Source organism: Chitinibacter fontanus (assembly GCF_013423785.1).
GTDB lineage: Bacteria > Pseudomonadota > Gammaproteobacteria > Burkholderiales > Chitinibacteraceae > Chitinibacter > Chitinibacter fontanus.
Genome location: NZ_CP058952.1, coordinates 3,050,926 through 3,108,596, shown reverse-complemented (window position 1 = coordinate 3,108,596; position 57,671 = coordinate 3,050,926). Strand labels below are relative to the sequence as shown.

Here is a 57,671-nt window from a genome sequence, read left to right as displayed (position 1 = left end):
CAGAACAACCATTGCTGCACATACCCACTACTGTATTACTTTGAAGATATTCTATAGATTTATTCAGATCGCTATACCCCGCCAAAAAATTAGCCCCCCCCAAACGATAACAAAACAACCCGCTTGACGCTGCAGCCAGAAAAAAGAACAATCGTTTCATTTTCACTCAAGGCAAACCCCATGCGCCCTCGCCTCAATCTGATCTTGCTCGGCGTGGCCGATGTGGCTAAATCGACTGCTTTTTATGAAGCACTCGGTTGGCAGCGGGCGGCAACGAGCCATAGTGAATTTGTAAAATTCGATCTGGGTGGCGTAGTACTGGGGCTACAGTCGCGCTCGAGTTTTGCACAGGATTGCCAGTTGCCCGATACGGGCTATCGCGGTTTTGCTGGCTTTGCGCTGGCCTATATTGCGCGCTCTGCCGACGAGGTACCACACGTGCTTGCCACAGCTTCGCAATTGGGGGCAGAGATTGTAAAGCCTGCCACGCGAAACGCTTGGGGCATTGCGGGCTATTTTCGCGACCCCGACGGGCATTTATTCGAGGTGTGTTATGAGGATGGTTGGGTTTTCGCTGCGGATGGTCATTTAGTGGTCTGAGTGTAACTATACACATAGCAGTATAGCTGCATACCTAAAGCGCAGATTAAGCTATCAACAAATACCCAACCTATACTGCAACCGGCAGCATCGCCTTGGCGGTTTGCAGCAGTTGATCGGCTTGCGCGGCCACTGCACGTGATTCGCGCAATGCCATATTCCAACGCGCCATGGTGGTTTTTAAGCTGGGCAGGTCCTTGATGTCTTCAATATCGCGCACCAATCGGGTCGCCAATAAGCCCATGGCCTGACGGCTGCTGTTTATCATCAATTGTTTCACTTCGCTTAGCGCAGCTTCATTGAGTACGCTAGCTGCACTCGGGATTACTTGTGGGGGTTTAGGTGGCGGGGTTGGAGTCGGCGGCGTCACCACGCTGCTTTGACTGAGCATGGGGTAAATCAAGCCTTGCTGCTCAAGGGCGGCGATCATATCAAATAGGTTGTGTAAATTAAGCTGCTGATACAACTCGGCCCCATTGCGCTGCCCATCAATCAAAATGAGCACCCGCCTTTCTGCCGCCAGCAACGGGACAGCCCGGGTAGCAATGGCTTGTTGGCCTAGAGGGGTTTTGGCATAGGTTTGTTGTAACATCTGGGCGCGATTCAACATACTTTGGCTCACCAATTAGCTGATTGGTGCAGTGTAAGTCGCGATTATTGCCAATCTTCGCGCAATAGCTTTTAAATAACGTAAGGATTAAATTGGGGGCATAAAAAAACCGCGCTGAGCGCGGCTTTTGAGTTGTGCATTTTACGCTTGGCTCACCGTATCGACACCATGCTGCGCAGGCTGAGTCCGCGCTTGAAAGTGACGCCGCGATAGCAAACAATACAATAAGGGAAACAGCGCCACTGCCAGCAGTAGCATTACCAGGCTCATTTCATCGCTCATGGGTAAATCCTCCAAAAGATTGCTGCTTGCCAGCTTAGAAGCACAGCCATCAATTTGGGGTTAATTGTGAGCGTTTTGCAATAAAAATTTCATAAATACAGCTACCCGCTGAGGTTTTCACCACAACAGCTAGTTACTGGCGATCTACCCCATCACTGAGCTGACTATTGATGGCCAATACGTCATTTTCGGCTAGGTTGCCCACCGCAGCTTTTAGTTTAAGCAAAGCCAGCATGGTTTCCACAGTAACGCGGATCAGCTCGCTTTGAGTGCTAAACACTTGGTTTTGCGCATTGAGTACGTCGATATTGAGCCGTACGCCCAAGTCAAATGCGTCTTTATTGGAGGTTTGCGCATTTTTGGCGGCAGTTAGCGCGGCTTGCATGATTTTGATCTGCGCCAGCCCATTACTCACCCCAAGATACGCCTGCCGAACATTGAATTGCGTGCTATTGCGTGCAGCATCCAGAGCACCTTTGGCAACGCGATAATTGGCCGCGGCCTCAGTGGTACGTGACACCACTTCCCCCCCTGAAAAATAGGCACATTCACTTGCACCCCAATGCGGCTGGTATCGCTAATCTCGCGTGTGCCAGAGTTGAGCGTGGAGTTATTGCCTTTGCTGGCCACCAAATCCAGCGTAGGGTAATGCCCTGCACGTTGGCGCTCAATTTCGCGGCTGGCAATCTCAACGGCTAGTTTCTGCTCCTGAATCTGCAAATTATTTTGTTCGGCTTCTTGCAGCAACTGACCCAGATCCATCGAGCCAAGAAAATTCAAATCTACTTTCGGCCCGCGGCTGGCCACTTGTTCAAAATACTGACCGGTAATGCTTTGCAAGGCACGTTGGCGCAATTCAAGCTCGGTTTGCGCCACAATGGTTTGCGACATGGCCAATTGGAAACGGGTTTCCGCATCAAAAATATCAGTTTTAACCCCAGTCCCCACCGCAAATGCTTTGCGGGCGATATCTAGCTGTGATTCAACCGCGGTTTTATAGGCTTGCGCCGCTTTGAGCTTTTCCTGCGCCTGCAATTGCTCAAAATACGCCTGTGCGGTACGCAAAATCAAATCTTGCTTGGCACTTAAAAATGCCACTTCGGCTTGGGCCACTTGCAGTTTCGATTGCTCATAGCCCACCCAGTTTTGCCAGCGGAACAGCGGCTGGGTCAGCGTCAGGCTATAGCTGTGGCTGCCATAGCTGTGATCGGTTTGCGTATTAAATTGGCGATTTTCTACGTCATCTTGGTTGCTATTGAGCGTGCCAGACAGGCTAATCGTCGGTAGCAAAGCCGCACGCCCCTGATTGGATTTCTCCTGCAAGGCATCGCGCTTGGCTTGTGCCTGCGCGTACACGGCATCGTAATTTAATGCCGAACGATACACAGTCAGTAAATCTGTTGCCCAAGCCGAAGCCGAAAATACAGCGCCCAAACTAAATACCAGTACTTTCGGCCCAAAGGCTCGGGTGCTAAACGCCATGATGATTTGGATCCTCGTTAATTGGCTGATCGACATGATCGAGATGTACGCCCAGATCAGCCGCATGATCAAGCATGCCGGCTGCATGAGCCGCATCCAGCCCATGTGCATCCAATGCATTATCTGGCGAATGCGCCAGCTCTGCCAACAAATGATCTGGCAGCTGTGGCACAGCCTCATGCAGTGCTGGATCTAGCCCGCCTACCCCAGCCGCATGCAAATAATCAGCAAGCGCGAGATCGACCGCGGCAGGGGCATGTGCCACATCTGCAGGCTGCACATTACCGATTAAATGCAGATAGGCATCCACTGGCGAATGAGTGGACAACGGCGCAGACGCTGCAAGTACATCCACTGGATGTTGCGTAGTCAGATCCGCATGCTGCTCGTGTACGGCAGGGTTAGCGATCTGAATTGGAGCATGGGCAACCGGTTCTGTCGCATGCGCCACGGTCAGGTCTGTATGCGTATCCGGTACATCGCCCTGATCAAAACTTGCCGCATCAGCATGGGGTATTGGCGCTGGAGCTGGAGCAGGCGGTGGTGCGGGATGAATACCTTGCAGATGTAATTCACCAAACATCCATTGATCCGCCCAGCCATTAAATCCTGTGCCATCCGGTAATCTCACTTGGATGTTGTGCATATCCCCAGTGTTGTGTAACCACATTCGTGTCGTATCCGAGCCAGAATCGCTGGTAGCAATAATGCTGTGGCCTTGCGCATGCCAGAGCAATAGGTCGCTCATATGCAGCGTGGCGGCATTTTCTCCAGTGGAGGAAATACGTTGCACCAGATTACCCGCCCGATCCATCACCTGTACATGCACCCCACTGATGCTCAGATCCATATTCCCGATGGCGGCCAAACTACCTTTATCCAGCTCGTCGGCAAGGCCCTGATACTGATAACCCGCTTGCCGTACTGCAGCCAGCACTCCATCGTAAATATCGTGCCCAGCACTTGGCATTACTGGGGGCTGCATGGTGGCAGGGCCATTCACTTGGATCGAAATCTGATGGCTCGTACCGTCGGCACTTTGCACCGTAAATTGCTCAAAAGTATAGGCATTTGTTTGTACATGCTGCACGAAGTAGTTTTGTGTATTGAGCTGATATTGCCAGTGACCTTGGGCATCTAATGCTAAGCTGCCATCCATATCACCCTTGTATTGACCCGCATGAAATTGCGCCTGCCCCGTATCGGCATCGCTGATTTGCAACTGACCGCTGGCCTGAGTTAGCGCACCGATTTGCACCGTGCCTTTATCGTCGCCGCCAATCACGGCGGCATCATTTTGCCCTAGTACATGCAGGGTGAGATTCTGCACGTTATGCGCCCCGGCACTATCAGTGACCGTAATCGGGATCACCACGTCGCGCGTTTCACCCGCATGCAATCCCTGATACGCCGCATGACTCGGGTCAAAGGTGTAGCTGCCATCAGCATTCAACGTAAACCCAGCTACCGGGTTGCTCACGCTAAAGTGTAAAGCATCGCCGGCATCAGGATCATGGGCCGCCATTTTCCCAGATAGTAGCGCACCGTCTTCTGTAACAGTCTGGCTTTGTGCTGTGAGTACAGGTGCGTCGTTACGCCCATCAATGCTAATCACAATATCGTGTGAAGTGCCATCAACGCTATGCACGGTAAGATGCTCGGTTAAACTTTGCCCACTTCGCAATGCTTGAACTGCCGAGTTGGCATTATCAAGGGTATAACTCCACAAGCCATGACTATCAAGGCTTAGTAAGCCATACAAGCCATGAGTATTGCTCTGTGTTTGGAAGGCAGCCTCACCCAGATCAGCGTCACTAATCGTCAGCTGCCCCTGTATTTTCGCGTTTGCATCTTCTGCTACCCGACCTGTGGATACCCCACCAATCACTGCGGCATCATTGCTGCCATTGATGGTGACCGTGATGGCATGCGCAGTGCCGTCAACACTGTGTACGGTAAGATGCTCGGTTAAACTTTGTCCATTACGCAAGGCCTGGACTGTGGAGTTAGTGTTATCTACGGTATAACTCCACAAGCCATGCTCATCAATACTTAGCAAACCATACGAGCCATGGGTATTGCTCTGTGCTTGGAATGCGGCTTCCCCCTGATCGGCATCAGTGATCGTCAACTGACCCTGTATCCTCGTAGTGGCATCCTCTGAAACCTGACCCGTTGATACCCCACCGATCACTGCGGCATCATTGCTGCCGTTGATGGTGACCGAAATGGCATGCGTAGTGCCATCCACACTTTGCACGGTCAATACGTCGGTCAGGCTTGCACCTGCTTTCAATTGCTGGATCGCCGTTTGGCTACTGTCAGCGGTGTAGGTCCATTGCCCATCGGCCGCTAAGGTAAACACGCCATAGCGGCCCTGCTCATGCGCCTGCGCAATGAAGTGTGCCTCACCCGGATCGGGGTCGCTTACCGTGAGCTGCCCATTAGCCTGCAATTGGGTTGCCTGATCTTCGGTAACTTGCCCTTGATCGACACCACTGATTTGGGCCATCTGATGTGCGCCAAACAGTTGCACACTGATTTGATGCGTAGTGCCATCAACACTCTGCACGGTAAATTGATCGGTCAGCGCTTGCCCTGCCACCAGATGCTTTACCGCATCCAGCGTGCTATCGGCGTGGTAATGCCACTCCCCGTCCGCTTCAATATCAAATTGGCCGTATTGCCCTTGCACATGTTGCTGGGCCACAAACGCGGCTTGGCCACCATCGGCATCGAGCACAGTCAGATGGCCTTGGGTGAGCTCATGCGTGGCATCCAGCGTGAGAACACTCCCGCTATCCGCCCCCGATAAGACTGCGGCGCTATTGCTACTATTGGTGACAACCACATGCGGCGTGGGTATCCCGTCAATGGGCGCACTGCCCAGCGGATTGTTAGCGACATTGTATCTAGTCAAGCCAAAGGCATTGAGCTGCAAGGGATTGCCGCTGTTATTCAGATAGTAGCCACTGCTGCTTCCCACCGAGCCGTCAAGAATCAGCTGTGCGCCGGGATGGCTTTTAAGCAGATCCAGTAGATGGCCAAGGGGTACATGGGTGCCGAACAAATCATGGCTGGTGAAGCTCTCTAGCACATGGCCTGTGGCATCCACCACCTTGGGGGTGCCATTGCTGAAAGACAACTCCAGACTGCTTACCGCTCCGCCGTTGAACGAGCTAATGGCAGCAGCCAGCTGCTTCCCGGGGTAGTAATACTCACTGATCAGCTTCGCCTCAACCAGCCCCAACAGATCGGTACGCACTTCGTCCGCACCTTGCAGTGTTACCGCAATGGTGTGCGCCGTACCATCGACACTGTGCACGATAAAGCTATCAATAAGCGACTGGCCTTTGTTCAAGGCCTGTATCGCCGCACTTTGGTTATCGGCTTGATAGCTCCAAGTGCCGTCTGCACCCAGCGTGAGATGACCATACTGGCCAGCCAAATCTTGCAAAGGCTGAAACGCTGCTTGCCCTGCGTCAGCATCGGTAATCTGTAGCTGTCCGTGAGCTTCTAGCTTGCCGCCAGAAACATTGGCATCTTCGGTCACGCTGCCGGTATCCGTACCGCTGATGACGGCATCTTCGGCGGTACCGGTAATAGTGAGATTGATCTGATGTTGCGTGCCATCAGCACTGCTGACGGTCACTATTTCATGCAGTTCGCCCGGCACTGGCGGTGTGTGCCATTGCAAAGCTAAATGCAGGGCTTGACTCAGTGGATCACTCAGATTCGCCGCGCCACTCAACGGCAAAGCATGCAAGGTATGTTCATCCCCGCGATCATGCACAAACACCTGAACATCCGATTGCGTGCCTTGCAAATGGATTTCATACCCAGCCCCTTGATGTAGCCAGCTCAGTAACTCATCAACGCCCATATTGGCGCGGCCTTGTGCATCCATGGCATAGACTACCGGCGTCGTGCCCGCCGGGCCACTCAACACAATTGCGGCACCTTGAATACTTAGATCGAGCACGCCCGCTAGCGCGCTCAATTGCCCCTGTGTCAACGCCTCGCCTACGCTATGGAAACCCGCTACGCCTGACTGCGACAATACTTGCGCCAATGCACCCGAGATATCACCCGTTTCACCTGCCGTGCCGCCCGGCTTAAGGGCTTGCACCTCTGGTTTGCTGTTATCCACCGTATATGTCCAGACACCATGCGCATCAATGCTGAACTGGCCATACTGGGTGACCACGGCATTTTGCACTACAAAGACGGCCTCGCCTGCATCAACATCCATCACTTGCAACTGCCCAGAAGCGTGCAGCATACCTTTGGAGTCGACGTTCTGATCTTCAACGACCTGACCCGTATCAACACCGCCAATGATGGCGGCATCATTAGTGCCAGTGACGGTAATGGTAATGTTCTGCTGTCCTGTCAGACCTTCGGCATCGGTGACGATAACGGGGATCGTGACGAGCTGTGTCTCTCCTGCGGCCAGCTGTTGGTAGGCGGCATCGCCCGGATTAAAGCTGTAGCTGCCATCGGCGGCCAGACTAAAGCCTGCGACCGCTTGTTGCATACTGAATGTCAGGATCCCACCCGCATCCGCATCGGTGGCGACCAATTGGCCGAGTAATTTGCTGCCATCTTCAACCACGGCGTGGCTTTGTGCTTGGAGTACGGGGGCGTCGTTGCTGCCTTCAATCGTCACCATGATCGTATGCAAAGCGCCATCGCTACTGCGCATCTGCAACCAGTCGACGCTCATTTCGCCTTCTTTTTGCCCCTGCACATTCGGTGCATTGTTATTGAGCACATAGTGCCACGATCCATCGGCGGCGGCGGTAAAGTGGCCATAGACGTCTGTTTGGACGCTCTGTGTCAGATCAAAGACCGCTTCATGATCATCAACATCCGTGATCGTGAGCTTGCCGCTCACATTTTGAGTGACATCTTCTTTGACAACACCCGTATCAACGCCACCGATGATGGCGGCATCATTGGTGCCGGTGACGGTGAGCGTGAGGTGCTGAGTGCTGGTCGCGCCCGCGCTGTCGGTGACGGTGATCGGGATGACGACGTCTTGGGTCTGGCCGGCGGCCAGATGCTGGTAGGCGGCGTTGCTCGGGTCGAAGCGGTAGCTGCCATCGGTGTTGAGCGTGAAGCCGGCGACAGGCTGGGCGATGCTGAAGGCCTGGGTGTCGCCAGTGTCGACATCGGTGGCGATCATTTGACCCGTCAGTTGCGCACCGTCTTCGGTGACGGCGTGGGTTTGCGCTTGGAGTACGGGCGCGTCATTGCTGCCGACGATCTCAACCGTAATGGTGTGCGTGGTGCCATCGGCACTGTCGATCGTCAGTTGATCAGTGAGGGTGTCGCTGGCTTTAAGGTGTTGAATTGCATCTTGATGGTTATCTGCGGTATACGTCCATGCACCATGTTCATCAAGGGTAAAGACGCCATAGGTGCCGGGGGTATTGGTTTGGGCAACGAAGTGGGCTTCTCCGTGATCAACATCACTGAGCGTGAGTTGGCCCTGTGCGTTCAATTGACCGGTCGCATTGACCGCCTGATCTTCCGTGATGCTGCCGGTATCCACACCGCCAATGATGGCGGCATCATTGGTGCCGGTGACGGTAATGGTAATGTTCTGCTGTCCTGTCAGACCTTCGGCATCGGTGACGATGACGGGGATCGTGACGAGCTGTGTCTCTCCTGCGGCCAAGTGTTGGTAGGCGGCATCGCCCGGATTAAAGCTGTAGCTGCCATCGGCGGCCAGACTAAAGCCTGCGACCGCTTGTTTCATACTGAATGTCAGGATCCCACCCGCATCCGCATCGGTGGCGACCAATTGGCCGAGTAATTTGCTGCCATCTTCAACCACGGCGTGGCTTTGTGCTTGGAGTACGGGGGCGTCGTTGCTGCCTTCAATCGTCACCATGATCGTATGCAAAGCGCCATCGCTACTGCGCATCTGCAACCAGTCGACGCTCATTTCGCCTTCTTTTTGCCCCTGCACATTCGGTGCATTGTTATTGAGCACATAGTGCCACGATCCATCGGCGGCGGCGGTAAAGTGGCCATAGACGTCTGTTTGGACGCTCTGTGTCAGATCAAAGACCGCTTCATGATCATCAACATCCGTGATCGTGAGCTTGCCGCTCACATTTTGAGTGACATCTTCTTTGACAACACCCGTATCAACGCCACCGATGATGGCGGCATCATTGGTGCCGGTGACGGTGAGCGTGAGGTGCTGAGTACTGGTCGCGCCCGCGCTGTCGGTGACGGTGATCGGGATGACGACGTCTTGGGTCTGGCCGGCGGCCAGATGCTGGTAGGCGGCGTTGCTCGGGTCGAAGCGGTAGCTGCCATCGGTGTTGAGCGTGAAGCCGGCGACAGGCTGGGCGATGCTGAAGGCCTGGGTGTCGCCAGTGTCGACATCGGTGGCGATCATTTGACCCGTCAGTTGCGCACCGTCTTCGGTGACGGCGTGGGTTTGCGCTTGGAGTACGGGCGCGTCATTGCTGCCGACGATCTCAACCGTAATGGTGTGCGTGGTGCCATCGGCACTGTCGATCGTCAGTTGATCAGTGAGGGTGTCGCTGGCTTTAAGGTGTTGAATTGCATCTTGATGGTTATCTGCGGTATACGTCCATGCACCATGTTCATCAAGGGTAAAGACGCCATAGGTGCCGGGGGTATTGGTTTGGGCAACGAAGTGGGCTTCTCCGTGATCAACATCACTGAGCGTGAGTTGGCCCTGTGCGTTCAATTGACCGGTCGCATTGACCGCCTGATCTTCCGTGATGCTGCCGGTATCCACACCGCCAATGATGGCGGCATCATTGGTGCCGGTGACGGTAATGGTAATGTTCTGCTGTCCTGTCAGACCTTCGGCATCGGTGACGATGACGGGGATCGTGACGAGCTGTGTCTCTCCTGCGGCCAAGTGTTGGTAGGCGGCATCGCCCGGATTAAAGCTGTAGCTGCCATCGGCGGCCAGACTAAAGCCTGCGACCGCTTGTTGCATACTGAATGTCAGGATCCCACCCGCATCCGCATCGGTGGCGACCAATTGGCCGAGTAATTTGCTGCCATCTTCAACCACGGCGTGGCTTTGTGCTTGGAGTACGGGGGCGTCGTTGCTGCCTTCAATCGTCACCATGATCGTATGCAAAGCGCCATCGCTACTGCGCATCTGCAACCAGTCGACGCTCATTTCGCCTTCTTTTTGCCCCTGCACATTCGGTGCATTGTTATTGAGCACATAGTGCCACGATCCATCGGCGGCGGCGGTAAAGTGGCCATAGACGTCTGTTTGGACGCTCTGTGTCAGATCAAAGACCGCTTCATGATCATCAACATCCGTGATCGTGAGCTTGCCGCTCACATTTTGAGTGACATCTTCTTTGACAACACCCGTATCAACGCCACCGATGATGGCGGCATCATTGGTGCCGGTGACGGTGAGCGTGAGGTGCTGAGTGCTGGTCGCGCCCGCGCTGTCGGTGACGGTGATCGGGATGACGACGTCTTGGGTCTGGCCGGCGGCCAGATGCTGGTAGGCGGCGTTGCTCGGGTCGAAGCGGTAGCTGCCATCGGTGTTGAGCGTGAAGCCGGCGACAGGCTGGGCGATGCTGAAGGCCTGGGTGTCGCCAGTGTCGACATCGGTGGCGATCATTTGACCCGTCAGTTGCGCACCGTCTTCGGTGACGGCGTGGGTTTGCGCTTGGAGTACGGGCGCGTCATTGCTGCCGACGATCTCAACCGTAATGGTGTGCGTGGTGCCATCGGCACTGTCGATCGTCAGTTGATCAGTGAGGGTGTCGCTGGCTTTAAGGTGTTGAATTGCATCTTGATGGTTATCTGCGGTATACGTCCATGCACCATGTTCATCAAGGGTAAAGACGCCATAGGTGCCGGGGGTATTGGTTTGGGCAACGAAGTGGGCTTCTCCGTGATCAACATCACTGAGCGTGAGTTGGCCCTGTGCGTTCAATTGACCGGTCGCATTGACCGCCTGATCTTCCGTGATGCTGCCGGTATCCACACCGCCAATGATGGCGGCATCATTAGTGCCAGTGACGGTAATGGTAATGTTCTGCTGTCCTGTCAGACCTTCGGCATCGGTGACGATAACGGGGATCGTGACGAGCTGTGTCTCTCCTGCGGCCAGCTGTTGGTAGGCGGCATCGCCCGGATTAAAGCTGTAGCTGCCATCGGCGGCCAGACTAAAGCCTGCGACCGCTTGTTGCATACTGAATGTCAGGATCCCACCCGCATCCGCATCGGTGGCGACCAATTGGCCGAGTAATTTGCTGCCATCTTCAACCACGGCGTGGCTTTGTGCTTGGAGTACGGGGGCGTCGTTGCTGCCTTCAATCGTCACCATGATCGTATGCAAAGCGCCATCGCTACTGCGCATCTGCAACCAGTCGACGCTCATTTCGCCTTCTTTTTGCCCCTGCACATTCGGTGCATTGTTATTGAGCACATAGTGCCACGATCCATCGGCGGCGGCGGTAAAGTGGCCATAGACGTCTGTTTGGACGCTCTGTGTCAGATCAAAGACCGCTTCATGATCATCAACATCCGTGATCGTGAGCTTGCCGCTCACATTTTGAGTGACATCTTCTTTGACAACACCCGTATCAACGCCACCGATGATGGCGGCATCATTGGTGCCGGTGACGGTGAGCGTGAGGTGCTGAGTGCTGGTCGCGCCCGCGCTGTCGGTGACGGTGATCGGGATGACGACGTCTTGGGTCTGGCCGGCGGCCAGATGCTGGTAGGCGGCGTTGCTCGGGTCGAAGCGGTAGCTGCCATCGGTGTTGAGCGTGAAGCCGGCGACAGGCTGGGCGATGCTGAAGGCCTGGGTGTCGCCAGTGTCGACATCGGTGGCGATCATTTGACCCGTCAGTTGCGCACCGTCTTCGGTGACGGCGTGGGTTTGCGCTTGGAGTACGGGCGCGTCATTGCTGCCGACGATCTCAACCGTAATGGTGTGCGTGGTGCCATCGGCACTGTCGATCGTCAGTTGATCAGTGAGGGTGTCGCTGGCTTTAAGGTGTTGAATTGCATCTTGATGGTTATCTGCGGTATACGTCCATGCACCATGTTCATCAAGGGTAAAGACGCCATAGGTGCCGGGGGTATTGGTTTGGGCAACGAAGTGGGCTTCTCCGTGATCAACATCACTGAGCGTGAGTTGGCCCTGTGCGTTCAATTGACCGGTCGCATTGACCGCCTGATCTTCCGTGATGCTGCCGGTATCCACACCACCGATGATGGCGGCATCATTGGTGCCGGTGACGATAATCAGTAAATTCTGGGTATTAGTAGCGCCCGCGCTATCAGTCACCGTAATTGGGATAAGCACATCAAGCGTTTGACCTGCAGCGAGATGCTGATAGCTGACGTGACTTGGATCAAATCGATAACTGCCATCAGCATTCAGTGAAAACCCGACAACAAGATGAGTGGTGCTAAAGCTCAGAACTTCGCCCGCATCGGGGTCTGCGGCATCCAACTTACCCAGAAGTAGCTGGCCATCTTCGCTAACTGTTTGAATTTGTGCTTGCAGCAGTGGCGTCGAATTGCTTGCCGTGGTACTCACCGCAATCGAGTGCGTACTTCCATCCCCCCCCACGACATGCACATAATCATTGATGGCTTTGCCCGGTACTAACTGAGTAATTGCACTCTGGTTGGCATCGAGCTGATAGTGCCAATGCCCATCAACATTAATCGAAAAAACACCGTGGCCATTTAATCCCGGCAACACACTAGGCTGGTGAAAATTATTTTCGCTGCCCTGATCTGTGTAACGTGGAATCTGTCCGCTAATCGCCAATATTGGAGCATGAGCGCTATGCGCATCAACCGAGACAGGCTGAGCCCCAGCACTAGCCTGAAGTGAACCCGGCTTTGACTCAGTGACATCAGACTGCGGTATTTGCTGAGATTTAAATTTGGAGTCATTGGCCACAGCAGTTGGGCCACGCGAACTAGCACCTTCTTGGATATCCCAAGCGACAGCTGCCATTTCATCGCCTTGCCTAACCACCTCGTGGCTACCCAACGGGAGTTCTAGCGATTTGAGTTTTGCGGCAAGTTCTTCTGCGGTGGTTGCTGGCGGCGTGTTTGCATGGTGTTTCATTTACCGTACTCTCCAAACTCTCAAGCAACACTGCGTGACTAGCGTTCGTGGAACGCCGTATCTGCCGCGGTAAATACTGGCTTGAGTAAGAATTGCATCACTGATTTACGCCCGGTAGCAATATCTGCCTCTGCAGTCATCCCCGGCACTAATTGATGTGCGGGGCTGCCTACATAAGGCGTGGCCAGAGCGATCTCAACTTTGTAAAACGGCGCGCCATTCTGTGGTGCCTTCGTAGAGGTGGGAGAAACGCGTTTGACGGTACCCTTGATTGCGCCAAAACGGGCCGAGTCAAAACTATCGACTTTGACCGTTACCGCCTGCCCTACTTTGACAAAACCAATGTCTTTCGGCGCCACTGCAGCCTCCATAAATACACCTTGCCCTGTTGGCACTACTTCAGCCACCACGCCACCGGGTTGCAAAACCGAGCCTAGCTGGGTTTGCGGTAAATTGGTGACAATCCCATCCACAGGGCTACGAATTACGACGCTATTTTGATTTTCTTCTAGGGCTTTTATTTCGGCCTCGATTTCACGATATTGCTCGGTAACTTTACTTAATTCCAAACTAAGCTGCTGATTGAAATCAGACTTTAAGCGCAGTACATCAGCACCTACACCACCCATAGTGCTATTGAGACCACCCGCTCTGGCGCTAACGTCGGATAAGCGCTCTTGCAAAGATGTCACTTGCTGACGCGCCTCACTCAAGGTTAGCTGGGTTACCACTCCTTTTTGCACCCCTTCTTCCAAGCGACGAACCCGCTCTTTTGCTTCAGCGATTTGGCTTTCAATTAATTTGCGATCACGCACGGCACCTTCAAGTAATAATGCTTGCTGACCACCTTCGCTCCGCTTTGAGTTCATTGCTGCATCTCTGGTTGCGATCTGTTCACGGTAACTACTTTGCGCTTGCGCGACCAAACGTGGATATTGCGTAAGATAAGCTGAAAAATCAGGCTGCCGATTTTCTAAAATGGCCAACATCCTTTCGCGATCTATCGCTAGCGCATTGAGCTTGATGGTGTTTTGCGTTTTACGCTTTAGCAAATCACTGGCTTGAAACTGCGCAACAATTTGCCCTGCCTTGACACTATCTCCTTCTTTTACAAGTAGTTTATCAATAGCCCCACCAGTTTGGCTCTGTAACAATTGCACATAGCCGCTAGGCTGAATTTCTCCACGAGCACGTGCCAACTCATTGATCTGCGCCGTCACAGCCCATACGATAAAGATCAGAACCAACAGCACAATCAACCATAAGGTTCTGCGTAATAATTGACTGCGCCCATGTTGATTTAGCAGCAAATCAAGCTGAGCGACTGAAGCTTTAGACAAATCAGCAAAAGGGTGATTAGCACTCGTCATAATGATTAGCAACCTTAACAAATTAGCTGGCAGGAGCAGCAACTGGGCCAAAATGCACCAGTGCACCTTCGTGCAACACGACAATCTGATCCGCTTGTTCAATCAAATCGGTGCGGTGTGTGGCCATGATCAACGTCGTTTTGCCGCGTAATTGGGCAAGCAAGCGAATGAAACAAGGATCAAGCGCAGGGTCACGATCCGCAAGTGGGTCATCGAGCAGTACCAGTGGCGGCTTTTCCAGCACTGCAATCGCAAGACGAACAATAAAGCGCCCTCGAATAGCATCACGATCTTCACGCCAAGGTGAGATTTGCACATTGAAAGCGGCATCGGCAGATTCAACGCCAAAAAGTTCGTACCAGCGCTCCCCAGCAACCTGAGCTAATACGGCCAATAATTCGGCCTCAGAAACATTCAAACTGCGCAAACTCAAAGCCTCGCGCAAAGTGACGGGCATGCCCGGAACCTGCTGCGGCAAATAGCCAAGCCAAGCTCGATAATCCTCAGGATCAAACTGCCGAATATCACGGCCGCCCACCAAAACCCGGCCATTTTGTGGCGTTTTAAGCCCTAGCAATAGTTCGATCAATGTGGTTTTGCCCGCGCCATTGGGGCCAACAATCGCGAGGCATGATCCGGCTTCAAGTTTGAAGCTCACGTTAGCGATAGATGGCTCTCGGTCTGCGCTATGCCGATAATACAAACGATCAGCTTCAATGCTCGGGCTTAGTGCCACAATCGGCGAAGTCATTTTTGGTGAAGACTGCTCGGCGGGGGTATTGAGTAATCTATCTAGTTGCTGGGTGGCGTCCGACAAATTGCGTAACCTCACCTGTGCGGCGAGCATTTGCTGGGCGGGAGTGGTGACACGCCAAATCAGCATCATGGTGGCAATCAAGCCCCCAGTAGTCATTGAATTATTTAGCACCAGTGCAATGCCTACCCCCATTGTTGCTAAAACAGTTAGCGTTGATAGGGCTTGACCAATGGTTTGAACTAAACCACTGGCAATTGCATAGTTACGGTTCGCTTGTACCGATTTGACCATTAGTTCTGGTAGCTGCTTGCCCCATAAGTGCGAGCCACGAACTCCTCGCAGCACACGCAATCGATGCGCAACAATCGAAATCACATCCCCCAATTGCCGCGACACCAAGCCGACCTCTTTGGAGCGTTGCTGCACAAAACTGGCTAACGGCCAGGACACCAGCGCAAACAGCATTAAGCCCACCAGCGGAACCAGCACAATAAACCCACCTAAAATGCTAATGATGAGCAAGAAAATCAGCACGAATGGAAAATCAATATTCAAAGTACTACTACCACCGAACCACTGGCGCACTCCTTCAATCGACCTTAAACGAGTGAGATTATTTTCGACGCCTAGCCGAGCAGAAACATCGGCCGATAAGCTCAAGGTTTTCCGCATAGCGATATCACTAATCTGCCCGCCAGCCCATGTACTCAGATCGCTAATTAACTTAACGCGCAACATGCGTAGGGCCCATGAGCCCAAGATGGCAATACAAGCGCCTGCGGCCATCGATTGCAACGTGTCCACGGCACCGCTAGGGATGACCGTGTTGTAAACAAACATGGTAAATAGGGAAATCACCAGGGCGATTAAATTGACAACCAAACTAACCAGCAACAGCCCTGAAATTTCCGGCCGAGCCGTTAGGAATAAACGCATCAACCAACCGGTTTGCGGTTGGCTTAACGATTGATGAAATGGATCATTCTCAATCAGTAGTAAACGCCCATGCTGGAGTGGCGCGGTGGCATAAGATTGCTGCCCATCATGCCACTGTACCAGCCCATTTTGCTCGCGAAGGCAAATAAATGCCTCGTCGGCCTGCTCGTTAATCAACACGGCCACACCAGGTAAGGCGTGCAGATCCTTTGACCGACGATCCCACTCTTGAATCTGTATTTTGAAGCCCAGATCATTCAACAGTGCACAAAACTGCGTTAAGCCAAATGGGCGACTAATATCTGGTAAAAACGCAAGCAGACTTCTTGGCGCACCAAACCAATTTAACCGAATCAACAACGGTGCTGTGCACCGCGCTAAGGCTGAGCAAGCCATCCGTTCTTCACCAATAACTTGATTAATACCAGTAATGCGTTCCACATTATTAGTGATGGAGCTAGTCATAGAATGACTCATAAGCTAACCCCCTTGTCTGCGCCCAATTGCAAAGAACGACTGCAGGCCGCAATTAGAGCAGGCTGATTAGTGGCGATTAGAATCGTGATCTGTCCCCGCAATGATCGTAATAAATCCGCCAACCGTTTAATCCCATCCAGATCAATTGCACTGGCGCCATGATCGATCAAAAGTATTTTGGGTTGTCTAACCAAGGCACGTATTAGCGCAATACGCTGAATCATCCCCTCAGACAATGCTGCTACACCAGCACCGCCGACATCCGTCAAAATGCCATAGCGCAATTTATCTAAATAAGGCTTCATACCAAGCGCGCTGACATACTGCTCAATATCTTGATGATAACGGACGTCATACAACGTAATATTATTGAGTATAGAGCTCGGAATTAAGGCTGTTTGCTTACTAAGCAGCATCACACTTGCGCGATATTCATCGCGCTTAAACTGCGCTAAATCGTGCCCATCAACCGCCACTTTAATTTCATTATCGTCAGACATCCCTGAAATAGCGGTGAGCAAACGGGAAGATAGGACTGTATCGCAGGCTTCAATGTGAACAATCTCACCCGGCTGAATCTGTATCGATTCAGCTCCAATAAATGGTGCCACAATACTAAGCTGTCCATGACTTACCAATGCGGACTGAGCCTCAGAAACACTGGCCAAAGCCGGGTTATCTGGTAAAGCCAGTAGATCATCAATTTTTGCCTGAGCTTCTTGCACTCTAGTTAATTGCGCCCAATAACCCAGACTTGCCATAGCCGGGCCGATAGAGCGACCGGCCAAAATACTGCAGGCAGCCAAGGCACCGGTGGTCATTGCTCCCGATATCACCTCCAAAGCACCAAATGCCACCACCAAAATAGTGGACAATTGCCCAATGGTAGCGGCGTTTTCACGTACCCACCCCATATGCACTTCCACCTGCGAACCCGCATTTAAATAACGTGCGCTGATACGCCGCCATATTGCGCCAACCATTCCCTCTGCACCAATTGCCTTGAGATAAGGCAAGGCGGCAAAACTAGCCCATGAGAAATCGTGGCGCAGATGCTCACTTTGATCCAGCTCGCTGCTAGCACGAGCAAGCCGCGGGTTGAGCACTATGGCCAAAAGAATAGCAAGCCCAAACAATCCTAAAGGGATCAGCGCCAGCCAGCCGCCGATGTATGCGACTAGCGCGATATAGACGATAACAAATGGGATCTCATACAAAGCTACACCTGCTTGGCCAGACCAAAAATCCCTGACCTGCGCCACAGCCCTCAACGCATCAGTAATTTTTGCCGGCCCGCGGCGCTCAATCTGATTAATATCTACGGCAGCGAATCGGTCAAAAATCTGTGTCGCGGTTTTTAGCTCCACCCGTGCAGCCATATTGGCAAAAATGACATGCCGGCCATAACGCAAAATTGCTTCGAAAATAATTGCAATTCCAACGCCAAGCACCAAGAAAGTAGCGGTTCCATAGGCTTGAGCGGGCAAAATTCGATCATAGATTTGCAATAATGCTAATGGCAAAGCCAAGCCTAGGACATGCATTACAAAGGTCACAACCAGCACATCACTGCGTAACCAGTCCAATTTTGCGAGTCTTACCGAGGTAGAGCGGGATTGATCGTTCATTTTGGATTAACTCTCATTATTCGCAAAACAACTTCTGGATATATTTTTTGGCGAAATTACAGTCGTTAAATCATGCCACCAAGGGCTTGAATTCATCCTAAACCAAAATTCGTAAGCACACAGAAAAACAGGCCAATTCAGTAAATTGATGCTATCAGCAATGAACCATTCTACTTAGAAATTTGTAGCGAGAATGAATCTTGCTTGCACGATTCAAAATCTGTGACATTCGCTCTACATTCCCAGCCCCATCAAACAACGACGCCCCCTACCGTTTGCCTGGCAGCTAAAAAGCCTCTTGCAACCAAGGCAGTCCAAAGATTCAGGACATTGAGATCACCAGCATAAAGTCGGGCAATACCCCCGCTTTGCCGCAACTATTAATTAAATTAGATTTCGAGCCGGAAATGATTGCGGCGATTTGCAGTGATGGGGCCTAGAACACAAAGCAATAGTAAATGCAATTGAGGATAAAAAAAGGATAGGCTGGTGCACTCCGCCTTGCGGAAGCTGAGGAAACAGCCCAGCTTTTTAGACTCGATGTACTGGACCAAATTGGCCGTTTCAGAGCGGGGTTTGAAATGCTCTAGATCCGCAAGGGAAGCATTTAATACAGATACTGGCTTGATATTGGCGAGCGCCACAAAAGTACATCAAAAAATCGCTTTTAAACACGAAAGGGTCCAGCAATTGCTTGCTGAACCCTTGATTTTCTTGGTGCCGACGGCAGGCACCAACATAAGGTCCAATAACGTACGATAAAATTCATAAATCCTTTATTTATCCGTGATTCATGCTAATATTTTGTATAACCACGTCCAGTGATGTGTTGGGTGTTCCAACCGTAAATGTGGGGTAGCATGTGGGGTAACCATGGCAATTCTGACTGATGCAAAAGCACGAAACATCAAACCAACCGACAAGCCACTCGCTCATGGCGGGGTACCCGGTTTGCGCTTGATGCCATCGAAAACGAAAGGACAGGGTCGCTGGGAAATGCGATTCGTTTCTCCGGTAACCGGCAAACGTCGGGATGCGGGTTTGGGCAGTTACCCTTCTGTCGGCTTGGCAGAAGCAAGAGACAAAGCCGAAGCGATGCGCGAGTGTATTGCCTTGGGCCGCGATCCACTTGAAGACGCCAGAACCGCGCTGGTGACCAAAAAAGAATCTCCGACCTTTGAGCAGGCCATGGATGCGACACTCAAGGTTCGGCGTTTAACTTGGAAAAATGAAGCGAACGCTTCGGTGCGCTGGCTAGGCAGAATTCAGAAACACGCCTCGCCACTATTAGCAATGCGGGTTCATGACATTGAACCAGAGCATATCAAAGCGGTACTCCAGCCTATTTGGGCAACGCAACCTGACACTGCGCGGAAACTGAAAACAGCAATTGCACAGGTCTTGGATTGGTCAGAAGCTCATGACTATATCAAAGCCTCTCCAATACCCAAGGCATTAAAACAACTTGGCGATTTCTGCACTGTCGCGACGGTGCACCAGCCAGCGATGCCCTACTCGCACATCCCCATTTTTGTCGATGAGCATCTGTACCCTGCCGACAGGGTCACACAGCACCTCATCTTGTTTGTCATTCTGACGGCGGTACGTTCTGCCAACGCTAGATTTGCCACATGGGAGCAAGTCGATTTAAAGCGCAAAGTATGGACGATACCAGCGGCGGCGATGAAATCAAAAAAAAACGAGGGAATTGCACTTGAAGTGCCATTGAGCTCTCATGCTTTATCGATACTTGAGCTCATGCGTGGCGCACACCCTGTTTTGATTTTTCCAAGCCCTCGTAAGCAGGTCGCACTGTCCGATATGAGCACGACCTCCTTTCTGAGGACGCGTAATGCTCCAAGTGATGTTGCAGGGCGCATTGCAACGCTGCATGGATTCAGAGCAAGTTTTAAAAACTGGGCACTCGAAGAAACAGATTATGCTGATGAACTCAGCGAAGCCGCACTAGGCCATGCTATTGGCAGTCGTGTTCGACGTGCCTATGCAAGAACTTCACAACTGGATTTTCGCAGAGAATTGATGCAAAAATGGTCGGATTTTGTGATGCAAAAGGCGTAAGCATATTCGCACTAATGAATTATTGCCCCATCCTTACCGAACAAAAACATTAATTTAATGAACTATCCAGAAACTAGGGGCGATTCAGTGTTTGCGACGGGCCCTACGGGGTCTTGATTGAAGTGGGAGTATAGCGTCCATGTGTCCACCTAAGTTTATCGTGGACACGATCATCCCAAGGAACGATACCGCTATTCAACGTGGGTCGGCTAGATGCTTACCTTTAGTCGCACCAAATCGACAGAACAGCCAAAGCGTGTTCGCGACGACGTGAGTTTGACCCAGATTCCGATATTTGATTGCCCCATGGCAATGCTATGAAAACCATTGAAACTTAATGGAAGATACGATGTTGGGGTGGGTCAGTGAAAAATCAGCAGGTGGGTCAATTTATTCATCGGCGACAACAGACGATTTTTTCTTCAGTTTTGCCCGTCAGTTGCTGTTGCTGTGCTTCGTTGGTGATGGTGATTTTGCCTGTGGCAATCGCGCTATGCGTAGTGCTGCTTTCATCGCCGCTAGCGCTCATCACGATGGGCGTGGTGGCTTTTAAACCGCAGGATACAGATTCATTGTTCAGCTGTAGAAAGAATAAGCCCGTTTAGTGTTGATGCGCCAGCCAACGCGGGTTCGCAAGCGAACCACGCCCAACATCATCCAGTTTACTAGGCTAGCCTTGTTTCAGTGCAGCCAGCGAGAGCACTTCGTCATACTGCGGCCAATCTTCCCGCGCCCGCTTCAGTACCCCCTGCATCAATTCATCCAATTCGGGTATGGGTTGCTCAGGCGGCAAGCGGTCAAATGGCGCAGCCATCAGCGGATGATCTAACACGGGATTCGCGAGCCCTTCCCATTCGCGCAAACGAAAGAGCAGCAAGATTTCAACCGGTACGCGCTCCAGATGCCAATCCGAATTAAAATCATAAAACTTCTTCAACGTATCTTTTCCGGCTTGGTGAGTATGCCGATCACATGCAGCCAACAAGCAAGGAACTAGAGCCTCTGGGTCAGGATTGCGCCAATGCTGGAGCAGCGCTTCATAAATTGGTTCATCATAAGCATAGTTTGGCCATTGGTGAGACACATCGCCCACCCAATCGGCAAACAAGCGCAACATGAAGGCTTGGGCTCGACGATGCTCTTCGGTGTATTGAAGCTCCAGTTGATAGTCACGATTTAAAGCTGCATGCGTTAAATAACCTTGATAGATGACCGACTCTTTCCAACCTAATATTGCCATCGCCGCCATCATATTGGCGGCGGTTTGCATGCTGAACATTCTTAGACCGCGGTTTGGATGATCCAGAAATATAATATCAAATTGTTGATGCCAAAAAAACTCTTGCCTTATACCCACACGATAATAAGTTAGCCAACCAGCAAGACTTGCGAGCCAATCAGGGTTCTCTGACGCGGTTGCCAAGACCTGATGGGCTTTGCTGCGCCCTAGACGAGCAGCAGTATAGTTAGTTACGTTTATGTTATTGGGCATTTCTTGAGCCGGAGCACTATCTTCCCGTGTTACGTACTCGCGGATATCACCAAATTTAAATTTTTCACCATTACTTGCTACATCAATGTCATGGATTCGTTTCAAAATTGTTTTGTACTTTACCCATTTGGGGTTAATTTCGATTCTGTCGCAATCCATCATTTTTTCGGCCATGATTCCACCCTAAATTGTGTTTTTCCTGAAGCCCCTGGCGCTGGCACACCGACTTTGACTGTAATGCCTTTTACGTCTGCACCTTTACCTATCGCTTGTTGTAATTGAATTGCCAATGCTTCATTTTCAGCTGCGCCGCCGATATTCTCTTTATCAAGCCATCCACGAAGTCTTTGTAGTGGATCACCCGCCGCATTCATCGCCTTATCCACACCATTTTGTGACGATTTTGCGTCCATCACCACCACCGTGATCTTATCGCCGTTGATTGACACCAAACAACCATCGCAACCATGCCCGCTGCCATTTTGCAGAGGCTTAAATGTCAAGCCGGTTTCCTTATGTAGCATCTCGATGGCGAGTTGTTCACCCAGCTTGCCATCCTGTCTCAGCATGGTGCTGGTTACCTGCGGACCATCTATCGTTTTTCCCAGTAGGCCGTCAAGTTTAGTGAGACCGTTAACCTTATTAGCAACGTTGGCTGCTTCCTCCGCCTTCTTCGCAAGTTGAACTGCATCCAAAGCGGTTTCAGTGGCCTTCCCTACATTTTTAATCGTTCCTGCACCGCCACCAATTGGCAAACTAGCGACGGTTTCTCCGGTTATCCGACCAATTGTTTCAACATCACCCCGCTCGTAGGCCTGAGCCAGTTTCTCGCGCTTTTCTGGCGTCATTGCACCCAATAGATAAGGCAAATTCTCCAGATCAGAAACATAATCCCATGCCGCACCTGCCCCAGCCTTGAGTTGCGTTTGAGCTTGCGGATCGCCAAGTAAGGCTTTAAATGCCGTTTTAGCACCCGTATAAGCACTTTCAACGCCATCAACCATTGATTGGCCGTAGCCTTTAAGTATATCGCTAGCATTAACACCGCCCATACTTTGCTGCGCAAGAAGCGTAGCTTCAGCTTCTTTTTCTTTTGTAACAAACGTCAAAGAAGTATCGGCCAGTAAGGAAGTTGAACGAATATAGTCTGCCGCAACTTTACGTACGTCCTGCCGGATTGTGTCGCACTGTGGTGTTTTAATATTAGTGCAAGCATCTAAAGCAAGATTTGTTGCGTCATCTTTCTTTTTAAGTGCTTTCGTTTCTTGTTCACACTTGCTATCGCATTTACCTGAGAGCTTCAGTCGAGTGAGTTGCTCTAGTTGTCGGCGGCACTGGCGTTTGGATCTTCTAATGTGGCTTTCGCTTTGTCTGCTTCTTTCGCCCGATTCGCAATAAACGTGCTGGTTTCATTGATAAACGCCTTCGTCACCGTAAAGGCTTCTTCCACCTGCGCTTTATCAAAGTTATTGTTGAGTTTGCCAGCGGTATTGCCAGTATCACGATTCAGGCTGGCGACGGTTTCTTCTGCGGTTTAGCCATTACGCAAAGCCCAGCATGTTGCTGGGCTTTTGTTGTCGATGTGCCTACTAACCTTAAGGCAAAAATCCTAAAGGTGGCTTTGGTCCATGCGTGTTTTTTAGTGGTGGCAGTTTTGGCATCAACGAGTGTTGGTGTGCCAATAGCTCCGACAGCTCCGGCTCCTTCACTGCTGCTTCAATGGCGGTTTGCACATTAAAGCGCAAAGCACGGATACTGGTCGAACGGCTAACAAGCTGGATTGCCAACTCTGCAGGGAGCTCTGGTGTGAAATAAGCTTGGACTCCCATTTCTTTTAGTATCCGTTGATACATTTCCTGTAGCAGTTGCAGCATCATGGCTTGATTAGGGCGTCGTATTTCGATTTGCTGTAGTCGACTCAGTAACGGCGAGCTCAGACAACTCGGATCATTCGCCGTCAAAATAAAGCTAGCATGCGACAGATCCAAACTGGGCAAGATGAAATTGTCTTGGAATTCTTTGCTGTTTTCAGGTTCAAGCAGCATCAACAGTAAATCTTGCAAACCATGGTCTTGTCCTGCGAGGGCTTTATCCACTTCTTCAATGACGATCAGCGGGTTTGCTACGGGAGATTCCGCCAAGAATTGGGCGATACGGCCGGGAGCGGCATTGTGCCAATTACGAGAGGAGCCAACTAACAACATCCGATCACCGTTGCCCGCGAAGTCGATCTTGTATTTTGGTAATCCCAGTACGGCGGCAATTTGGCTGGCGAGCCAACTTTTTGCATTACCAGGCTCTCCGGTTAGCAGTAACGGCCTAAAGCCCAGTGCTTTACCACCCAGTGCACGAAGTTTGGTTTGCTCTTGTACCGTATCAAGGACATGCCGCAGATGACTCCCCTCCCCTAACTGAGTCGACCATTGCTGCACGCGTAGATAGACCGCTTCGGTTGCAGGTAATAAGGGTTTGGGTTCAAGTAACGGTCGAAGCATGTCCTGCTGAGGTGCGGCTAATGAGGCGATCTGTAATTGCAGCTGAGTGACATCGGTCAGCTGGACCGAATGGGGAGTGTTGTTCGGTAACGGATGGTGCTGAAGTTGCAGTACTTGGCTTTGCCAATTTACAGGCAACTTTGGTCGTGGAATGATGATATCGATATAGGGATCAGCGACGAGATCTTGGTAAGTAACCTCTGACAGATCAAGATGGCGAATAAATGCCAGGGTTCGCCCTCTTCTAGCCCGAGCAACATCATCTGGGGGGATATCAGACCACTCATGTAGATCAAGATATGAATCAATGACGATGAAGTATTTATAGTATTGATAAGACAACCATCGGCATGCACACAATTGCTCAGATTCAGGTTCTGCCGCTAAATGAAAAATCCTCGTCTTCATCGGTAAATTCGGATTACTTTGCGACAATAGTCCTTGCAGGGATGCATACCATGCAGGTGGCGTTTGAATGAACTGGCCATCCGGTAACCAAGCATCCATGAATTCCACCATTTCGTCATGGTAGTCATCAGGTGGAAACTCAAGATCAAGCATCTCGGGGGGTTCGGGTTCGTCCATGCTCAAGAGACTAAGGAGTCGTTTGGATAAGTCAGGATCTTGTTTAGCCATAGTATTAATCATCCAAGATAATTTGCTCTGCAAAATAGCTCGACATATAACTTCATCGATCTAGTAGAATCAGAAGATCATCGCAATCTGCAAAAGCAAATTTCGGTCTCCTAGAGAACATAATTACTGAACAAATCACCTTTGGCAAGATTTTTTGATCTACAGGAGATCTTTATGACCGGAAAAACAACATGATCAAGTGCCACTTATCAAAAATACTGGGCGAACGTCGACTCAAAATTAGCGACCTAGCACGAGATACCAACATCAATAGAGGCACGTTAACTAGGCTTTACCATGAAACAGCGGAGCGCATTGACTTAGATGTACTCGATAGTCTGTGTCGATATTTGAATTGTCGACTTGATGAATTGCTTGAATTTGTTGATACCGCAGAAGTACATGACGCCACTCAGGAATGAAGCTGTTCGCCAATATGCATTCGGCAAAAGCTTGAGAGCCAAAGACCGCATACATGATCAAATACAGATCTGTTCTGTGTGATTGGCTGTCCGCTTCAATATGGGCCTGAAACATTTAAAGCGCGCGCCAATAAATTTCATTTATCGTAATACTAAAGAAAGACAAAGACCAAGCAACTAGTGCAATTGCGACGGGGATCTTAATTCGAAATTATTTCCCCGCTACGAAAACCCCAGTTTTCGTAACGATTGCCAAAGATTTCTAACGAGTTCATAACGATTTCGGCCTATTTCGTAACGATTTCGTGAAATTTTGAACTTAACGTACTCTCTTCGCGATGCCGCCATGCATTAAGATCGAAACCCGAAGAATGGGATTTGTAAGGTAACGATGTCGACCTCACAACATCTTCATGCAGCCTAGGCCACTCATATTTTGAAAATGATTAATACACTTTTTTGTATTGAACTGACGCGGCCAAGCTGAAGATTACCCTTGCACAAGGTAAAGATATGTATCCCAAAATCTAGAGCCTCACCCATAACAAGATGGAGAAATGTATACATTCATATTCGTCAGAAATTTCCTGTCGCCAAACAGCTGAATATACCCAGTTGATTGGCTACGTTTACACGTCAAAAATGCTCCCCCATTTCAGCTAAGATAATGATAAAAAAACTAGGGTTACGCGTCTTCATACAGCGCCATGTTCGCGATAGTTCATATAATCTCGGTTATATGAACTTAGGCCGTTGAGGGAAAACGGATAATTACCCCTTCAGATGCGAATGAAACTAGCTGATCAATTTGAATCGAACGCATGATTCAGGTCGAAATTTGCGTGGCTTGATGGCATGGTCACAGAGCGGAGTCTGCGACTGCAATTGCCCCGCCCAGCGCATGAAAAACCCTAGTCCTCTCTAACTAAAACTATAACAAGATGGAGATTTGTATACATTTTCAGATTTTCAAATTTAAGCGGCTGATTTCGGCTGCGACACATAGGTTTTGACTGTCCGCAATGACCGAGGTGTCGATATAAGGGCTAGGAAAATGAAAGGCAGCTAATCATCAGGTTGAATCGACCCTAGAACAGTAGACGGTTTTGTCCGTTAAGGCCGATGTGTCGATGCCGACGGGTAAAAAATGAAAGGCCGCTAACCACTAGGTTGCGGCCTTCAAACTTTTTGCTTCACACCAAAGCTACTCGGCCTTAGCAGAACTTCGCGGTAAACTCGAAAAAGTCACGAAACTTGCAGCGTCGATTCATACGTGCCTTCAAATTATCTGCGCGCAGCAATTTTTGCCAATCGTAGCTGCAAATTGGCTCTCTTGCTAAGAATGCACCAACACTTCTTGATCCTGTTTACGCCGCCAAACTGCCATCAATTACGCCTTGATTGTGAATTAGCGATCCATCTTTGCGCCATTGACCAAGCCCACCACTTTTCATGAGAACAAATCCAAGACGGCGGCCAGATACAGCCAACTTTCATGCGTACGAATATACGTAATGTCGGTGACTCAGAGCAGATTGGCCATCCGACATAAAAACCACGCAGGCGAAGGTAACCCCGTGCAACTTCTGGTGCCGAAGTTGATTCCTTGCTTGACTTGTTTGATTTTCGTCAAATAACATCAAAGAAATGTTTGGACACCATTTTCCTGGCTGCGTGAACTGTTTTATTTGCTAACACTTGATGCCGCAATTTTGGTTAGCGCACCTAATGATCAAATTAAGAAATGCAATTGTGGGGAACGCAATGAAAGAGGGTGGACGAATGATGGCAACTTGGCGCTGCGCGGTGAGTGAAGAGTATAAGCAAGCCCTATCAAAAATTTGTGATTGGATACTGCGCAATGTGTTGCGTGCACCTGTCATGCTACTGGCAATGCTGTCTTTCTTTAGTCAGTTGAGTAGCGCGGTGGTGCCTGATCCAGGGTGCTCGTTCACAATTTATGCCACAACCTCGAGCCTTGTGAATTACCAATTGAAGGCGCCCATGCTGGGCAATTGCGACCCCACTTTTTCCGGGATATTTACTGCAGTTCCATCCGAGGCGCACGTCATGCCGATCTCGACGACGTTCGGCGCGCAGCTCACGATTAACGATAGCTCCGGATATTACACCGCCAACAATGCCTATCTGTTTACCTATCAGCCCACAGCAATGACAGGAACAGACACTGCAACGTTTTACGCCTATAACGCGGCATTAACGAATTATCAGCAGAACACGGTGACCATCAATGTGGTGGCGCCTGTGTCTTATTCACCTGCCAGCCCGCCTGCCGGCCAAGTGGGGAGCGCATACAACCAATCTCTGGCCAGTGCCACCGGCGGTACGGGGTCCAAAACCTATAGCCTTACCTCTGGCAGTTTGCCCGCGGGCATTACCCTTGCCAGTAATGGTACCTTGTCCGGTACGCCAACAGCAGGGGGCTCATTTAATTTCACCGTTACCGCAACAGATAGCAGTGGTGCCCCAGGGCCATTCACCGCGACCAGTTCAACGTTGACGTTGGTTATTGCTTCTTTGGTCTATACGCCGGCCAGTCCTGCCGCTGCAGCTGTGGGTACTGCGTACAGTCAATCTGTTGCTACGCCTATCAGTGGCGGCACCAGTCCTTATACCTATGCGCTTGCCTCGGGAAGCTTGCCGGCTGGTATCTCGCTGGCTAGTAACGGTACATTATCTGGCACCCCCACCGCGGGTGGTACATTCAATTTCACGGTCAAGGCGACCGACAGCGCGAGCGCCAATGTTACCAGCGGCTCGCTGACCCTGAGCGTGGCTGCGCCAACCATCATCTATGCTCCGGCCAATCCGGCTGGAGCTACCGTAGGTGCCGCCTATAGCCAATCCATGGCAGGTGCCAGCGGCGGTACTGCCCCCTATACGTATGCCGTGACTGCGGGAAGCTTGCCCGCCGGTATGTCGCTGACCAGCAACGGCACGCTGGCCGGCACACCAACCGCAGGCGGAACGTTCAACTTTACCGTGACTGCCACGGATAGTAGTACTGGTACCGGCCCCTACAGCCAGTCCAGTGCCTCGCGAACGCTGACGGTTGCTGCACCGACAGTTGCCTATGCTCCATCCAATCCAGCAGGTGGCACAGTCGCGGCCGCATACAGCCAGTCGCTGGCTGGTGCCAGTGGCGGCACTGCACCCTATACTTATGCGGTTACGGCCGGTAGTTTGCCGGCGGGCTTGTCGCTCGCGAGTAGCGGCACTCTTTCGGGTACACCAACGGCAGGTGGGACTTTCAACTTCACTGTGACTGCTACTGACAGCAGTACCGGCACTGGTCCGTATAGTCACAGCAGCAGCTCATTGTCGCTGAATATCGCGGGACCGACCATCAGCTACGCCCCCTCCAGCCCGGCGGCTGGTAATGCTGGGGTGGCATACAACCAATCTCTCTCCGGCGCCAGCGGAGGCTCCGCGCCTTATACCTATGCGCTAACCTCGGGCAGCTTGCCAGCTGGTCTGAGCCTGGCGAGCAATGGCACGTTGTCAGGCACTCCGACTGCCGCAGGCAATTTCAGCTTTGTCGTGACTGCGACAGACAGTAGCACTGGCACTGGCCCCTATACCCACAGCAGCAGCGCTCTGTCGTTGGCGATTGGCTCGCCGACCCTCTCGCTCAGCCCGGCATCCCTGACTGCTGCCTCCGTGGGCAATACGACCAACCAGACCATTACCGCGAGCGGTGGTACGAGCACCTATACCTATGCAGTGACTGCAGGTTCATTGCCCGCCGGCCTTACCCTGTCATCTGGTGGCGTGCTGTCTGGCACGCCGACAGGTGGCGGTACTTTCAACTTCACCGTTACTGCGACTGACAGCACCACCGGGACGGGCAGCCCATTCACCGGCAGCCGTGCATATACACTCACGGTCAACGTGCCAACTATCAGCGTTTCGCCGGCTTTGCTCAGTGCTGTGTCGGCCGGTACCACTGTCAGCGGTAGCATTACCGCCAGCGGCGGTACTAACACCTACAGTTATGCTGTCACCGCAGGTAGTTTACCGCCAGGGGTCAGTCTCAGTGCGGCTGGCGTGCTGAGCGGGAAAGCCACTGCGGTGGGAACCTATAACTTCACGGTGACGGCGACGGATAGCTCAACCGGCACAGGCCCCTACAGCGGTAGCCGTGTCTACGCCTGGACGGTAAACGCGCCAACGCTCACGATCAGTCCGGTTTCAGGCAGCAATTTGTCCGGTTCGGCTCTGACTGCTTACAGCCAAGCATTTGCGGTCAGCGGTGGTAATGGCCCATACACCTATGGCATTGTCATCAACTCAGGCTCACTGCCGAGCGGCTTGAGCTTCTCGACCAGCACTGGCGTACTGTCAGGCACGCCTACCACAAGCGGTACAGCCAATTTCACCGTGACAGCGACTGATGCAAGCACAGGTGCTGGTTCTCCCTTCTCCGTGTCTGGCACTTACACGCTTACCATTGGTGTGCCGACGGTGGTTGTGGCACCAGCAGGCAGTATTTCTAACCCAGTTATTGGCACTGCCTACAGTCAGTCATTCACTGCCAGCGGTGCGAATGCGCCCTATAGTTATGTCGTCAGTTCTGGAGTCTTGCCGGCTGGCTTGACATTGTCGGCCGGCGGCGTACTGTCGGGAAACCCCACACAGACCGGTACGTTTAGCTTCACCATCCAAGCGACCGATACCAATAGTTTTTCAGGAACGCGAGCTTACTCAGTTACGGTTGCTGCGCCAACCTTGACACTTACTCCAGCAAGTCTGCCAAATGGTAACCCCAGCGTATCATACAATCAGACTATCAGTGCAAGCGGGGGGAGTGCCCCGTACAGCTTTGCCGTCACGGCGGGTACTTTGCCAACTGGCTTAACATTGAACCCAACTACGGGCGCCATTACTGGAACGCCAACAGTACTGAACACGTTCAACTTTACTGTCACTGCAACTGATAGTACCACTGGTACTGGAGCACCGTTTACTACGGCGAACTCATACAGCGTAGTCATAAATATGCTGCCACCAGTAGCAGGAGCAAAAACCGCCAACACTCTAAGCAATACCCCTGTTCAGATTGATTTAGCTCCTGTGATTACGGGGGGAGTTCCGGCCAGTGCAGCGATTGTTGCCGCTCCAGCACATGGAAATGCAGTAATGTCTGGTTTTCAGGTGACCTACACTCCGACTGCTGGCTTTGTGGGTACTGATAGTTTCACATACACCGCTACTAATGCCAGCGGTACCTCAGCGACTGCCACGGTAACAGTCACTGTGGCTTCTTCGTTGTCTCCACCAATTGCAGGAACAGTAAACTTGACTTTTGCCGCCAATAGCAAAGCCAATCCGGTAACGCCAAATTTGAGCGGCGGCATTACAACCAGCCTAGCCGTGGTGAGCACACCGGCGCATGGTACGGTGGCAATTAATGGTACAAATATGAGCTATACACCGGCTGAAGGTTACTTTGGTGCAGATAGTTTTACTTATACGGCCAGCAATGCTGCGGGTACTTCTGCACCAGCAACGGTAAGTATTACCATACCTCAGCCGCTACCCGTGGCTCGTTCGCTTGATAAGTCAGTGACGCTCAACAGTAGCAACAATATTCAGTTGCCGATTGATGGAGTAGTTGAGAGCATAATTATCGTTACGCCCCCACTCCACGGCACACTGACTATCAGTAGCATGGGGAAGGGCGCAACGCAGGCAAACGCAGCCCCCTCAGCTATTGTGGGCCCAACAGTGTTGTATATACCGCAACAAGGCTATATCGGACCGGATAGCTTTGCTTATATCGCCCGTAATGCAGCGGGCAGTTCTGAAGTGGCTACAGTGTCTTTACAGGTTACTCCTCCGCCTCCGGTACTTGGCGCGGTGAATGGCGTTGTTCTTCCTGGCAAATCAATTGCTATGGATGTTACAGCTCAAGCTACAGGAGGCCCCTTTACTGGATTGCGCATCGTTACTCAGCCTGTTGTTGGTTCGGTCGTCGTTGAAGGCAATAATATCATCTACTCGGCGCCTGCTGACTATAGTGGCAAGGTATCGAAGATCTCGATTGGGTACGAACTGAGTAATGTCTATGGAACATCACAAGGGCTGGCGACTGTTACAATTGATGGACGCCCTGATCCAAGCAAAGATGCTGAAGTTAATGGCCTGTTAAATGCTCAGGCGGAATCAAGTCGCCGGTTTGCCGATGCCCAAGTCAAAAATTTCTCAAGACGAATGGAAAGCTTGCACACTGATGGTTGGGGCGGTGCTCAATTTGGACTCTCACTTGGCCCAATCAGTCTTAACGGAATAAGTCGTAAAGCTGCCAATACGAAAGACGTGAACAGTGAAGCTGCACCTGTAAGTAAGTGCCTAGACAAGAGCTCTGAGCAAAGTATTCACACCAAAAAGCCCCTTAGTCAGGCTACGTGCGACGATAATTTGCCTAGTTTGACTGATGATCGTAACGATTTGGGCTTCTGGTCCGGGGGGGGCGTCGATTTTGGTCAGCGTAATGCTGCTAACGGTCAGGAAGGGCATGGCTTTCGCACCGATGGGATTAGCATGGGTGCTGATTATCGTGTCAGCAGCTGGCTTAGCTTAGGTATCGGAGCTGGTTATGGTCGTGATGTCAGTGATGTGGGCAACAATGGCTCAAAGAGTAAGGCAAGCAACAGCGTGATTGCTCTTTATGGAACCTTGCGCCCCGCCGAAAAATTTTTCATTGATGCTTTGATGGGATATAGCCAACTCAACTTCGATCTCAAACGTTACCAAGCCGATATCAACAGCTTCGCAACTGGGACTCGTGATGGCAGACAGCTATTCGGTGCAATTATTGGCGGCTATGAGCTCCGTGGTGAGAACTGGGCGCTTTCGTCTTATGGGCGTTTGGATTCAATGAGTACGTCACTGGATGCTTATAGTGAAAATGCAGCTGAGAATGCGCTGTATTTTGAGAAGCAGACATTGCGCACTAATTCCGCGACGTTGGGTGCGAGCTTGCAAGGACGAATTGAGTTCTCATCAAGTAGTCTGCAACCACATGTTCGCCTTGAATTTCGCCATCACTTTGAGGGCTCTGATAGCGCAAATCTTCGCTATGCAGACCTAGGGATAAGCGGGGTGCTTTATAGAACCAACTTGATTCGAGCAGAACGAAATCAAGCAATGATTGAGATAGGTGCGAAGCTTTGCTTGAAAAATGATTTGTCACTCACAATTGATTATGATGCAAGTCTGGACAATAGCAGCGGTTATAGCCATTCCATTCGTTCAGGATTAGAGTTTTTGTTCTGATCCGATAATTGGAGAAGATGAGCAACTGGCCTATTCTTTAGTGGGCTTGTCCTTTGAAACGGCTTGCGGCGAAAAACCGCAAGTCGTTTTGTAGTGGCACACTGAATTTGGCCACCTGATTAGAGGTGCTATGCTGCACCTCGTAAGCAATTAGGTGACTCAATGAACAACAAAACCAGACCCACATTCACGCCTGAATTTCGCCTCGAATGCGCGCAGCTTGTGCTCGAGAAAGGCTATTCCGTTCGACAAGCCGCTCAGGCAATGAACGTCGGTAAATCGACCATGGATAAATGGGTACGACAATTGCGCGAAGAGCGCGCCGGTGTGATGCCCAAGGCGATGCCAATGACGCCAGACCAACTCAGAATCCGTGAATTAGAAAAGCGCCTCAAGCAGGTCGAGCTTGAGAAAGAAATATTAAAAAAGGCTACCGCTCTCTTGATGTCGGACTCGCTGAACAATTCACGATAATTGCTCAGCTCAAGCAGAGCTACGCTGTGGCACAGTTGTGTCGTACGTTTGAAGTCCATCGCAGCAGCTTTAAAGCCTGGAAGCACACTAAGCCAATTAGGCCAGAGCAGGTACAGCGCTTAAGCAAAGTACGTGAGTTGTTTAACGCCAGCAATGGCTCAGCGGGCTCGCGCAGCATTGCGACTATGGCCAGTGCACAAGGTGTCCAGATGAGTCGTTATCTGGCGGCCAAGTGCATGAAGCAGCTTGGGTTTAGCAGTTGCCAGCAGCCTAGTCATGCGTACAAAAAGACGGGGGGCGAGCACATTGAAGTGCCCAATGTGTTGGCACGACAGTTTGCCGTGGTCGAACCCAACCAAGTGTGGTGCGGCGATGTGACCTATATCTGGCTTGGTAATCGGTGGGCGTATCTGGCGGTGGTGATGGATTTGTTCGCCAGAAAACCCATCGGCTGGGCGATGTCGCTCTCGCCAGATAGCGATTTAACCTGCAAAGCGCTCAGCCATGCGTTTGAATCCCGAGGCCGGCCTAAAGGGCTCATGTTCCATTCTGACCAAGGTAGCCATTACACCAGCATCAAGTTCAGGCAATTATTATGGCGATGCCAGATTCAGCAAAGCATGAGCCGACGCGGCAACTGCTGGGATAACAGCCCAATGGAACGCTTCTTCCGAAGCTTAAAAACGGAATGGGTACCAGAGGTCGGCTACAGCTCATTTGTGCAAGCTGAGCGGGAAATATTGGACTACATGCTGGGCTACTACAGCCAGCTGAGGCCACACCACCATAACGGTGGTTTGCCGCCCAACGAGGCTGAGCGCAGTTATTGGCTTGGCTATAACAATGTGGCCAAAATTAGTTGACCACTACAATGTTGCCCGAAAAAAGAAGCAAGAAAGGTACAGATAGGACAGTACGCCATAGAACAATCCCATGCGCACTGGTAGGAAGCGCAGAGTGCGTATGACAATGCCAGGCGGCATGTCGTTGGAATAATTCATGAATAAGCTCCGTTATAGGGTGAGGTTGATCGTTAAATGGGTTAGCTTTGATCCGACATTCCAATACCTTGATGATCTGTTTGCCTGGTGTATCACTATGCTTAATCAGCAATTCGCAGGCACTGCACGATGGCAAATCGTAGAGGCGTCTTTTCTCTAGAGGCCTCTACATTCATTTGAACTTAACTTCATTACAGGCTTCCTTCGTTAACCAGTGATTGAAAATTCATCAGTTTGCCGTTCTGATCAAAATTACACTGGAATGGTTTTTTGCCCTGATTGCCCAAGTCTCCGGTGCCTTTGATTGCGTAGCCTGTCGAAGTTGCAAAAGCTTTACCGGTCTGAATGTACATCGGTTTGGTGTTAAATTGCCCGGCTGCTTCGCCTTTGCAATAGGCGGTCATATTTTTGGGCATGGCAGTGGTTTTCTTCGGCGCGGGGCTTGCGGCTGGCTGATCAAACTTGGCCTCCGAACACATGCCGTTGGCACCGTGCTTGCCGGTATAGCTCACGATGCGCGAGCCATCTGGATTGCTGGCAACGGCAATGCCTACACCTTGGCCAGTTACTTCAAAATAATTTTCATTCATCACTTTCAGTTTGGCTTTTTTGCCATTGATAAAGGCGTAGCCGCCCTCTGCGATATGCAGCTCAATCCCGGTTGGGCAGGTGTAATTCATAGTAGGGATTGCAGCTTGGGCTGCACCAGCAATCAGTAATGCACAGCTTGAGATCAGCAGTGGTTTGAGCATGATGTTATTCCTAAGAGTAATTGGATTATTTGATCAGGGAAAATAAATCGTTCAGCGATTCACTCATCGTCGGATGCGTGAAAATTTGGTCACGGAGCACCGTGTAAGGTAGGCCCGCATCCATCACCGTTTTTACAATATTGATCATTTCATGCGACTCGACACAAAGCAGCGTAACTCCGAGAATTTGCTGGGTTTTGCTATCAACAATGGCTTTTAATACCCCGCGCGTGTCATTCATTACTCTGGCACGTGGAATAGCAGCAGCCATCATCTTCACTACCTGAATATCAGCGCCAGTAGCCCGCGCTTGTGTCTCTTTCATACCGATGTGAGAAAGAGTCGGCGTCATGAATACGGAGTACGGTACGTGCTGACGGTCCTCGGTGTTTCGTACGCCTTTACCTAGCAGTGTGTCGCGTACAATCCGGAAGTCATCCAGTGATATATAGGTAAACTGTGGTCCACCGTTTACGTCTCCCATCGCCCAGATATTGTCTGCTGAAGTACGTAGGTATTTGTCCACAATGATGGCACCGCGCTCGTTAACGTTGACCCCTGCCTTTTGTAGCTGCAGCGTTTCAGTGGCTGGTTTACGTCCTGAAGCCACGAGCAAAGCATCTACAGTTCGCAAGCCAGTTCCAGTGTGCAACTGTACCGCCTCTTCGACAGATGACACCGCAGCAACTTGTGCGTTTAAAATGATCTCAATGCCTTCATCATTGAGGATGGTGGCGATTGCTTCAGCAATGTCCCTGTCTTCGCGTGGCAGGAATTCACCAGCGGCTTCAAAAATAGTCACTTTGCTGCCAAAGCGCGCAAACATTGCTGCGAATTCAACTCCAATATAGCCACCACCAAGAATCCCTAGTCTGGCGGGCAATTCGGTCAAATTCAGTAACCCTGTGCTGTCAAATACACCTGGAGTAGTTTTCAGACCTGAAATCTCAGGGAATACCGATTGTGCACCAGTATTGATAAAAATCTTTTCGCCATTGAGTTCCAACTCTCCGTCATCTTTTATTACTCGCACGGTATGCGCATCAATAAACTCCGCTCTGCCATCGATCACGTCTACATGCTCGAGATCAGCAAGATTGTGGAAGTTTTTATCCCGCAAAAAACTCACGACCGCTGACTTACGCTGCATTGCATTGGCGAAAGCCAGTTTCTCATGAGCATCATGAACCAACGTTTTGGTTGGTATACAACCGATATTGATGCAAGTGCCGCCATACATCGTGTTGGATTGCTCAATGATTGCGACGCGCCAACCGACTTTTGCAAGCGTTGCTGCGAGCGTTTTCCCCGCCTTACCAAAACCAATAATGATTGCCTGATAGTTATTCATTTTCTTTCTCCGACTGCTATTGTTCGATCCAGTTGATAAACATATGCATGGCGCGTGTTAAATATTTCTCAAATGCCAGTAAGGTCGCCGTTGATTGCATGTTATTTGGTGTTCACATTACGACTGAACATCTATTCTCGGTGCTCCATTTATTGAAAGTGATTGCAGTATTGGGCAGTGCGGGTCTTCGCTGGCTGGGCATTTCTCAACCAATGCGGCTAACGTGAGTTTCATTTTTCGCATGGATTCAATTTTGCGATCCAGTTCCTTGATGTGCAGCTCTGCCAACAATTTGACATCAATACTGGCGCGATCTTCCTGTTTCCATAGCTGCAGTAATTGCCCAATTTGCTCCAATGAAAATCCCAGAGCACGCGCTTGATGGATAAATTGCAACTGCCGCAGATCCAATTCATTAAAGATTCGATACCCAGCAGCACTTCGTCCTTTGGGTTTGATCAGCCCCAAGCTTTCGTAATGACGAATCATTTTGCTGCTTAGCCCACTCAGCTGGGCTGCTTGCCCGATGTTCATTGCAATTCCCTCTCAGAAAGGGGGCTAAGCCCCCATATGGCTAACCTCAGGTTTTTGGCTTCCAGTGTCTTAATAGCAGAGCATTGGATACTACGCTCACACTTGAGAATGCCATTGCCCCACCTGCAATCATCGGATTGAGCAGTCCAAATGCAGCCAGTGGAATACCAATTGCATTAAAGATAAAGGCCCAGAACAGATTTTGCCGAATTTTCCGATAAGTCAGCCGTGAGACTTCGATGGTCTGACTGACCAATTGCGGGTCTCCTCGCATGAGCGTGACGCCAGCCACATGCATCGCTACATCAGCACCGGTGCCCATTGCAATCCCGACATCTGCCGCCGCCAATGCGGGGGCGTCATTCACGCCATCACCAACCATCGCCACCACATTACCTTGCGAGCGAATTGCTGAGATATGAGCCGCTTTTTCGTGTGGCAAGACCTCTGCGATGACGTCATCAAGGTTCAATTGTTCTGCAACTCGCTGTGCCGCAGCGCGATTGTCTCCTGATAGCATGACCGTTTTTACCCCTAGTGCTCGCAGTTGCGAAATCGCATCTTTGGCAGTGGCTTTGATCCCATCACTAAAGGCCAGCATCCCGACCAAGGCAGAGTCTTGTTCACGCGCCAACCATGACACGGTATAACCTTGGCTAAGTGTTCGATCATGAGGTATTTGCATAATGCTCAGATCAATCCCTTGCTCTTGCATCAGGCGCTGATTGCCCAATAAGTAGCGAATACCCGCAATCTCACCTGCGATACCGCGCCCAGGCAATGCTTGTAGATTTTCAGCTTGGAATGGCTGAGCAGCACTGGCTTTGGCAAGTACAGCTTTAGCTAATGGGTGCTCACTACCACGTTGCAATGCGGCGGCTAATTCCAGCATTTCAGACTGCTCACCATCTTGAGCAATCAATTCCGCAAGGTGAGGTTTACCCTCGGTCAAAGTGCCCGTTTTATCAAAAACCACTACCTGCACTTTATGGGCCAGCTCTAACGCTTCGGCGTCTTTAATCAAAATCCCAAATTTAGCTGCCACTCCCGTACCCGCCATAATTGCAGTCGGTGTTGCCAAACCCAGTGCACATGGACATGCAATCACCAGCACTGCCACTGCATACAAAATGCCGCTTTCAAGACTACCCGTCCAATACCACCAGCCCAGCAAAGTCACTAGTGCAATCACTAAAACGACTGGGACAAAAACCGCGCTCACTTGATCGACCAGACGCTGAATTGCTGCTTTACCCGCTTGTGCATCTTCTACCATGCGAATAATACGAGATAGCGTACTTTCACCACTTAACGCGCTGGTTTCGACTAGGAGCACGCCATCATGGTTAATCGCACCACCGGTTACTTTGCTACCAACTTCTTTGGTGACCAGTACACTTTCACCTGTGAGCATCGATTCGTCGTGTTGGCTTTCACCTTCATGCACCACGCCATCAACTGGCACTTGTTCACCCGGGAGGATTACAACCAGATCACCCAGCTGTACATGTTCAAGCGCTACTTCAATATCCCGTCCGTTTTTACGCACTCGGGCAACAGAAGGGCGTAATGCTTGCAACGCCTTAATCGCCGCCGTAGTTTCTTGTTTGGCACGCGCTTCCAGCCATTTGCCAAGTAACACCAGTGTGACGATGACCGCTCCCGCTTCAAAATACAAAGCACCTTGACTAGCATCGAATAACCAATGGTACAAAGATAAACCGTACGCTGCACTGGTCCCCAATGAAACCAGTAAATCCATGTTCCCGCGTAGATTGCGTACCGCGTGCCATGCAGAGCGATAAAAGCGAGCGCCTAGCCAGAACTGCACAGGGGTTGCGAGCAGGAATTGCAACCATGCCGGTAACATCCAATGCACACCAAAAGGTTCAGCCAACATCGGCAAGACCAGTGGCACAGATAGCAAAGCCCCTACAGCAATCGGCCAAAAAGGAGAAGATTTCGCATGTGCCGCTATCTTCTTTGTTTCTTCCGTTATTAAACTGGCTTCATACCCAGCAGCAGCGACGGCATCTAGCAACACAATTGGATTTATGCCTGATTGAAGTGCCACTTGGGCAGTTTCAGTCGCCAGATTGACTGAGGCTGTAACTACACCTTCAGTGGTCAACAAAGCGCGCTCTATACGACCCACGCAACTAGCACAGGTCATTCCATTGATACTCAGCTTGATCGATTGCTCAGCTTCGACGCTCGGTGCATCGGCCAATGAGGCGGAATAACCAGCTTTCGCCACTGCCTCAAGTACCCGCGTCTCATCAAGCCCCGCTTTTATGTGAACCTGCGCCGTTTCCATCGCCAGATTAACCGCTGCGCTGGTCACGCCTGGGGTTGCCAGTAACGCTTCTTCTATATGAGCCACACAACTTGCACAGCTCATCCCCGCAATGTCGAGCCTTAATTCCCGATCTGCGTTTAACGCTAAAGTCGAGCTTGCCATGATGTGACCCCTTGCTTGTTGTCGATAAATGCAGTTTCAGCCTTCCTATCATGGGAAGGTCAAGCATGTATATTTAGGTACTTTTCACAAAGCCTTATCGATAACTAACCGCTAGAACAAAGAAAAGCCCTGTGCATGCACAGGGCTGGGAAGGAATGGGAAATCACAAGATCATACGACCGTAGTGGGATAGCCAATCTGATTGAGCTTCATTCGAATCTCATCGAGTGCAGCATCGCTTTTCACTTGAATGATGCCCGCTAGACGATCGATGGCAATTTCGGCAGATCCATCCAGCGCTTTGAGTGCATTGTTAATCTTAGCGACACAGCTGCCACAACCGATTTGAGTGACTTTAAGGGAATACATAATTTGCTCTCCATTCAGAATCGATCTACGTTGACCGTGAATGAACAATAAAGGTTGCCACCGTAGCAAGGTCAAGTGGCCGTGAGAGCTGTGTTGTGACGCACATATCGACTACTTACACAGAGGCTTGCACGGTCCGCTAAGGCCGAACAGCACTGGCATGAAGCAAAAATGATGAAGGCCGCAACCAGATGGTTAGCGGCCCTTCGTTTTTCAGGCATCGCCATCGACACATCGGCCAAAGCAGCCTCTCGCTGCAATCTTACAATTAAGCTTCACCGCACCAATTGCCTACACGCTGTGAAATTAGTCACAGGAGTTCTTTGGGTGAAATAAGTCATTTTCACGTAATATATTCGGTCTTTCGTTGTCCGAATCTGCTCGTGATGAACCTCAGTGATCTACTCTCCTCATTCGCCGCAGCCTTCAATCAAGACCAACGCCTAATCACCCTTCAACTCGGTGACGGTAGCGCTTGGGGCGAGCAGCTGTTGCCGCAGTCGGTGACGGGCCGCGAGGGCGTGAATCAGCCTTATCGCTACAGCCTTGAATGCCTGTCGCCCGATGGTGCGATTGAACTCAAATCACTGCTCGGTTTACCCGTGGTGATAGGTGTTACGGATTCTGAGGGTGGCGTCGTCGAGCGTTGCGGTGTCGTGTCGCAAGCCCAGCTGTTGGGCTCGGATGGCGGGTTCGCCAAGTATGGTTTGCAAGTCGAGCCGCCGTTTGCGCTCTTACGCCATCGCCGTACTTCTCGCGTGTTTCAGGATATTTCGGTTCCCGACATCATCAAACAGGTGATTGGTGAACATCAGGCGGCGAACTCAGTGTTTGCGGCAGTCCAGACGCTGGACTTCAAGCTGTCCGGCACGCATCCACAGCGATCGTACTGCCTGCAATACCGCGAATCAGATTACGATTTCCTTGTCCGATTGATGCATGAGGAAGGTTTGGCGTGGCGCTTTGAACACCAGCCAGCTGATTCACCACAAGTGCAGTTGGTAGTGTTTGACGACGCGTTCGCACTTCCCGAAGCCAGCGATTCTTTGGTGCGCTTTCATCGCGCCGATGCGACCGAAGAATCTGATGCACTGCTCGAATGGACTTCACAACGCCAAGTCGGCAGTAACAACGTTGCACTCACCACCTTTGATTACAAAGCCAGCAACACCAGCCACAGCGGTGACGAGAGCGCAGTGGATCAAGGCGACGGTGGGCAGCAGTTACAAGCCTCGTTCGAAGATTACGACCCGCAAAGCCTGTACTACGCCAGTGATGCTGAGCAATTGAGTCATTACGCCCAACTGCGCCAACAAGCGCACGATAGCCAAAAGAAATCATTCAGCGGCAGCGGTACGCTACGCAGTTTGCAAGCAGGCCAATGGTTTAGATTGGAAGACCACCCCGCGCACGAGTGGGATAGTGCTGAGCAACGTGAGTTTGCGATTACCGAGCTGACATTTACTGCCCATAACAACCTACCACATGATTTAACGCAGCAACTGCGCCAGATTGCACCGAGCCTGTTAGCGAGCAATACCGCCACCAACAGTACGACAGATACACCCGCACCGTATCGCGTTGAATTCAAATCCCAACGCCGTGGTCAGCCGATTACCCCTGAGTTCAATCTGAATGGTACGGGTAGTGAGCAACTCGCCAAACCCAAATCGCGTGGGGTGCAAACTGCCACGGTGGTGGGGCCTGCGGGTGAAGAAATCCACACCGATGAAATGGGCCGCATCAAGGTTCAATTTCACTGGCAACGGCCCAACGAACATGCCGACTTTGGTGCCAATCTCGACGATAAATCTTCGTGTTGGATCCGCGTCGCCTATCCGAGCGCAGGTGCGAGCTGGGGTCATCAATTCATCCCACGTATCGGGCAAGAAGTGCTGGTGGACTTCATCGAAGGCGACATCGATAGACCCATCGTGACGGGCGTTGTCTACAACGGCAGTCACCCGACGCCGACGTTTAGCGGCGCAGGCGCATTACCTGCTAATAAAACGCTATCAGGCATCAAGAGTAAAGAATACAAAGGCGGCCAATACGGCGAATTACTCTTCGACGACAGCACCGGCCAAGTCCGCACCAAACTCTCCAGCGAACACGCCAAAACGCAACTCAACCTCGGCTACCTGATTCACCCGCGCAGCAATGGTAAAGGTGAAGCCCGCGGCGAAGGATTTGAACTCAGAACCGACGCCCACGGCGCGATTCGTGCTGGACATGGCCTGCTGCTCACCACCGAAGCCAAAGGCGGCGCAGCCGGCAAACAGCTCGATCGCAACCCTGCCACTAGCCAGCTCGAATCAGCGTTAGAACTCGCCAAAAGCCTCGGCGAAGTCGCGACCAAACAACTGGCCGACACCATCGAAACCGGCGAAAGCGACCAGACGATCAAGCCCGACAATTCCAACGGCGAGAAGCACAAAACCGGCCACTTGCACCATCACGTCCACGCCGCGAAAAGCTGGGAAGCGGGCAGCAATACCGACGCAGACGGCAAAAGCAAATCCGAAGACCAAGCTGGCCAGCAACCGCTGCTGATGATCCACGGCCAAGACGGCCTAGCGCTCACCACGCCAAACAGTCTGACCCAAACCGCCGGCAGCAACATCGACCAAGTCGCACAACGCGACAGCAACCAGACGACAGGACGGCGCTGGATTCACAACGTAGGGCAGCACATCAGCCTGTTTGTTGCAGGTGTAAAAGACAGTATCGCTCTGAAACTCATCGCCGCCAAAGGCAAGGTGCAGTTACAAGCGCAGAGTGGTGACATCGAGATCGTCGGTGATAAAGATCTGAAAGTGACGGCCTGCAAAGAAACCATCACCGTCGTCGCTAAAGACGAAATTCTTGTCACTGCGGGCGGCGGCTATATCCGGCTGAAAGGCGGCGATATCGAAATCCACTGCCCTGGCACTGTCAGTGTGAAAGGCGCAAACCATAAAGTGAGCGGACCAGATCAAATGACGGCTCAACATCCTGCATTTCCCAATAGCATGCCTAAGCAACGTCTGACTCTCAATTTGCAGCAAGCGCCTAATGCCCAAGGATTTGGCTGGGCAGGAATGCCTTATCGTTTATTTGCCGATGGTGCTCAAATTAAAGAGGGTGTGCTGGATGAGAGTGGTCATCTCCCTATTGAACATGAAATTGTCACCCAACATTACAAGCTAGAGCTTGCTAATGGGGTGAACTACCAAATACCTGTGCCAACGGAATATCGTAATTCCGAGCAAGGTGTTTTAGCTAATCAAGGTTTTCAAAAGCATGCATCAGCAACTGATTCCGAAGTGCGATCTCTTAACGCACATTCAGATTTGCGTAAAATCTATCAAGATCTGCTTGATGGCAAGCTGGGGTCAGGAGATGCGACATGAAAAATGACTATGTCGTACCACTGTGCCCAAAAGATACCAATACAGCGACCACAACTTCGCCGTGGTTTGTCCAAAAGACAGAATATCATCCGGTACCTACTGGATATCAGCCACTGATTAACGGTGAAGCTGCATTTGGTTCTGTGCATTATGCAATTGCTAAAGCAACGCGTTCAGTGGATATCATTTGTTGGGGCTTTCAGCCTTCGATGTATTTTGTGCGCAAAGGGGCTGATAACATCAAATATCCGGATATTAAAGAGCCCGTCCCTGCCCAAATTGGTAAATTGCTTGAATACAAAGCTCAGCAAGGCGTTCAAATCCGAGTTCTCGGCTGGACAATGGGACCAGATGACGTCAACTTTGCGCAATGGGGGCCAGAGAACAACACGCCTGGGCAAGATATTTTTAGTAAACCCAAAACCGCAACTAAAACCCAGCATGAATTTGATCGTCAGTGGTATTACGAACGACGTTTAAATAAACCTGCCAACTTGCAATTTGTTGGCCGTGGCTTTGGGCCACTCGATCGCTTAGAGATTCTTTGGCGTAGCCGCTATCGCAGTGCAGATAAAAGCATTTCTAAAACGACCCAAGGCGTTTTAGCCGCAACAGTGACACATCATCAGAAATCAGTTTTGGTTGACTATGAGCTACCTGATCAAGCGATTGGCTTTGTCATGGGACACAATATGCTTGATGAATATTGGGATAAAAACGACCATAGTCGCATCCAGCATGCGGATTCAAAACATGGTCGAAATGGTGCAGGTCCTAGGCAAGACATTTCAAGCAGCGTTACCGGGCCAATTCTTGAACATTTGCATCATAATTTTGCGACAGCTTGGAAAGCGGCTGTGGGTGAAGATTTACTCTCTCAGCGAAATGCGAAAGCGGTTGCGGCAAAGCTCTACCCTCGAACTGGGGGATGTGCTTTGATGGCGCAGTTATTACGCACTCAATCTCAAGCAAATAAGCGTGATATTGAAACGTTGTATCTCCAAGCCGCAAATAATGCGACCAGCATGATTTACATCGAGAACCAATATTTCCGTTGGCCACCTTTAGCTGAAAAAATCAAAGCAGCCATTGGTGCCCAAACCAATTGGGGGCGTAATCCTCCTAAAAATGGTTATCTGCATCTATTCGTGGTTACCAACTCCAGCGACGAAGGCATGAGCGATGGGACTGTGAATACTTATCGCATGATGGATAGCCTTGGTCGTGCTGATACCATTCCTGGTGTTGCGAGAAAATCTGAATTGGATTGGCGTGAAGAACAATATGAGATCGCGAGCAAAGAAGCTAAACAAGCACAGAAGCAAGTAAATGCGAGTGCTCCGCAGGTCGAAGGGGGGATTCAATTTGGTTCGATCACCCCTGAACACCAGAAAAATCTCGAACAACTGAGTGCAGCCCAACAGAAAGAGCAAGAAGCAAAAGCGGCATTGTCGGCCAGTGAGAACAAATACCGGCAGGCAAAAAAATCAGGGCAAGATGCCACAATCATGCCCGAAGAAGTTCCAGGCTTGAAAGTGCATATCTGCACGCTAGTCTCTCCAGACTCAATTGCTACTGCTGATACCACACGCAAACAGCATGTTTACGCGATGGGAAGTTCGCAAGATGTGGATGTGCCTGTAGAAGGTCAACAATGGACGCCTGTTTATATTCACAGCAAGCTAATGATTGTGAATGATGTCTTTACGACGCATGGATCGGCCAATATCAATACCCGCAGCATGGAGGTCGATAGTGAGCTCAATATCGCGCATGAATGGAAAAGTGTCAGCCAAAAGCTACGCCGCGATTTGTGGAATCTACATACCAAAGAGATGGGGGCGCAAGATGATCCGGCGGTCGCTTATTTAGAATGGAGAAAAATTATTAACAGGAATAAACGACGGCAGGCTCAAAAACTTCAGCCAGAAGCCTCGTTGATTGAGTTTTATCGTGGTAGCCCAGCCCTCACTAATAAGGACTAGCCATGTTTATACGCTGTAGCGTCATCGTACTATGCCTATTGCTTGGCGCATGTAATTTAGATAAGGATAAAGCAGTGCCCAAACTCGAAGACGTCAAATTTAAGCTGGCCTTCACCTGTGCTTATGAAAAAGATCATGTGCCTGCATTGCCGCCCGAAGCGGATGTGCTGTTTAAATATGCCCGCTATCTGGAAAGAGAAAATTTGCTAAAACGCGATGTACAGGTAAACGCGGAAATTGCGCGACTGTATCGTATTGCCGCAGCCAATGGGCATTGGAAAGCCAATGTAAATTTACAATTGGGCCTGACTGCAGATCGCTTTGAGGGCTTGATGTCGGAAGTGTTGGATCTCAATGATGCCTTGGTAAAACAGAATATCCCGGCTGGGTATTACCATATGGGGCATTTTCTAGAAAAAGGCACAGGCTACGACCAAGATCATGAATTAGCTTTACGCTACTTCAGAAAATCTGCCGATATGGGCAGCCCCGAAGGACAATATTTTGTAGCTGAGAAGTTAGCTCCAATCAATATTGCTCCAAATGTAGCCAAACAAATGTGGCGTTGTGCCGCCGAGCAAGGGCATGCCGAAGCGGCTGAGAGTTTAGCAACAGACCTGCACGTTGAGAAAAATTATGCAGACGCATCTGTTGCATATCAATTGGCCGTAAAGGCGGGTAGCTCAATGGCAGCATCGGTTTTGCAGGGGAGTTTTTCAGCCCCAAAAACAGAGGATTCTTTAGATTATTTGGGGCAAGAAAAAGATGATGAACGGGTTCAGCGCTATAAGATAATTGGTAAATTCCTATCAGATTATTACTACCTCAAGCCAACGATGGATGATATCGATGAAATCGTGCCTTTGCCGCCTGCTCCATTGCCAAAATGGGATGGAAAAATAAAGTGGTTAACGGAATATGAAGCTAATATCGCCCCGACCAAACCCGATGAAGTACTGATCACAAAACTGGCTCAATTCAAGGGACTAGATCCGAAAACAGGGCTGACGTTGGTGCAGAAGTAAGGCTTTTACGGTTGCGGCTAACAACAAATGAATTCGGGCATGAAGTGGAGCTTTGTCTTAATTGGGTTTTATTGTGCAGCGGCTTACTGAATAGACCACTGCAGATTGCTAAATTGAGCTAACAAGAAATAGCTTTGATTGGCCGCTTTGGCCGAAGTGCGGAAACTGCACAATTGGAACCTGCTGTCCGCTTTCGTTTGCTTTCGAGTCAAACCGCCCTGCCCTAATTCACCAGCTTGAAAGGGTGCTGTCTGGTTCGATTTTTATGTGAGAGATTTCTCAACCATGATCAATGGCTGATCAGACTGCCTGTTCCAGACCGTGTTAACGGATTAGGCTAAAGCGCCTTGAGATGAGACTTTTTGATTTACAACTTAATATAATCAAATCCAACAGGGTCGACCAATTTAGCCAAAGGTACATCAAGTGCCTCTGCCAGCATTGCCATACTGTCGATTGAGATATTCCTTGCCCCGCGCTCCACTTCAGAGACATAGGTTCGGCTCATGCTCGCCTCTAAGGCCAAAGATTCCTGTGTCAGGTTTCTAAGCCGACGTGCAAGTCGCACATTCTTAGCAAATACCAGCCTAGCTTGGGATGGTTTCGTTGTATTTTCCATGTAATCAAGATTGCCGAGTTGCCGACAACTTTTCTACGCGCTATCGTTGCATATATATCAACTATCGTTGTCTTTAAGTTCCAATTAAGAAGCAATAAGTTACCAATCAAGCACAATTAGTTTGTCCAAAGGAAACCCATCATGAAACCTTCAGCTTTGTTAGGCGTTGTTCTGCTCTGCTTGAGCGCTACGGTATTGGCTAAACCCAAAACGGGCGCGGAATGGGACCGATGCGTGCAAAACGTACCAGAACAGGTTTTTAGAGATAGTGGTCGTTTTGGTGTCGATGAGTGGGTCGCCAAGCATTGCGGCGCAACCAAACCACTGGAAGGCGGCAAAATGGCTAAAGCCGATTGCGATCGATTGTTTGAAATTCAACAAGAATGCAAACGTTTCGAAGCTGATAATTTGTGGTCACTTTCCAATGCCAGCAGAGGAAATGCGAACAGTCTACTGGCTGGCCAAAAGCTGGAGCAGTTTGATCAATTATGCCAAGCGGTTGGTCATGGCAAAGCAATGCCAAGTATGCCGTCATTTAGCGCTCGGTTTTGCACAAAATGAACCGCGATAATAATCAAATGGGCCATGATTTAAATGGACTCACTGAAGAGGGTTTTTTGCAGTTTTGTAAGTCCAGATCATTCGACCTAGACAGCTACAATTTCGGCAAAAAAGTGGTTTCATTTCATTCTTTCACGGGCATGGTGCTGTCACCTGAGCGCCGTGAGCGAGAAAAAATCTCGTCGCATTATGGGCAACATCCCGGATTAGACTCACATCGGCTTTATGTCACCTCTAAGACCGAAGTTGATAGCCATTTTTGGCTATTCGATCCGCTTGCAGGTGAGCTTGAGATTGATCTTCCCAAGTTAGATGTACCTTTGCGCGAGGGACAGTTAATCACCGTCGTGTATGGATCCGCTTACGTCAGCAAATATTGGCGCAAACCTGAATTGGATTCTATTGCTGTCGGTTTGGTCAACCATAGCACGCAGGGTCTCTATCAGCTGGCCTTACCTAATCAAATCCGTGATGCGCTGAAATTACGTGACCATTTGAACGTACCTACCCTTGGTACTTTTATATTAGTGCTTGGTGCCTGGCTAGGAAGTCTGGCTTTAAACGATCAAGCCTTGGTGATGATATTTGGCGGCATTGCACTGCTCTATGCCTTGATGGCGCGCCTATATTTGCTCTTCAACATGCCGGCGTTACCTGCATTGGGATTTACCTTTGACTGGCCCATGTTTTATCTGGAGCACAAGTCTGGTTTAGAAGGCTTACTCAACCGCCATCTTACATGGCTAGCTGATCCCACATTGGTGAAAAAACCACCCAAAGTAGTTTCCGATTCTGATTAACCACTTTTCATTCTTGAATCTAATTTCACAGGCCAGCGATGTCTCATCTCAAACGTACCAGCTATATGTCCCTTGTTCTTTCCCTAGTTTTAACTGCCTGCGGCGGCGGGGGGGGTGGAAGTAATAGTTCAACAAGTACAGGAGCAAGTACGCCCAGCCCAAGTAATACACCTGCTCCAGTTGCTTCAGCGTCACCGACGGCGGATCCATCTCAAACCGTCACTACTGCAACACTAGCGGCACAGGCATATTTAAACGCAGCACGAAATGAGTGTGGTTTCGGAAGTATCAATACTTCAAACGCGCTGAGTTTGGCGGCAAATGATGCAAACAACTATTACGTGAATCGTGTAGCAGAAAATGATTTGAGCTACGTCCATGACCAAACATTGGGAAAAACCGGATATACGGGCAATACACCGATTCAACGGGCTACTTACCGCAATTATCCAAATGCCAATAGCTCGAGTGGCTTGACGGGATCACCTCGAGTTACAGAGACCTTAACCACTGGAGCCTTACCACTGGGCTATGCCTATCAGAGCTTGAATACGGCTGGAGAAGCAATGGCGCAATCGTTGCTCAACACCGTCTATCATTTGGGCGCCAATATGTTGCCGTTGCGAGATGTAGGCACATCACTCATCAAATCAACCTCACCAGACGGCATTGAACGGTATCGCCTCACCTTTTTACAAGGTGACCTAACTTTAGTTGACACGGGTAAAACAGGGCAGGACCGAGCGCGTACTTATCCATGTCAAGGATCTCGTGTGCCTAATCAGTTCTCGCCGAGTCAAGAGTCTCCGAACCCAGCGCCAGATGTTGGATCTCGCGTAACGGGTACGCCGATCTTGATTCAAGTACCACAAGGGATCACACCTGTGATCTTGTCTGCATCGGTTAAAAACACGCGCACTAATCAATTAGTGCCTGTGCGACCAATCCAAAATGGCTGCACAAATCCTATTCCAGGAGACTTAACTGGTTGCAACAGAGGCGAATCTAGTTTTGACGCGGCACAAGCATTTTTACTCCCGATGGATCCACTAGAGGCCAATACCACGCATCAGGTGGTGATTACTCTCAACAACCTGCCGCAGATCACATTCAGCTTTACCCCTACCTCGGCGATAAATCCTGTGATCGTTAAAAAATAGTTCGACTCAGTTTTGCTTGGAAATTTCAACGGAGAGGTGGTTAACGCTGCCTCTCAAGCATCTCACTACACTGATGCATTCAATAACTCGAATGAAATGCTATCTAGGGAACCTGTCATAGCACCATAGCTAACTAGGGTTTGTTCTAGGGAAAGCCTGCGCATCACTAACCGAGCTGCGAGGCTGTTGTTCTGGCATGGGGTCATCCCGCAAAAATGCTTCCATTAAATTTTTACATATTAAGCCATTCAACTCGGGAAACAGGTTAGGAATCAGATTTTCAATATTCCCAATTTGATCATCGCCATATTTATTCACGACATTCTCTACAGCCCGATCAAGATACTTACCATATGCACCCCATCTAGCAAAATTAACATCGCTTGGTCGATTGAATATCAAATCCAATGCCTTAAGTACAATTAATTTTCTTGAATCATGTATTTTGACATTCACAGAACTGAGCACAGCATCCCACCAAGCATACCGTGATTTTTCACCCATCAAAGTCGGATCGAAATTTAAAACATCATTCATATTAACTTTATTCAGGCTTCTTACTTTTGACAATGCCTTATATAAATCAACAACCATAAATCTACCGTATTTTATCCCTGGTTTCCAACGAAAAAATTTTACTGGCATTTCGGTAAGATCGACATAACTCACACCAGCACCGCTTACGAAATAATGATCTTTATTCTTAAAATAAACATGTGACTTTGTTTTCACATTTGCTGCCCGATTTTGGATCAGCCTTCGCTGAAGGTCCATAATCTGCCATGTAAGATCAAATGAAATAGGACGCGGATTTTCGCCTTCATATAGTTTAACTATAAAATCCAGATCATTATTTAACAAATCTTTAAGACCTGGAACATCAAAATCCGCAGGAGTAGGAGCATCAACACAATTAAAGCGAACAGGATTGAAACTGTCTATTTTTTTCGTAATCCATACTGGTAATTCGTTATAATGATAACGAACCTGTTACCACTCCAAAACCAAATGATTACCCTCTTGTTTTTTTATTATTTTCACAACCTCTTCTGGGTTACCTTCTTTCAATAACGTTCTTAACTCCTTTGGCAATCTCACCGCAGGCTGAGAATGATTATGCTTACCATACCAAAAGCCAAATTTAGAAGCGATTTGAACTCCAACCGAATGAACATCATTATTAAATTTTATTTTTTGGCACTTTGTAGATAAATACACCAACACATGTATGTGCAAATTATCTGTGTCATGATGTACACCATATATTATTTTTTCTTTATCTAGCCGCAACTTGCTCAACAATGAATTAACGACCTCATCCACCTCGCTCACCAGAGGAATTTCATATTCACTCCAACTAACTTTAATATTATATATTTTAATTTCATTTGGTCTTGATACGCCAACCAGATCTATAATTTCAGCTCTTCTCCCGCTTAAATTATTACTTTCAAAACCAATATAATTTACTATTTCATTATCAAACTCCTTTTTAATCAGGTAATTGAATTTTCCGAACATCGACATCGCCGTAAACGGCGTACATTTAACAATCATTTCAAATATCCTTGTTCTGTCATGTACTCAATCAACAGTCTACGCATAGCATCCGATTTATTTCTGCACGAATACTTACCGGCCAATTTATCGATAGCCATATACATCTCAGCATTTACTCGAAAACTAATCACCTTAGACTCTTTCTTTTTAACCGATTTCATCTCATGCTCCTTTACTTTTCATATTAAAAAAAACATATAAATAACTCAACTAAACACAGATCATGACTAAGATTTAGAGGTCACAACACAATAGATGGCTAGACAACTTTGATCGGCAACAACCCAACACCGAGTTAATAGCATGTTCTTATCCAACCTGAAGTCTCACCCACACTATTTAGCTTGGGTTAATCGTATAATTAAAATACAAGTACATACGGCATGAGTTCCAGATTAACCCTGACACACAGGATCGCGTGTAGTCACGATGTCCCTTTCCTTATTTTTATTATTCTCACATATCAAAATTGATGCAAATGGGAAATTGGCAAATTTTAAGCCTGACTGAAATCACTTATTCCTCGCGCGACTAACACGGGATACTAACAAAGAGAAGGGGTTATCCCCAAAAAAAATAATGCAATTTTTTTAAAATAATCCCAACTTCCCCTTTTTTTTAAAGCGAGTAGCGGTACACTTTTCCCATCGAAACCGATATTGGGAGTTAAATCATGCAAATCGTCAGAGTCAAAGAACTATGCAAACGTCTATCGCTGTCAAGATCGACGGTGTACAACTTGATCAACGCAGGTGCATTCCACCCCATCAAATTGGGGTCACGGGCGATTGGGTTTGACCTCGCCGAGATCGAGGCTTATCTCAAGAAAAACCGCAGTACATGACGAAAAAAAGGGGTGTGTAGATGACTCCACGCGCCCCTTTTTTTGAGCTGATAATCAGTAGGTGCTAGCAGGTTTTAGTTGGCTAGTTGGCTCTCCCTTAAGGAGAAAATCCATGTGCGGATTAAAACAATGCTCCCGAGAAACCAGAATTGCGTTGAATCGGCTTTGCGATGGTTTGCATTTGATCTGCAGGCAAATGTCTGAGAAAGGTTCGGGCTAGTTCGGGATTGTTGCAGTCCAGCCAAGCATCGTAGTCACGCTCAGGGATGATGACTAATCCCCGTTTTTCATCGTTGGGTTTGTGCATTCGCTTCATGAGCGGATGATCGTCAGCGTTAATCGTAATTTGCGTGAACGAGTAACTCAATTGGCCATTTTCTTCTTCCCACGTGCGCCAGATTCCGGCCACCGCAAAGGGTTCATCACTGGCCAAGCTGATTTGGTGGCGCACTGCTTTACCTGATTCGTAGCATGGCTCAAAAAAACCAAGCATCGGCACAAGACACAGCTGGCTGTTGCGCCATGCTCCGCGATAGCTTTTCAATTCCCCAATCGTTTCAGCACGTGCATTCATCGTGCTGTAGCGCGTACCTTGCTGGAGTTTGCGCTGCGGTAAGAAGCCATAGTTGGCGATGATGGCTTGGCGTGCCATATCTCCCGCGACCAAGATGGGGGCTTGATAGTCTTGCCACACTTCAGCAGGCCAATCTTCATTGGGCGGCGCAGCCTCAAAATGGCTCAACAAGGTTTGCTTCGGGATAGTTAAATAATTAACGCACATCGCAAAAAGAGAACGATCGTTCTATAATGGTCTGATTCCAGTTCAGATAAGGATACTGCGATGTCGAGTTTTTTGCTGGGGCCATTTCCAGCTGATCCCAATTCAACGGTGTATTACCTACCTTGGATTGGTGAATCAGTTCCCGCAGGGTTTCCCTCACCTGCTGCCGATTGGGTTGAAGATCGGGTCGATCTCAACCAGCACTTGATTAGCCATCCCGATGCAACGTTCTATTTCACGGTGTCGGGAGATAGCATGGTGAGTCATTTATCCGAGCGTACCATTCCCAATGGGGCCACCTTGGTGGTGGATCGTGCGATTCAAGCCAAACACAATGACATTGTGGTGGCAGCGATTGATGGCGACTTTACCGTGAAGCGTCTATTCCAGCGTGGCAAGCATTTGGCCTTGGTCGCAGAAAATCCCGACTACCCGCCGATTGTGCTCGGCGATGAGCAAGAGCTTGCGGTCTGGGGTGTAGTGATTGCGTGGATTGTGCGCCCCAAATGATTGCGCTGATCGACGTAAACAACTTTTATGTCAGTTGCCAGCGGGTGTTTGAGCCCAAGTTGGAAGGCAAGCCCATGGTCGTGCTATCGAATAACGATGGTTGTGTGATTTCACGCTCGGCCGAAGCTAAAGCACTGGGTGTGAAGATGGGTGCGCCATGGCATCAACTGCGTGAGTTTGCCAAAGAAACTGGCTTGATTGCCTACAGCAGCAACTATGCCCTATATGCCGATATGAGTAATCGCGTAATGCGGGTGCTTGGGATGTTTAGCCCGCATCAGGAAGTCTATTCAGTTGACGAGTGTTTCTTGGGTTTAAATGGTATCGGCGGTGATCACACTGAACTCGGTCAAACCCTCAAACAAACGGTGATGCAGTGGACGGGTTTACCTGTGTGCGTCGGTATTGCGCCAACCAAGACGCTCGCCAAACTGGCCAACCACATTGCAAAAAAACGCACTGGGTTTGCTGGTGTATGCGAATGGGCGAAGTTCAGTCCTGCGCAGCAGTTACAGATTATGCGCGAGATTGAAGTCGGTGAAATTTGGGGTGTGGGTCGTAAAATCTCACAACGCCTCAATCAGCAAGGCATCTACACTGCCGCAGATTTAGCTCACGCCAATTCGGAGCAAATTCGGGCACGCTATAGCGTGGTACTGCAACGTACGGTTGAAGAGCTCAATGGCCATCCCTGCATTCAGATCGAAGAAATGCAGCCGGATAAACAGCAGATCTTGTGCTCCCGCTCGTTTGGTCAGCCAATCTATACCGAGCAACAATTGGCCGAAGCGATTAGCACCTATATCGCACGTGCCGCTGAAAAGCTCAGGATGCAAAAGTCAGTAGCCGCCAGCTTGAGTATCTTTATTCGCACCAATCCATTCCGGCCGAAAGATCCGCAATACAGTCGGCATGTGATGCTGCCTTTGTCGCAACCCAGTGATGACACCTTAAAACTCACCCAAGTGGCCTTATGGATGTTGGCTCGCATCTACCAACCCGGCTTTAGCTACGCCAAAGCGGGCGTGATGCTCAGCGACCTACAGCCCAATACCGCGATTCAAGGTCATCTCTTTTTGCAAACGGCTGACCCGATTAAACGCGCAGAACTCAATGCCACCATGGATGAAATCAATCGCCGCTGGGGGCGTGGCAGCATTCACCTTGCCAGCGCAGGTGCCAACCATGCCTGGAAAATGAAACAAAATAGCCTGTCTCCGTTTTGGACTACGAGATGGACAGACATCCCAATAGCCAAATAATGCAATAACGCCGAACATGACCTGATTTGCCATTGCATTTGTAGCAACACAATACGAAACACTCTGCACAGCCAAAAAATAAAGACTCAGTATGAAATTCCCTCTCGTTATCTCTGTCGCATTAGCGACTGCCAGCTTTCTTCATTTCAATGCAGAAGGTCGTCACATCACCCAACAATTGCTAGGTTCAATCACACAACTTCAGCATGCAATACCGAATCTGAACCCCAATCCAGCAAGCACTAATTCCACACGTGCTGATGCCGGTGCATTTAAGGAATGCCCGCAATTCTTCTATAACAATACGCCACCGACCGTAATCAACGCAGCGCAATGGAAACCTAGAGCACTATGTATGTCTGGATTTGCGGTCTATCACTCTGGCCTCACGCGCACGCCCCTCTTCGTCGCTGAACGATTAAGTCGTGCTAGTTTGCAAGATGCGCAGGATGAGCAACGCACCAATCGCTTCTACGCTGAGGCACGTTTGCCGCTTGCAGAGCGTGCAACGCTCGAAGACTATAAAGGATCAGGTTACGATCGTGGACACATGGCACCAGCCGCAGATATGTCTACCTCAGAAGCCATGGCGCAAAGCTTTTCACTAGCGAATATGGTGCCGCAAGCGCCTGAGAATAATCGTGGTGTCTGGGCAAAGTCGGTTGAAAAAGCGGTCCGGAAATATGCGATGCGAGCCAAAGGTGATGTGTATGTGATTACTGGACCGTACTTTGAAGGGCATCGATCTGCAGACTCATCAGTGAATAACGTCTGGGTACCCAGTGCACTGTATAAGCTGGTCTATGATCCAGCGGCAGGCAAATCTTGGGCGTACTGGGTCGAGAACAAAAACGATGCAAAACTGAATGGTGTGATTAGTTATCAAACCTTAGTCGAGCGTACGGGGATCCATTTTTTGCCTAGCCCGGAGTGAGAATTTGTAAACGTCACGCGGACTAAATCACAGGCACACTGGATGACGATTCTTAATTGGCTAACCCGTACGTACAGACAGATGCGCGCGGTGAAGAGGGAATTGCTAGGAAAAAACGACGAGACTGCCAACGGAATAACTGAAACTTGTACGACAAACGTTCTATTAACGTACAAAGACGTCTATTAGTAGCCAAGAATTTTGTATGTCCGTGAACCTGAAAAAAATAAACAAAAAGAGTTTATAATTTCATTATAAGGCGATGGATTTCAAAAAATAGTTGTCGGACGAGCTATTGAGATGTGGGGTAGAAATGTGGGGGCTATTGTGCCAGAAAAGAAAAAAGCCCTTGAAAATCAAGGGCTTTTTTCTTCTGTTTGGTGCCGACGGCAGGAATCGAACTCGCGACCCCCTGATTACAAGTTAGTAGCATTTACTACCAAGTAAACCGCCGTAAGCATCTGAATTATTTACGAATTTCCAAACCAACGTGGCTTAACTCAGAAAATTCGCTCATATTCAATCAATTAGCAACACTCCACTCACGCCAGCGACCACCTAAAGCCCAACGTAGCTGACAATAAAAGCATCAATTGTAGCCAGCTATTGCGCTTGATTTGTCCCAAGTGCGTTGTAAGTGCGTTGGCTTAGTATAGCGTGACTCATAATATTGGTAAAAATTATTAAAATTTATAGTCAATCATTCGTTGATACCTAATTAATTAGCTATCACTTTGCTGGAATATGTCACTCACTTAAATCGCTCGCAGCTTCAAACAATCCAATACGTTGGCTAGCCAGACGCTGGTCGAGACCTATCTCAATTGCCGCAACAAAATCACGTAACTCTTCACAAGCTTCATCATATTGTTCTGCTTTGAGAACCTCGAAAGGCGTTGTCAGATCAATCCGCTGACCATCAAAAGAAAAATTGCTAGGCATATCTTCAACTGCCAGTATCAGTTGTTGCTCAGACGGCGTTCTCTTCACAATGAAGTTAAGCATCTGTCTAAGGTGTTCAGCGTCTTGCCCCTGTTGATTTGGAGAATCAATAACTACAGGATAATGCTTTGCATCCCCTTTTTCTTTTGCCGTATGCAGCACAGCAAACTGGTAAGCAAGCAGTGATCTTGGCATGGCACTGCCACTGACCGAGACAGTCGCATCAGGTCGCTTTTTGACATCATCCCGTAAATCTTGCACACCCAATTCACTAAGAAACAACTCCATACGCTCTGAGTAGAAGTCATTAATAGCCTTTGTCCTTTCAGGAAGATCGAACTGACTGACTTTGAACTTTGCTTCAAAGGCTGTCTTTTCCTGAAGTTTTAGCTGGCGATTTATGGAATCAATATCCTTAGTAAATGCACTTCGGATTACTTCCGAACTTTGGCTATCAACAACATCTTTCAAGCGAAGCATGCCTTTTTTGGTTTGCAACGTCTTTTCAACATCCAACATCTGCCGCTTAATTCTATTAATCTTGCCGTAAACATTAGCCAGTTGTTCTTGGCATTTTCGATGATCTAATTCAAGCTCAGAAATAACTTTCCGTAGAGTGACTGCATCATCAATCAACTCCAAGCGAACAGGGAATCCGCTTTCATGATTTGTTCCGCAAGTCGGACAAATGATAGCTAAATCTGTTTTTGATTCGGTGAGATATTTCAAATCCCCTTCAATCTCGCGCAAAGCATCACGCGCCATCGAAATTTGGCTGTTCAATGACTCTCGTTGAGCTGTATGTTCAAAAGCTTTTTTCCTCAATGAGTCTTGTTCGGTTTTAAGAATATTCGTTGAACGTAGTAAATCATTGATTTCTTGTTTGAACGCAGCTAGATCCAGACGAATGACTGGAGATGGCAAAGTCTTTCTTACCCGTGAAAGTGCGGAGTTAACAACACTAAGCTCTTGATTAAGTTGAGTCAGAGAAGCTTTTGCCTTCGACTCCTCAAACTTTGCAATGTAATAACCGTTGGGGCGTTGCCCTGTCACATAAGCAGAAACTGGTTTCTTCCAGTTCGCAAACTGAGTCAACTTGTCGAATGAGTCCCATTGCTTAGACCAACTACTATCTTGATCCATATAATATGGAAGAAAAAGGTAAGGGGGTGTAGCCTGTGCAAGGGAATCCTGATGGGTAGGGAGCATTAGCCGAAAATCAAATAAATTGGCCATCATTTCGGTCCACTCCGCGTAACTTGTAGTCACACGCACCTGCAAATCAGCATCACTCCGCAAAGCATAAACATTTGCTTTGCGATACGCCGTGTATGGCCTACCGTTTAATTCAAACTCCAACACAGAAATAGCCAGACTATCCCACCGATCACTTTTCCCCTTTGTTTGACAACCCAAAGTTCGGAAGAGATGCTTCACTACTGTGGATTTGCCCGTATGGTTCCTGCCCACCAATAGTATTCTGTCCGAGTGAAGTTCGATTTTCCGTGCTGCTCGTGTTGCTTCGGATACGAGCCAGAGTTTTTTGAATCGCAAACGACTCATGTTTCCCTTTCCTTAAATTTCTTACCAGTTGAATCGTATTGGCCAAATTTTTCATTGACTCATCCAATAGAGGGTTGCGGCAATCATGTAATTACGGTCAAGGATC

At 49.6% G+C, this 57,671-nt stretch carries 39 protein-coding genes and 1 pseudogene (1 of these 40 running past the window's edge); 16 read left to right on the top strand and 24 right to left on the bottom strand.

Features of this window, described 5'->3' with window-relative positions; all coding sequences use genetic code 11:
• Positions 1-180: 180 nt before the first annotated feature.
• Positions 181-600, top strand: coding sequence for a VOC family protein (locus tag HZU75_RS14760; RefSeq protein WP_180306762.1), 420 nt, complete (start codon positions 181-183; stop codon positions 598-600).
• A gap of 70 nt (positions 601-670) precedes the next feature.
• Here the strand turns inward: HZU75_RS14760 and HZU75_RS14755 are convergent, their stop codons facing one another.
• The 8 genes from HZU75_RS14755 to HZU75_RS14720 form a co-directional block, all read right to left on the bottom strand.
• Complete coding sequence (locus tag HZU75_RS14755; RefSeq protein WP_180306761.1) at positions 671-1,210, bottom strand: hypothetical protein; 540 nt, start codon at positions 1,208-1,210, stop codon at positions 671-673.
• A 141-nt stretch (positions 1,211-1,351) separates the two neighbouring features.
• Positions 1,352-1,492, bottom strand: a complete 141-nt coding sequence (locus HZU75_RS14750) for a hypothetical protein (RefSeq protein ID WP_180306760.1) — start codon at positions 1,490-1,492, stop codon at positions 1,352-1,354.
• A gap of 133 nt (positions 1,493-1,625) precedes the next feature.
• Complete coding sequence (locus HZU75_RS17590; RefSeq protein ID WP_265575731.1) at positions 1,626-1,907, bottom strand: TolC family protein; 282 nt, start codon at positions 1,905-1,907, stop codon at positions 1,626-1,628.
• Entirely contained in the window at positions 1,904-2,974 is a 1,071-nt protein-coding gene (locus HZU75_RS14740) for a TolC family outer membrane protein (RefSeq protein ID WP_180306758.1), read from the bottom strand. Before HZU75_RS14740 ends, HZU75_RS17590 begins: the two co-directional genes overlap by 4 nt.
• Entirely contained in the window at positions 2,964-13,094 is a 10,131-nt protein-coding gene (locus HZU75_RS14735) for a VCBS domain-containing protein (protein ID WP_180306757.1), read from the bottom strand. The genes HZU75_RS14740 and HZU75_RS14735 overlap by 11 nt, the downstream gene beginning before the upstream one ends.
• Positions 13,095-13,132: 38 nt before the next feature.
• A complete protein-coding gene (locus tag HZU75_RS14730) occupies positions 13,133-14,464 on the bottom strand; it encodes an HlyD family type I secretion periplasmic adaptor subunit (RefSeq protein ID WP_180306756.1) in 1,332 nt (443 codons plus the stop codon).
• Between the two features lie 22 nt (positions 14,465-14,486).
• On the bottom strand, positions 14,487-16,622 hold the full coding sequence (locus tag HZU75_RS14725) for an ATP-binding cassette domain-containing protein (protein WP_180306755.1): 2,136 nt from the start codon (positions 16,620-16,622) through the stop codon (positions 14,487-14,489).
• 8 nt (positions 16,623-16,630) lie between these two features.
• Positions 16,631-18,262, bottom strand: coding sequence for an ABC transporter transmembrane domain-containing protein (locus tag HZU75_RS14720; RefSeq protein ID WP_180306754.1), 1,632 nt, complete (start codon positions 18,260-18,262; stop codon positions 16,631-16,633).
• An 873-nt stretch (positions 18,263-19,135) separates the two neighbouring features.
• Here HZU75_RS14720 and HZU75_RS14715 point away from each other — a divergent pair.
• Together HZU75_RS14715 and HZU75_RS14710 are read left to right on the top strand one after the other, a co-directional pair.
• A complete protein-coding gene (locus tag HZU75_RS14715; protein WP_180306753.1) occupies positions 19,136-20,341 on the top strand; it encodes a tyrosine-type recombinase/integrase in 1,206 nt (401 codons plus the stop codon).
• A 337-nt stretch (positions 20,342-20,678) separates the two neighbouring features.
• Entirely contained in the window at positions 20,679-20,894 is a 216-nt protein-coding gene (locus tag HZU75_RS14710; protein ID WP_180306752.1) for a hypothetical protein, read from the top strand.
• A 117-nt stretch (positions 20,895-21,011) separates the two neighbouring features.
• On the opposite strand, the gene HZU75_RS14705 is transcribed toward HZU75_RS14710, so the two are convergent.
• The 3 genes from HZU75_RS14705 to HZU75_RS14695 all read right to left on the bottom strand — a co-directional run bounded on the left by HZU75_RS14705 (position 21,012) and on the right by HZU75_RS14695 (position 24,964).
• Entirely contained in the window at positions 21,012-22,007 is a 996-nt protein-coding gene (locus HZU75_RS14705) for a hypothetical protein (RefSeq protein WP_228028092.1), read from the bottom strand.
• Entirely contained in the window at positions 21,992-22,942 is a 951-nt protein-coding gene (locus tag HZU75_RS17500) for a hypothetical protein (RefSeq protein WP_228028091.1), read from the bottom strand. Before HZU75_RS17500 ends, HZU75_RS14705 begins: the two co-directional genes overlap by 16 nt.
• Positions 22,943-23,428: 486 nt before the next feature.
• A complete protein-coding gene (locus tag HZU75_RS14695) occupies positions 23,429-24,964 on the bottom strand; it encodes an AAA family ATPase (RefSeq protein ID WP_180306751.1) in 1,536 nt (511 codons plus the stop codon).
• 191 nt (positions 24,965-25,155) lie between these two features.
• On the opposite strand from HZU75_RS14695, the gene HZU75_RS17820 reads away from it, so the two are divergent.
• On the top strand, positions 25,156-25,386 hold the full coding sequence (locus HZU75_RS17820) for a helix-turn-helix domain-containing protein (protein ID WP_180306750.1): 231 nt from the start codon (positions 25,156-25,158) through the stop codon (positions 25,384-25,386).
• 1,244 nt (positions 25,387-26,630) lie between these two features.
• Here the strand turns inward: HZU75_RS17820 and HZU75_RS17495 are convergent.
• Positions 26,631-26,911 (bottom strand): annotated as a pseudogene (locus HZU75_RS17495) (DDE-type integrase/transposase/recombinase); the annotation flags it as partial.
• A gap of 203 nt (positions 26,912-27,114) precedes the next feature.
• On the opposite strand from HZU75_RS17495, the gene HZU75_RS14685 reads away from it, so the two are divergent.
• Both HZU75_RS14685 and HZU75_RS14680 read left to right on the top strand, forming a co-directional pair.
• Positions 27,115-32,685, top strand: a complete 5,571-nt coding sequence (locus HZU75_RS14685) for a putative Ig domain-containing protein (RefSeq protein ID WP_180306749.1) — start codon at positions 27,115-27,117, stop codon at positions 32,683-32,685.
• Between the two features lie 162 nt (positions 32,686-32,847).
• Positions 32,848-34,022, top strand: a protein-coding gene (locus HZU75_RS14680; RefSeq protein WP_373279616.1) for an IS3 family transposase whose coding sequence is annotated in 2 segments (ribosomal slippage) — positions 32,848-33,115 and positions 33,115-34,022 — 1,176 coding nt in all. Because the reading frame shifts where the segments join, the coding sequence is not laid out codon by codon here.
• A 329-nt stretch (positions 34,023-34,351) separates the two neighbouring features.
• On the opposite strand, the gene HZU75_RS17490 is transcribed toward HZU75_RS14680, so the two are convergent.
• From HZU75_RS17490 to HZU75_RS14655, 5 genes are all read right to left on the bottom strand, one after another.
• Positions 34,352-34,912 (bottom strand): YsaB family lipoprotein, encoded by a 561-nt coding sequence (locus HZU75_RS17490; RefSeq protein ID WP_228028090.1) that lies wholly within the window; start codon positions 34,910-34,912, stop codon positions 34,352-34,354.
• Positions 34,913-34,937: 25 nt separating this feature from the next.
• On the bottom strand, positions 34,938-36,263 hold the full coding sequence (rclA, locus tag HZU75_RS14670; protein ID WP_180306747.1) for a reactive chlorine resistance oxidoreductase RclA: 1,326 nt from the start codon (positions 36,261-36,263) through the stop codon (positions 34,938-34,940).
• Between the two features lie 117 nt (positions 36,264-36,380).
• Positions 36,381-36,797 (bottom strand): MerR family DNA-binding protein, encoded by a 417-nt coding sequence (locus HZU75_RS14665; protein WP_180306746.1) that lies wholly within the window; start codon positions 36,795-36,797, stop codon positions 36,381-36,383.
• 46 nt (positions 36,798-36,843) lie between these two features.
• A complete protein-coding gene (locus HZU75_RS14660; RefSeq protein WP_180306745.1) occupies positions 36,844-39,258 on the bottom strand; it encodes a heavy metal translocating P-type ATPase in 2,415 nt (804 codons plus the stop codon).
• 171 nt (positions 39,259-39,429) lie between these two features.
• Positions 39,430-39,627, bottom strand: a complete 198-nt coding sequence (locus tag HZU75_RS14655) for a heavy-metal-associated domain-containing protein (RefSeq protein ID WP_180306744.1) — start codon at positions 39,625-39,627, stop codon at positions 39,430-39,432.
• 386 nt (positions 39,628-40,013) lie between these two features.
• Here HZU75_RS14655 and HZU75_RS14650 point away from each other — a divergent pair, with 386 nt between their 5' ends.
• The 3 genes from HZU75_RS14650 (at position 40,014) to HZU75_RS14640 (ending at position 46,029) form a co-directional block, all read left to right on the top strand.
• A complete protein-coding gene (locus tag HZU75_RS14650) occupies positions 40,014-43,019 on the top strand; it encodes a type VI secretion system Vgr family protein (RefSeq protein WP_180308856.1) in 3,006 nt (1,001 codons plus the stop codon).
• Positions 43,016-45,004: a phospholipase D-like domain-containing protein gene (locus HZU75_RS14645; RefSeq protein WP_180306743.1), complete on the top strand. Its 1,989-nt coding sequence runs from the start codon at positions 43,016-43,018 to the stop codon at positions 45,002-45,004. The genes HZU75_RS14650 and HZU75_RS14645 overlap by 4 nt, the downstream gene beginning before the upstream one ends.
• A gap of 74 nt (positions 45,005-45,078) precedes the next feature.
• Positions 45,079-46,029: an SEL1-like repeat protein gene (locus tag HZU75_RS14640; RefSeq protein ID WP_228028089.1), complete on the top strand. Its 951-nt coding sequence runs from the start codon at positions 45,079-45,081 to the stop codon at positions 46,027-46,029.
• A 367-nt stretch (positions 46,030-46,396) separates the two neighbouring features.
• On the opposite strand, the gene HZU75_RS14635 is transcribed toward HZU75_RS14640, so the two are convergent.
• Positions 46,397-46,648: a helix-turn-helix domain-containing protein gene (locus HZU75_RS14635; RefSeq protein WP_180306742.1), complete on the bottom strand. Its 252-nt coding sequence runs from the start codon at positions 46,646-46,648 to the stop codon at positions 46,397-46,399.
• A 141-nt stretch (positions 46,649-46,789) separates the two neighbouring features.
• Between HZU75_RS14635 and HZU75_RS14630 the strand changes: the two genes are divergently transcribed.
• Genes HZU75_RS14630 through HZU75_RS14620 form a run of 3 tightly spaced genes read left to right on the top strand, consistent with a single transcriptional unit; the run spans position 46,790 to position 49,169 of the window.
• Positions 46,790-47,209: a hypothetical protein gene (locus HZU75_RS14630; protein ID WP_180306741.1), complete on the top strand. Its 420-nt coding sequence runs from the start codon at positions 46,790-46,792 to the stop codon at positions 47,207-47,209.
• On the top strand, positions 47,206-48,009 hold the full coding sequence (locus HZU75_RS14625; RefSeq protein WP_180306740.1) for a hypothetical protein: 804 nt from the start codon (positions 47,206-47,208) through the stop codon (positions 48,007-48,009). The genes HZU75_RS14630 and HZU75_RS14625 overlap by 4 nt, the downstream gene beginning before the upstream one ends.
• A gap of 38 nt (positions 48,010-48,047) precedes the next feature.
• Positions 48,048-49,169, top strand: a complete 1,122-nt coding sequence (locus tag HZU75_RS14620; protein WP_180306739.1) for a hypothetical protein — start codon at positions 48,048-48,050, stop codon at positions 49,167-49,169.
• Between the two features lie 129 nt (positions 49,170-49,298).
• On the opposite strand, the gene HZU75_RS14615 is transcribed toward HZU75_RS14620, so the two are convergent.
• From HZU75_RS14615 to HZU75_RS14605, 3 genes are all read right to left on the bottom strand, one after another.
• Positions 49,299-50,030 carry a hypothetical protein gene (locus HZU75_RS14615; protein WP_180306738.1) on the bottom strand — a complete coding sequence of 244 codons (732 nt, stop codon included), beginning with the start codon at positions 50,028-50,030 and terminating at the stop codon, positions 49,299-49,301.
• A 129-nt stretch (positions 50,031-50,159) separates the two neighbouring features.
• Positions 50,160-50,726: a relaxase/mobilization nuclease domain-containing protein gene (locus HZU75_RS14610; RefSeq protein WP_180306737.1), complete on the bottom strand. Its 567-nt coding sequence runs from the start codon at positions 50,724-50,726 to the stop codon at positions 50,160-50,162.
• The gene (locus HZU75_RS14605; RefSeq protein WP_180306736.1) at positions 50,723-50,890 is read right to left on the bottom strand and encodes a ribbon-helix-helix protein, CopG family; all 168 of its coding nucleotides are present in this window, start codon (positions 50,888-50,890) and stop codon (positions 50,723-50,725) included. Before HZU75_RS14605 ends, HZU75_RS14610 begins: the two co-directional genes overlap by 4 nt.
• A 512-nt stretch (positions 50,891-51,402) precedes the next feature.
• On the opposite strand from HZU75_RS14605, the gene HZU75_RS14600 reads away from it, so the two are divergent.
• Positions 51,403-51,573 (top strand): helix-turn-helix transcriptional regulator, encoded by a 171-nt coding sequence (locus tag HZU75_RS14600; protein ID WP_180306735.1) that lies wholly within the window; start codon positions 51,403-51,405, stop codon positions 51,571-51,573.
• 121 nt (positions 51,574-51,694) lie between these two features.
• Here the strand turns inward: HZU75_RS14600 and HZU75_RS14595 are convergent, their stop codons facing one another.
• Complete coding sequence (locus tag HZU75_RS14595; protein WP_180306734.1) at positions 51,695-52,354, bottom strand: SOS response-associated peptidase; 660 nt, start codon at positions 52,352-52,354, stop codon at positions 51,695-51,697.
• 60 nt (positions 52,355-52,414) lie between these two features.
• Between HZU75_RS14595 and HZU75_RS14590 the strand changes: the two genes are divergently transcribed.
• The 3 genes from HZU75_RS14590 (at position 52,415) to HZU75_RS14580 (ending at position 55,060) form a co-directional block, all read left to right on the top strand.
• Positions 52,415-52,864, top strand: coding sequence for a LexA family protein (locus HZU75_RS14590; protein WP_180306733.1), 450 nt, complete (start codon positions 52,415-52,417; stop codon positions 52,862-52,864).
• Complete coding sequence (locus HZU75_RS14585; protein WP_180306732.1) at positions 52,861-54,126, top strand: Y-family DNA polymerase; 1,266 nt, start codon at positions 52,861-52,863, stop codon at positions 54,124-54,126. Before HZU75_RS14590 ends, HZU75_RS14585 begins: the two co-directional genes overlap by 4 nt.
• 91 nt (positions 54,127-54,217) lie before the next feature.
• The gene (locus tag HZU75_RS14580) at positions 54,218-55,060 is read left to right on the top strand and encodes a DNA/RNA non-specific endonuclease (RefSeq protein ID WP_180306731.1); all 843 of its coding nucleotides are present in this window, start codon (positions 54,218-54,220) and stop codon (positions 55,058-55,060) included.
• A gap of 747 nt (positions 55,061-55,807) precedes the next feature.
• Here HZU75_RS14580 and HZU75_RS14575 read toward each other — a convergent pair.
• Entirely contained in the window at positions 55,808-57,565 is a 1,758-nt protein-coding gene (locus tag HZU75_RS14575) for a hypothetical protein (protein ID WP_180306730.1), read from the bottom strand.
• A 51-nt stretch (positions 57,566-57,616) separates the two neighbouring features.
• Positions 57,617-57,671, bottom strand: partial view of a DUF4297 domain-containing protein gene (locus HZU75_RS14570; RefSeq protein ID WP_180306729.1) — the 3' portion only. Its footprint extends 1,028 nt past the window's final position; only the last 55 of its 1,083 coding nucleotides appear in the window; its start codon lies off the right edge, out of view; it ends in the stop codon at positions 57,617-57,619.

What these genes read in the sequence shown, in the direction of transcription:
- rclA (WP_180306747.1), bottom strand. Translation starts at nt 36,263, where the DNA reads ATGAATAACTATCAGGCAATCATTATTGGTTTTGGTAAGGCGGGGAAA.
- HZU75_RS14725 (WP_180306755.1), bottom strand. Translation starts at nt 16,622, where the DNA reads ATGACTAGCTCCATCACTAATAATGTGGAACGCATTACTGGTATTAAT.
- HZU75_RS14755 (WP_180306761.1), bottom strand. Translation starts at nt 1,210, where the DNA reads ATGTTGAATCGCGCCCAGATGTTACAACAAACCTATGCCAAAACCCCT.
- HZU75_RS14590 (WP_180306733.1), top strand. Translation starts at nt 52,415, where the DNA reads ATGTCGAGTTTTTTGCTGGGGCCATTTCCAGCTGATCCCAATTCAACG.
- HZU75_RS14620 (WP_180306739.1), top strand. Translation starts at nt 48,048, where the DNA reads ATGTCTCATCTCAAACGTACCAGCTATATGTCCCTTGTTCTTTCCCTA.
- HZU75_RS14735 (WP_180306757.1), bottom strand. Translation starts at nt 13,094, where the DNA reads ATGAAACACCATGCAAACACGCCGCCAGCAACCACCGCAGAAGAACTT.
- HZU75_RS17490 (WP_228028090.1), bottom strand. Translation starts at nt 34,912, where the DNA reads ATGCTCAAACCACTGCTGATCTCAAGCTGTGCATTACTGATTGCTGGT.
- HZU75_RS14600 (WP_180306735.1), top strand. Translation starts at nt 51,403, where the DNA reads ATGCAAATCGTCAGAGTCAAAGAACTATGCAAACGTCTATCGCTGTCA.
- HZU75_RS14715 (WP_180306753.1), top strand. Translation starts at nt 19,136, where the DNA reads ATGGCAATTCTGACTGATGCAAAAGCACGAAACATCAAACCAACCGAC.
- HZU75_RS14585 (WP_180306732.1), top strand. Translation starts at nt 52,861, where the DNA reads ATGATTGCGCTGATCGACGTAAACAACTTTTATGTCAGTTGCCAGCGG.
- HZU75_RS14760 (WP_180306762.1), top strand. Translation starts at nt 181, where the DNA reads ATGCGCCCTCGCCTCAATCTGATCTTGCTCGGCGTGGCCGATGTGGCT.
- HZU75_RS14705 (WP_228028092.1), bottom strand. Translation starts at nt 22,007, where the DNA reads ATGGCCGAAAAAATGATGGATTGCGACAGAATCGAAATTAACCCCAAA.
- HZU75_RS14575 (WP_180306730.1), bottom strand. Translation starts at nt 57,565, where the DNA reads ATGAGTCGTTTGCGATTCAAAAAACTCTGGCTCGTATCCGAAGCAACA.
- HZU75_RS17820 (WP_180306750.1), top strand. Translation starts at nt 25,156, where the DNA reads ATGATCAAGTGCCACTTATCAAAAATACTGGGCGAACGTCGACTCAAA.
- HZU75_RS14655 (WP_180306744.1), bottom strand. Translation starts at nt 39,627, where the DNA reads ATGTATTCCCTTAAAGTCACTCAAATCGGTTGTGGCAGCTGTGTCGCT.
- HZU75_RS14645 (WP_180306743.1), top strand. Translation starts at nt 43,016, where the DNA reads ATGAAAAATGACTATGTCGTACCACTGTGCCCAAAAGATACCAATACA.
- HZU75_RS14720 (WP_180306754.1), bottom strand. Translation starts at nt 18,262, where the DNA reads ATGAACGATCAATCCCGCTCTACCTCGGTAAGACTCGCAAAATTGGAC.
- HZU75_RS14685 (WP_180306749.1), top strand. Translation starts at nt 27,115, where the DNA reads ATGATCAAATTAAGAAATGCAATTGTGGGGAACGCAATGAAAGAGGGT.
- HZU75_RS14740 (WP_180306758.1), bottom strand. Translation starts at nt 2,974, where the DNA reads ATGGCGTTTAGCACCCGAGCCTTTGGGCCGAAAGTACTGGTATTTAGT.
- HZU75_RS14665 (WP_180306746.1), bottom strand. Translation starts at nt 36,797, where the DNA reads ATGAACATCGGGCAAGCAGCCCAGCTGAGTGGGCTAAGCAGCAAAATG.
- HZU75_RS14610 (WP_180306737.1), bottom strand. Translation starts at nt 50,726, where the DNA reads ATGATTGTTAAATGTACGCCGTTTACGGCGATGTCGATGTTCGGAAAA.
- HZU75_RS14730 (WP_180306756.1), bottom strand. Translation starts at nt 14,464, where the DNA reads ATGACGAGTGCTAATCACCCTTTTGCTGATTTGTCTAAAGCTTCAGTC.
- HZU75_RS14750 (WP_180306760.1), bottom strand. Translation starts at nt 1,492, where the DNA reads ATGAGCGATGAAATGAGCCTGGTAATGCTACTGCTGGCAGTGGCGCTG.
- HZU75_RS14630 (WP_180306741.1), top strand. Translation starts at nt 46,790, where the DNA reads ATGAAACCTTCAGCTTTGTTAGGCGTTGTTCTGCTCTGCTTGAGCGCT.
- HZU75_RS14595 (WP_180306734.1), bottom strand. Translation starts at nt 52,354, where the DNA reads ATGTGCGTTAATTATTTAACTATCCCGAAGCAAACCTTGTTGAGCCAT.
- HZU75_RS14580 (WP_180306731.1), top strand. Translation starts at nt 54,218, where the DNA reads ATGAAATTCCCTCTCGTTATCTCTGTCGCATTAGCGACTGCCAGCTTT.
- HZU75_RS14635 (WP_180306742.1), bottom strand. Translation starts at nt 46,648, where the DNA reads ATGGAAAATACAACGAAACCATCCCAAGCTAGGCTGGTATTTGCTAAG.
- HZU75_RS14695 (WP_180306751.1), bottom strand. Translation starts at nt 24,964, where the DNA reads ATGGCTAAACAAGATCCTGACTTATCCAAACGACTCCTTAGTCTCTTG.
- HZU75_RS14625 (WP_180306740.1), top strand. Translation starts at nt 47,206, where the DNA reads ATGAACCGCGATAATAATCAAATGGGCCATGATTTAAATGGACTCACT.
- HZU75_RS14605 (WP_180306736.1), bottom strand. Translation starts at nt 50,890, where the DNA reads ATGAAATCGGTTAAAAAGAAAGAGTCTAAGGTGATTAGTTTTCGAGTA.
- HZU75_RS14660 (WP_180306745.1), bottom strand. Translation starts at nt 39,258, where the DNA reads ATGGCAAGCTCGACTTTAGCGTTAAACGCAGATCGGGAATTAAGGCTC.
- HZU75_RS14650 (WP_180308856.1), top strand. Translation starts at nt 40,014, where the DNA reads ATGAACCTCAGTGATCTACTCTCCTCATTCGCCGCAGCCTTCAATCAA.
- HZU75_RS14710 (WP_180306752.1), top strand. Translation starts at nt 20,679, where the DNA reads ATGGAAGATACGATGTTGGGGTGGGTCAGTGAAAAATCAGCAGGTGGG.